The sequence below is a fragment of the Psychrobacter sp. 1U2 genome (assembly GCF_051847575.1).
Genome location: NZ_JBPYDC010000018.1, coordinates 1 through 57,671, shown reverse-complemented (window position 1 = coordinate 57,671; position 57,671 = coordinate 1). Strand labels below are relative to the sequence as shown.

42 protein-coding genes and 1 pseudogene (1 of these 43 running past the window's edge) are annotated in these 57,671 nt (G+C 43.9%); 30 read left to right on the top strand and 13 right to left on the bottom strand.

What is annotated here, in order from left to right; genetic code table 11:
- The 3 genes from ACS8FD_RS09600 to guaA form a co-directional block, all read right to left on the bottom strand.
- A protein-coding gene (locus tag ACS8FD_RS09600; protein WP_439275620.1) for a hypothetical protein crosses the window boundary here: on the bottom strand, positions 1–762 show its 5' portion. The gene continues 912 nt to the left of window position 1, outside the view; the window shows 762 of its 1,674 coding nt (coding positions 1–762); its start codon is at positions 760–762; its stop codon lies off the left edge, out of view.
- A gap of 90 nt (positions 763–852) precedes the next feature.
- Positions 853–990: a hypothetical protein gene (locus tag ACS8FD_RS09595; RefSeq protein WP_199506994.1), complete on the bottom strand. Its 138-nt coding sequence runs from the start codon at positions 988–990 to the stop codon at positions 853–855.
- A gap of 204 nt (positions 991–1,194) precedes the next feature.
- The gene (guaA, locus tag ACS8FD_RS09590) at positions 1,195–2,826 is read right to left on the bottom strand and encodes a glutamine-hydrolyzing GMP synthase (protein ID WP_439275635.1); all 1,632 of its coding nucleotides are present in this window, start codon (positions 2,824–2,826) and stop codon (positions 1,195–1,197) included.
- Positions 2,827–3,126: 300 nt separating this feature from the next.
- Between guaA and ACS8FD_RS09585 the strand changes: the two genes are divergently transcribed.
- From ACS8FD_RS09585 to ACS8FD_RS09565, 5 genes are all read left to right on the top strand, one after another.
- The gene (locus ACS8FD_RS09585) at positions 3,127–4,899 is read left to right on the top strand and encodes an FAD-binding oxidoreductase (RefSeq protein WP_439275618.1); all 1,773 of its coding nucleotides are present in this window, start codon (positions 3,127–3,129) and stop codon (positions 4,897–4,899) included.
- A gap of 12 nt (positions 4,900–4,911) precedes the next feature.
- On the top strand, positions 4,912–6,570 hold the full coding sequence (locus ACS8FD_RS09580; RefSeq protein ID WP_439275617.1) for a glycerol-3-phosphate dehydrogenase/oxidase: 1,659 nt from the start codon (positions 4,912–4,914) through the stop codon (positions 6,568–6,570).
- A gap of 31 nt (positions 6,571–6,601) precedes the next feature.
- Positions 6,602–8,179: an FGGY-family carbohydrate kinase gene (locus ACS8FD_RS09575; protein ID WP_439275615.1), complete on the top strand. Its 1,578-nt coding sequence runs from the start codon at positions 6,602–6,604 to the stop codon at positions 8,177–8,179.
- A gap of 438 nt (positions 8,180–8,617) precedes the next feature.
- Entirely contained in the window at positions 8,618–10,276 is a 1,659-nt protein-coding gene (locus ACS8FD_RS09570; RefSeq protein WP_439275614.1) for a YadA-like family protein, read from the top strand.
- 153 nt (positions 10,277–10,429) lie between these two features.
- Positions 10,430–11,245 (top strand): hypothetical protein, encoded by an 816-nt coding sequence (locus tag ACS8FD_RS09565; RefSeq protein WP_439275613.1) that lies wholly within the window; start codon positions 10,430–10,432, stop codon positions 11,243–11,245.
- A gap of 419 nt (positions 11,246–11,664) precedes the next feature.
- On the opposite strand, the gene ACS8FD_RS09560 is transcribed toward ACS8FD_RS09565, so the two are convergent.
- The 3 genes from ACS8FD_RS09560 to ACS8FD_RS09550 are packed head-to-tail and all read right to left on the bottom strand — an operon-like array spanning position 11,665 to position 17,286.
- Positions 11,665–15,204: a hypothetical protein gene (locus tag ACS8FD_RS09560; RefSeq protein ID WP_439275612.1), complete on the bottom strand. Its 3,540-nt coding sequence runs from the start codon at positions 15,202–15,204 to the stop codon at positions 11,665–11,667.
- 48 nt (positions 15,205–15,252) lie between these two features.
- On the bottom strand, positions 15,253–16,422 hold the full coding sequence (locus ACS8FD_RS09555; protein WP_439275611.1) for a MalY/PatB family protein: 1,170 nt from the start codon (positions 16,420–16,422) through the stop codon (positions 15,253–15,255).
- 57 nt (positions 16,423–16,479) lie between these two features.
- The gene (locus tag ACS8FD_RS09550; protein ID WP_439275609.1) at positions 16,480–17,286 is read right to left on the bottom strand and encodes a crotonase/enoyl-CoA hydratase family protein; all 807 of its coding nucleotides are present in this window, start codon (positions 17,284–17,286) and stop codon (positions 16,480–16,482) included.
- A 221-nt stretch (positions 17,287–17,507) separates the two neighbouring features.
- On the opposite strand from ACS8FD_RS09550, the gene ACS8FD_RS09545 reads away from it, so the two are divergent.
- The gene (locus ACS8FD_RS09545; RefSeq protein ID WP_439275608.1) at positions 17,508–18,173 is read left to right on the top strand and encodes a LysE family translocator; all 666 of its coding nucleotides are present in this window, start codon (positions 17,508–17,510) and stop codon (positions 18,171–18,173) included.
- 65 nt (positions 18,174–18,238) lie between these two features.
- Positions 18,239–19,273 (top strand): 23S rRNA (adenine(1618)-N(6))-methyltransferase RlmF, encoded by a 1,035-nt coding sequence (rlmF, locus tag ACS8FD_RS09540; RefSeq protein WP_439275607.1) that lies wholly within the window; start codon positions 18,239–18,241, stop codon positions 19,271–19,273.
- A gap of 157 nt (positions 19,274–19,430) precedes the next feature.
- On the opposite strand, the gene ACS8FD_RS09535 is transcribed toward rlmF, so the two are convergent.
- The 5 genes from ACS8FD_RS09535 to dnaA form a co-directional block, all read right to left on the bottom strand.
- A complete protein-coding gene (locus ACS8FD_RS09535) occupies positions 19,431–20,021 on the bottom strand; it encodes a manganese efflux pump MntP (RefSeq protein ID WP_439275606.1) in 591 nt (196 codons plus the stop codon).
- A 107-nt stretch (positions 20,022–20,128) separates the two neighbouring features.
- Positions 20,129–22,774: a DNA topoisomerase (ATP-hydrolyzing) subunit B gene (gyrB, locus tag ACS8FD_RS09530; RefSeq protein ID WP_439275605.1), complete on the bottom strand. Its 2,646-nt coding sequence runs from the start codon at positions 22,772–22,774 to the stop codon at positions 20,129–20,131.
- Positions 22,775–23,196: 422 nt separating this feature from the next.
- Positions 23,197–24,444: a DNA replication/repair protein RecF gene (gene recF, locus ACS8FD_RS09525; protein WP_439275604.1), complete on the bottom strand. Its 1,248-nt coding sequence runs from the start codon at positions 24,442–24,444 to the stop codon at positions 23,197–23,199.
- A gap of 25 nt (positions 24,445–24,469) precedes the next feature.
- On the bottom strand, positions 24,470–25,645 hold the full coding sequence (gene dnaN / locus ACS8FD_RS09520) for a DNA polymerase III subunit beta (protein ID WP_439275603.1): 1,176 nt from the start codon (positions 25,643–25,645) through the stop codon (positions 24,470–24,472).
- A 113-nt stretch (positions 25,646–25,758) separates the two neighbouring features.
- Entirely contained in the window at positions 25,759–27,255 is a 1,497-nt protein-coding gene (gene dnaA / locus ACS8FD_RS09515; protein WP_439275602.1) for a chromosomal replication initiator protein DnaA, read from the bottom strand.
- A gap of 553 nt (positions 27,256–27,808) precedes the next feature.
- Between dnaA and rpmH the strand changes: the two genes are divergently transcribed.
- From rpmH to ACS8FD_RS09475, 8 genes are all read left to right on the top strand, one after another.
- On the top strand, positions 27,809–27,943 hold the full coding sequence (rpmH, locus tag ACS8FD_RS09510) for a 50S ribosomal protein L34 (RefSeq protein ID WP_007394757.1): 135 nt from the start codon (positions 27,809–27,811) through the stop codon (positions 27,941–27,943).
- A 175-nt stretch (positions 27,944–28,118) separates the two neighbouring features.
- Complete coding sequence (gene rnpA / locus ACS8FD_RS09505) at positions 28,119–28,490, top strand: ribonuclease P protein component (protein WP_439275601.1); 372 nt, start codon at positions 28,119–28,121, stop codon at positions 28,488–28,490.
- Between the two features lies 1 nt (position 28,491).
- On the top strand, positions 28,492–28,902 hold the full coding sequence (yidD, locus tag ACS8FD_RS09500) for a membrane protein insertion efficiency factor YidD (RefSeq protein ID WP_439275600.1): 411 nt from the start codon (positions 28,492–28,494) through the stop codon (positions 28,900–28,902).
- 263 nt (positions 28,903–29,165) lie between these two features.
- Positions 29,166–30,848, top strand: a complete 1,683-nt coding sequence (gene yidC, locus ACS8FD_RS09495) for a membrane protein insertase YidC (RefSeq protein WP_439275599.1) — start codon at positions 29,166–29,168, stop codon at positions 30,846–30,848.
- A gap of 189 nt (positions 30,849–31,037) precedes the next feature.
- Positions 31,038–32,483 carry a tRNA uridine-5-carboxymethylaminomethyl(34) synthesis GTPase MnmE gene (gene mnmE / locus ACS8FD_RS09490; protein ID WP_439275633.1) on the top strand — a complete coding sequence of 482 codons (1,446 nt, stop codon included), beginning with the start codon at positions 31,038–31,040 and terminating at the stop codon, positions 32,481–32,483.
- A 115-nt stretch (positions 32,484–32,598) separates the two neighbouring features.
- On the top strand, positions 32,599–33,063 hold the full coding sequence (gene nrdR / locus ACS8FD_RS09485) for a transcriptional regulator NrdR (protein WP_439275598.1): 465 nt from the start codon (positions 32,599–32,601) through the stop codon (positions 33,061–33,063).
- Between the two features lie 131 nt (positions 33,064–33,194).
- Positions 33,195–34,250: a bifunctional diaminohydroxyphosphoribosylaminopyrimidine deaminase/5-amino-6-(5-phosphoribosylamino)uracil reductase RibD gene (ribD, locus tag ACS8FD_RS09480; RefSeq protein WP_439275597.1), complete on the top strand. Its 1,056-nt coding sequence runs from the start codon at positions 33,195–33,197 to the stop codon at positions 34,248–34,250.
- Between the two features lie 383 nt (positions 34,251–34,633).
- Positions 34,634–35,308: a riboflavin synthase gene (locus ACS8FD_RS09475; RefSeq protein WP_439275596.1), complete on the top strand. Its 675-nt coding sequence runs from the start codon at positions 34,634–34,636 to the stop codon at positions 35,306–35,308.
- On the opposite strand, the gene ACS8FD_RS09470 is transcribed toward ACS8FD_RS09475, so the two are convergent.
- Positions 35,298–38,156, bottom strand: coding sequence for a response regulator (locus ACS8FD_RS09470; RefSeq protein WP_439275595.1), 2,859 nt, complete (start codon positions 38,154–38,156; stop codon positions 35,298–35,300). The genes ACS8FD_RS09475 and ACS8FD_RS09470 overlap by 11 nt on opposite strands.
- 421 nt (positions 38,157–38,577) lie before the next feature.
- Between ACS8FD_RS09470 and fmt the strand changes: the two genes are divergently transcribed.
- From fmt to ACS8FD_RS09420, 10 genes are all read left to right on the top strand, one after another.
- Positions 38,578–39,651 (top strand): methionyl-tRNA formyltransferase, encoded by a 1,074-nt coding sequence (fmt, locus tag ACS8FD_RS09465; protein ID WP_439275594.1) that lies wholly within the window; start codon positions 38,578–38,580, stop codon positions 39,649–39,651.
- Positions 39,652–39,718: 67 nt separating this feature from the next.
- A complete protein-coding gene (locus ACS8FD_RS09460; RefSeq protein ID WP_439275592.1) occupies positions 39,719–41,296 on the top strand; it encodes a transcription antitermination factor NusB in 1,578 nt (525 codons plus the stop codon).
- Between the two features lie 44 nt (positions 41,297–41,340).
- Positions 41,341–42,759: a threonine synthase gene (gene thrC / locus ACS8FD_RS09455; RefSeq protein ID WP_439275591.1), complete on the top strand. Its 1,419-nt coding sequence runs from the start codon at positions 41,341–41,343 to the stop codon at positions 42,757–42,759.
- A gap of 214 nt (positions 42,760–42,973) precedes the next feature.
- Positions 42,974–44,068 carry a LysM peptidoglycan-binding domain-containing protein gene (locus ACS8FD_RS09450; RefSeq protein WP_439275590.1) on the top strand — a complete coding sequence of 365 codons (1,095 nt, stop codon included), beginning with the start codon at positions 42,974–42,976 and terminating at the stop codon, positions 44,066–44,068.
- A gap of 92 nt (positions 44,069–44,160) precedes the next feature.
- A complete protein-coding gene (dprA, locus tag ACS8FD_RS09445; protein WP_439275589.1) occupies positions 44,161–45,339 on the top strand; it encodes a DNA-processing protein DprA in 1,179 nt (392 codons plus the stop codon).
- A gap of 150 nt (positions 45,340–45,489) precedes the next feature.
- Positions 45,490–46,185, top strand: a complete 696-nt coding sequence (locus tag ACS8FD_RS09440; RefSeq protein ID WP_439275632.1) for an L-threonylcarbamoyladenylate synthase — start codon at positions 45,490–45,492, stop codon at positions 46,183–46,185.
- A gap of 228 nt (positions 46,186–46,413) precedes the next feature.
- Positions 46,414–46,932, top strand: coding sequence for a GbsR/MarR family transcriptional regulator (locus ACS8FD_RS09435; protein WP_439275588.1), 519 nt, complete (start codon positions 46,414–46,416; stop codon positions 46,930–46,932).
- A 49-nt stretch (positions 46,933–46,981) separates the two neighbouring features.
- Entirely contained in the window at positions 46,982–47,947 is a 966-nt protein-coding gene (locus tag ACS8FD_RS09430; protein WP_439275587.1) for a TIGR01777 family oxidoreductase, read from the top strand.
- Between the two features lie 239 nt (positions 47,948–48,186).
- A complete protein-coding gene (locus tag ACS8FD_RS09425) occupies positions 48,187–48,663 on the top strand; it encodes a thiol-disulfide oxidoreductase DCC family protein (protein WP_439275586.1) in 477 nt (158 codons plus the stop codon).
- A gap of 284 nt (positions 48,664–48,947) precedes the next feature.
- The gene (locus tag ACS8FD_RS09420; RefSeq protein ID WP_439275585.1) at positions 48,948–50,120 is read left to right on the top strand and encodes a metallophosphoesterase; all 1,173 of its coding nucleotides are present in this window, start codon (positions 48,948–48,950) and stop codon (positions 50,118–50,120) included.
- On the opposite strand, the gene ACS8FD_RS09415 is transcribed toward ACS8FD_RS09420, so the two are convergent.
- Complete coding sequence (locus tag ACS8FD_RS09415; RefSeq protein ID WP_439275584.1) at positions 50,092–51,507, bottom strand: alpha/beta hydrolase; 1,416 nt, start codon at positions 51,505–51,507, stop codon at positions 50,092–50,094. The genes ACS8FD_RS09420 and ACS8FD_RS09415 overlap by 29 nt on opposite strands.
- A 426-nt stretch (positions 51,508–51,933) precedes the next feature.
- Between ACS8FD_RS09415 and grpE the strand changes: the two genes are divergently transcribed.
- The 5 genes and pseudogenes from grpE (at position 51,934) to ACS8FD_RS09390 (ending at position 57,549) form a co-directional block, all read left to right on the top strand.
- Positions 51,934–52,539: a nucleotide exchange factor GrpE gene (gene grpE, locus ACS8FD_RS09410; RefSeq protein ID WP_439275583.1), complete on the top strand. Its 606-nt coding sequence runs from the start codon at positions 51,934–51,936 to the stop codon at positions 52,537–52,539.
- Positions 52,540–52,823: 284 nt separating this feature from the next.
- Positions 52,824–54,764, top strand: coding sequence for a molecular chaperone DnaK (gene dnaK / locus ACS8FD_RS09405; RefSeq protein ID WP_439275582.1), 1,941 nt, complete (start codon positions 52,824–52,826; stop codon positions 54,762–54,764).
- A 365-nt stretch (positions 54,765–55,129) separates the two neighbouring features.
- Complete coding sequence (locus tag ACS8FD_RS09400; RefSeq protein WP_439275581.1) at positions 55,130–55,675, top strand: porin family protein; 546 nt, start codon at positions 55,130–55,132, stop codon at positions 55,673–55,675.
- Between the two features lie 245 nt (positions 55,676–55,920).
- A pseudogene (locus tag ACS8FD_RS09395) lies at positions 55,921–56,376 on the top strand (NfeD family protein); the annotation flags it as partial.
- A gap of 291 nt (positions 56,377–56,667) precedes the next feature.
- A complete protein-coding gene (locus ACS8FD_RS09390; protein ID WP_439275580.1) occupies positions 56,668–57,549 on the top strand; it encodes an SPFH domain-containing protein in 882 nt (293 codons plus the stop codon).
- The last annotated feature ends 122 nt before the right edge of the window (positions 57,550–57,671 follow it).

The window sequence follows — 57,671 nt, the reverse complement described above, 5'->3', positions numbered from 1 at the left end:
AACTAAACTGTTTAAGCAGTAAGTTGCAAACCTAGCGATAAAAAGAAAAAACCTATACCTATCCTTTTTATCATCATCAATTTTATGAACTTTAAACGCTCTGTTAAAAACGTCTAAGATGTTAGAGAACGGTGGTAGTTTAACAGTACCAGATAGCCAATTTCTTACGTTAACTAAATCCTTATCAATTTGATCAATAGATTCATCAGTACTAAACTCAGAATTGTCATGAAAGACTTCTAGATTCTTTTTCTCACAATCGTATATCCAATTTATAACGCAAGCTAAAGGCGTTGTACTTTCACAATCCAAAAACCAAAATTCACTCTTGGGTGCAACTTTAGCATCTAAAAATACACTGTAATAGTGTTGATATTTAAATATTGAGATAGTAGCTCTTTGCAAAAAAATATGATGTATCAGGTATAGCAAAGACTCTTTTCTTTCTAGATAGGTATGGTCAGTTAATACCGTTTGAGTATAGACTTGAAATATCTCTATAAGTGGATCAGATAATGTATCGCTATACATAGTGTTAGAAAACAAACCATATATTGCTGACCTAAACTCATTAGCATGTTCTTCAAAATTTTTTAAGAAATCACCCTCTTCTCTAGCTAGTCTATTTAGACTCTTATATAAGCTTTTATTATCTATTTCAACATCTATAATGAACTTACTTTTAGACGGTATGATACCTGTCGCTTTATAGACAAATTTGAGTAAATCTCCTTGAGAAGGAAATTGTGCTAAATCAGTCATACTGAACCCTAGTTTATATGAGTTTAAGAAATATTAGCTATGCCTTCTACCTATAGAAAGCACAGCTTTAATTGTAAAAATTCTAATCATTTAACCTTTTTTCTGATTAGGATTTAGTTGCTTTCCTCTATTACCAGTATTTTTAGAGTTAGCTATATTAGTACCGTTGGTGCCTTTATTGCGGTTAACCATATCGGCGTTATTACTTGCTACAGTTTTCTTACTCATATCATATATCCTTTTTGAAAACGATAATGGCAAAATTGCCACTTACCGAGGGTGGTAAGTGTCTTTATATTGAAGCAAGCTTGAGAAAAACGCATATAATTTTGGCGACGTAAATTTACTATAGTTTTTTAACTAAAATCTTGGTCAAAAAAAACACCCAACCAAGTTGAGTGTTTTTTATGTCAGCTAAACACTGAGTAAAGATTATTCCCATTCAATCGTTGCAGGCGGTTTGCTCGACACATCATAAGTGACGCGTGAGACGTCAGCGATTTCATTCATAATGCGGTTCGATACCGTCTCAATCAAATCATACGGCAGATGGGCAAAGCGTGCGGTCATAAAGTCCACCGTCTCAACCGCACGTAGTGCAATCACCCACGCATAGCGACGACCATCACCAACCACACCGACTGACTTGATCGGTTGGAATACCGCAAAGGCCTGCGCCGTTTTGTCGTACCAACCTGAACGCTCCAGCTCTTGCATAAAGATCGCATCCGCTTGACGTAAGATATCGGCATATTCTTTTTTCACTTCACCAAGGATACGCACGCCCAAACCTGGACCTGGGAACGGATGACGGTAGATCATTTTCTCTGGTAGACCTAAAGTGATACCTAGTTTACGCACTTCATCTTTGAACAAATCACGTAATGGCTCAATCAGTTTAAAGGCCAGATCATCGGGTAGACCGCCGACGTTATGGTGGCTCTTAATCACGTGCGCTTTGCCTTGGTGCGACTTGGCGGATTCGATGACGTCGGGATAAATCGTGCCTTGTGCTAAGAACTCAATCTCTTTGCCATCGCTCTCTTCGCTGACTTTACGGGCGCTATCAGCAAATACATCGATAAAGGTTTTACCGATAATTTTGCGTTTGGCTTCGGGATCTGACTCGCCTGCTAGTGCGTTTAAGAATAAATCTTCGGCATCGACACGGATGACTTTGACGCCCATGTTTTCGGCGAATACTTGCATCACCTGATCGCCTTCATGCAGACGCAGCAGTCCATTATCGACAAACACACAAGTCAGCTGATCGCCAATGGCTTTATGCAATAGCGCGGCGACCACCGAACTATCGACGCCGCCTGATAGACCAAGCAATACTTGCTTATCACCGATTTGCTCTTTGAGCTGCGCTACCCGCATATCAACGATATTATCCGGCGTCCACTCGCCTGCACAGTCGCAGATTTGATGCACGAAGCGACCTAGCAAAGCTTGACCTTGTAGAGTATGCGTCACTTCAGGATGGAACTGTAGACCATAGTACTGCTTGTCATCATCGGCCATAATCGCAATCGGACAGCTTGGCGTACTAGCGATAACTTCAAAGCCTTGCGGCGCTTCAATGACCTTATCGCCATGACTCATCCACACATTCAGCTGGGTAGACGCAGCTTCCGTGCTTTTATTTTCACTAATTGTATCTTCAATACCTTCGGTGAGGGTTGAATGACCATTAACGTTGATCGTTGCTGCGCCAAATTCATGGATATCGCTGGCGTGAACCTGCCCGCCAAAACGATCCGCCATCGCCTGCATCCCGTAGCAAATGCCCAAAACCGGCACGCCCAAGTCAAACACCGCATCATTAATACGCGGGCTATCTTCTGCGTGTACGCTTTCAGGACCACCCGAAAGAATGACACCTTTAGCACCGAAGTCTTTGATGCGATCGGCGTCGATATCATAAGGGAACATCTCACAAAATACGCCCGAATCACGCACACGGCGGGCGATCAGCTGGCTATACTGTGAGCCAAAATCGAGGATTAAGATGCGATCTTCTTTGATAGTCGGTATAACAGAAGTAGTATTAGACGTGATAGCAGTGGTCATAAAGAGATGTCCGTCAATAGGTAAAATTATCAGCCTATTTTAACAAGTTTCTGAATGATAATGGAGATAGTGTTGGCAAGCTTTTGCTATTTATAAGCGTTTGAGATCTTACTGCGAGTAAATAGCGTAAATTTTGTACTATTGTTTATAGATTTATAAAAAAAAGTGACTTATAGTGTGATAATCTAAAACAATAAGTATGCTAGTTTTATGATTGAACGTTTAATATAAGCTAGAATCCAAACTTTAATCCAAATAAACTGATAAAAAATCGACAGGTATGTCTCTATGAGCAAGCTCAAATCTCTTATTCGCAAAGCCCCCAAAGCTGATTTATCTGCCCCTCTCGCGGCAACCTCTGATAACAATAATATTGACAACGCCAGTTTAGATACGACTTCCAAGACTAGTAGTGCTCTTAATACGCCCATCGAGCAGACGCGCTGGAATGGCTGGGGTAATGTCAATATCAATAAAGAGGTCTCACCGCACGGCGCAAAGCTCATCAAGTCGCATATCGGCAAAACCAAAAAACTCAAATCGGTCAATTTGCAACAAGTGCTAAAAACTGTGCCGCAATCGCGTTTGCCTGCTGAGCTTACCGATCTTGATATCGTGTCGATTGATAGTGAAGTCAGACTCAGACATGCCCGCGGTCAGAGCTTTCCTGATTGGATCGCTATGCATGGCGGCGACTTTGAAGTCTTCCCTGATGGCGTGGCGCATCCGCAATCGACCAAAGATGTCGAGCAATTATTAATGCTAGCCCAAGAGCATGATCTTATCGTTATTCCTTTCGGTGGTGGCACCTCAGTGGTCGGTCATATCAACCCGCAACAAGGCGCGCGGCCTGTATTGACGATAGCGATGAGTCAAATGGACCGACTTATTGACTTAGATGATGAGAGCCAAATTGCTACTTTTGGTGCAGGTACACAAGGCCCTGCGGTTGAGGCGCAACTGGACGAGCACGGTTATCGCTTGGGCCATTATCCACAGTCTTGGGAGCTATCGACGCTTGGTGGCTGGATTGCCGCGCGCTCTAGCGGTCAGCAGTCATTAGGTTATGGGCGTATCGAGCAAATGTTTGCTGGCGGTACGCTAGTCACACCGCAAGGCGTACTCAATATCGCTGACATTCCTGCATCATCGGCAGGCCCTGATCTACGTGAGATGATGATGGGTACTGAAGGCCGCGCGGGCATCTTTACCGAAGTGAAGATGCGCGTACAGCCGCAACCCGAAGAAGAGCTATTTAAAGTGGCTTTTCTACCGAATTGGGAAGCGGGTAAAGCGGTGCTAAAACAAGCCGTGCAAAACAATATTCGCTTGTCTATGCTACGTCTAAGCAATGCCGTCGAGACCGACGCGCATTTGCATCTAGGCACTACGCCGAGTCAGTTCTTAGCCATTAGCACTTATCTCAAAGCGCGCGGACTTAGCTCAGATAAAGTCATGCTGACTTATGGTTTCTCAGGGGATAAAGCCCAGAATAAACTGGCAGTGACTCAGTTCAATAAGCTGTTAAAGCAACATGGTAGTGTGACGGGGAAAATCACCAATATTATGGGCAGTGTTTGGGCGCATGGTCGCTTCAAATTCCCTTACTTGCGTGGCACGTTATGGGATAAAGGCATCATGGTCGATACCTTTGAGACCGCGACTAACTGGAATCGTATTGACGAGCAAATGGCGCTGATGCAAGAGGCGGTCAGAACCTCACTTGCTGATGAAGGTGAGGAAGTGATGGCCTTTACCCATATCTCGCACGTCTATAAGCAAGGTGCAAGTCTTTATACCACTTACTTCTTTCGCGCCGCCAAAGATCACGCGACAACTTTGCAGCGCTGGAAAAAAATCAAGCATGCCGCAAGTACCAGCCTCGCGAATGGCAAAGCCACCATCTCGCATCAGCATGGCGTCGGTCGCGATCATGCGCCTTATCTAGTGGCCGAAAAAGGTAAGCTCGGCCTGCAAGTGACTCATGATATGCTCAAAAGCTTAGATCCTGAGCAGCGGATGAATCCGGGTGTATTGCTTGAAGATGAAAAGACAAATTAAAAAGAGTAATTTATGACTCAAAGCAAACAACGCCAGCAAGCACTCGCGCCCTTAGCACGGTCAGAACCATGGGATATGCTTATCATCGGTGGTGGTATTACCGGTGCAGGCATTGCCCGTGAAGCAGCAAGGCGCGGGCTAGCTGTATTATTAATTGAGCAAAAAGACTTTGCTTGGGGCACCTCCAGCCGCTCAAGCAAAATGGTACATGGCGGACTGCGTTATATCGCCTCGGGCGATTATAAAACTACTCTGCTTAGCGTGCGCGAGCGCGAGCGTATGCTTACTGAAGCAGACGGCCTAGTCAATGAGATGCACTATGTCATGCCGCATTATAAAGGCAAGTTCCCACCACCTTGGGTCTTTAATACCTTGCTAAGAGTCTACGACAGGATAGCGGGCAAACGCTATTTTAAATACTTTAAAAAGGACGCTTTTTTGCGTCTCAATCCTAACATCAAGCAAGACAATTTTTTGGGTGCTAGTCAATTTAGCGATGCCGTCACCGATGACTCGCGGCTGGTTATGCGCGTGCTCGATGAAGCCATACATGACGGCGCGCAAGCGATTAATTATCTCAAAGCCGAGTCGCTGATCACTAATGAGCAAGGCTTAGTCGTCGGCGCAACTCTAAAAGACACGGCTTCTAAAGATAGCGATCAGACTTTTGAAGTCCGCGCCAAAGTCGTGGTCAGTGCCACAGGCGCTTGGGCCGATACCTTACGCATGCAAGCGAGTAATCAAAGCGAGCAAAGTTTTCACAAGCAAATCCGGCCTTCACGCGGTAGTCATTTAGTGGTCAGTCAAGAGCGCTTGCCTACCTCGCAAGCCTACACCTTCTTGCATCCTACTGATAAAAGGGCGGTGTTTGTTTTTCCGTGGGAGAATCGCACGGTACTTGGTACCACTGACTTGGATCATCCGCCACTTAATGACGAAGAAGTCGGTATTACTAGCGCAGAGGTCGACTACCTATTAGCGGCGACTAATTCGCTATTTGATGATACTAATTTGAATCGAGAAGATGTTATCAGCTCATGGGCGGGCGTGCGACCGCTGATATCCGATGGCGGTGATGGTAAGCGTGTTAGCCCCAGTAAAGAAAAACGCGATCATAGCGTTTGGCTTGATAATAATTTGGTAACGGTTAGCGGCGGTAAGCTCACTACCTTTCGCCTAATTGCCCTTGATGTGCTTGCGAGGTGCCAAGAAGTGCTTGATCTTGATACCTCTGCCACTCAAGACCATGTGAAAAGCAATGCCACAAACGGCGACCAAGTGTTTAGCAATCCTACGCCGACTCATCCCAAATTTGCCACTTTACCAAAACTCTTACAGCAGCGCTTGCAAGGATTTTATGGTCTGCAGCTCGATAACTTGTTAGCGCTAGCACATGACGATGATTTGGCTTACGTCACCGATAGCAACACCATTTGGGCGGAGCTGCGCTTTGCCGCGCACTACGAGCAGGTCATACATTTAGATGACTTGTTATTAAGGCGCACGCGTCTAGGATTAATTCTCCCTCATGGCGCGATGACGCCCTTGATTAGCGCGAGAATAAAGCAGATTTGTCAGCAGGAGCTGGGCTGGGACGAGCAAAAATGGCAGCAAGAAGTCGCTCGCTATACTGAGTTGTGGCAGCGTTATTATCATTTGCCTGCGGCTTGAGTTTTTTATATCTACATAGTTAAGGACGACTATGACTACAAAAGTTAAAAATACTGACGACCCCATTTATTTCTTAGCCATCGATAACGGCACGCAAAGCGTCCGAGCGCTAATCTTTGATCAACTCGGTACTGAGATCGCCAAGGCCCGCGTGCCTATCGAGCCTTATTTCTCTGAGCAGCCTAATTATGCCGAGCAAAATGCCGACTACTATTGGCAAAAACTAACGGAAGCCTGTCAGCAGTTGTGGCAAAGCTGCGAGATTAAACCTGAGCAAATCGCGGGCGTCAGTCTCGCTACCCAGCGCTATACCATGATCTGCCTCGATAAAGACATGCAGCCGCTACGTCCTGCTATCGTTTGGATGGATCTGCGCCGCGCTGAGACCAACGATATCGGTTTTTTAAACCCGCTAACCAAAATCATCGGCATGGGCGAGCTGGTAAAAGACGCCCAGCAAAAAGCGCGCTGTAATTGGCTCGCGCAAAATGAACGTGAGATTTGGGCAAAGACCGCGCATTACGTCAATCTCTCCGCCTACCTTACTTATCAGCTTACTGGCGAACTCGCCGATTCGACAGGCCATTCGGTTGGCTATTTGCCCTATGACTACAAGGCACAAACGTGGCTAAAACCCAAAGATCTCAAATGGCGACTGTTCAGCTGTACGCCTAAGCAAATGGCCAAAATCGTCCCACCAAGCCAAAAGTTCGGTGAGATAAGCGCCAAAGCCGCCAAAGCCACAGGTATTCTAGAGGGTACGCCTATGATTGCCGCCGCTAGCGATAAAGCCTGCGAAGCCCTAGGCGCAGCGGGTCTCGCCGCCGACACTGCCTGCCTCAGCTTTGGCACTACCGCTACCATTAATACTATCTCTACCGATTACGTCGAAGTCATCAAACACATGCCTGCCTACACCGCCGCCGCCCCGCACTACTACAATCATGAATACATGATATATCGCGGCTTTTGGATGGTCAGCTGGTTTAAAGAGCAATTCGCCCACTACGAACAACAGCTTGCCAAAACCCAAGGCATCGACACCGAAAAGCTCCTCGATCAAGCGGTAAAAGATATTCCAGCGGGTTGTATGGGACTTATGATGCAGCCGTACTGGTCACCGGGCGTGCGTCATCCGGGGCTTGAAGGCAAAGGCGCGCTCATCGGCTTTGGCGATGTGCACACCCGCGCCCACGTATATCGCGCTATCTTAGAAGGGCTGGCTTATGAGCTTAAACTCGGCTTTGATACCATCGAGAAACGCACGGGCAAACCTATCAAACACCTGCGTGTCTCAGGCGGCGGCTCCCAAAGCGACTCCGCCATGCAGCTCACCGCCGACATCTTTGCCATGCCCGCCTACCGTCCACACACTTATGAGGCCACTGGCCTTGGCGCGGCTATTAACTGCGCGGTGGGTCTTGGCATCTATCCCGACCACGCGACGGCTTGCGACGCCATGACCCATTTAGGCGATGAATTCTTACCGATTGAAGCCAACGTGCAACTCTATAAACGCCTCTACAACGAGGTCTATCTCAAAATGTACGAGCGCCTAAAACCTTTATACCAAAGTATACAAGACATCACAGGATATCCAGCACCATAACCTCAAAACTCCGACCTAACCGCCTAGACTAGTTTTGAGTTTAGACGGTTTTTGTTGGTTGCAGACTATAAGAGAGTCGCTACGTGACTTACTTTTTATTGCGCTTTAATCAACACTGCTTATTAATACTTCATACTTGCAAATCAGCTTTATCCCCTCTCCTTTTATACCTAATTCTCGATCGAAACTACCTTCAGCCTACTTATCAAAAGATAACGATTTAGAGGTGTTTTGAATGTGACTGGTTATTCATCGGCTTAAACGACCTTTGATAGCATAAGCTCATCATGAGTTGAATGGTCTGTAAAAATTAGTGCTACATTAATATTACGAATTCTGCATTTAGCTAAACGGTTACTGTCAGAGTGCGTTGATATTTATGAGCTTGCAGTTACCTCAACCATCGAGCCAATATGGCTTCTAAAAGGATATAGCATTATGAAAACGGATTTTCTACCATGCTCAGCACTCAAAGTCAGTGCTCTCACCCTAGCTATCGCCGCAGCTTCCTTAAGTACATCCACTGTTATAGCTGCTGAATGTCAACTGGATAGCGGAGGTACAGGAGGCGCAACTAGCTTAGGAACAGATGCCTTGGCTTGTGGTCCCAATACTAGCGCCTTTGCCGACAATGCCACCGCAGTGGGGCAAAACGCATTTGCCTCAGCTGAAAACTCGCTAGCTGTCGGTAACACCGCCTTCGCCTCGTTTGAAAACTCCACCGCGATTGGCGCCAACTCACAAGCTGATGGTGTTGACGCTGTAGCGCTTGGTGGCGGTATCTCAGAAGATGGCTCACGTGCAGGCGCGCAAGCTTTGGGCAATTCGACTACTGCAATCGGCGGCGAGAGCTTAGCGAATACCCCTGGCGCAACTGCTCTAGGCTGGCAGGCAGAAGCTTCTGGCGCTATGGGTACGGCAGTTGGTCATCAGACTACAGCGTCAGGTGATCAAAGTTTTGCTGGCGCTGAAGACGCTGTGGCTTCAGGCACTAATGCGGTTGCTATAGGCAACACTGCTATTGCTTCAGGCGATGACGGCGTGGCGATCGGCGGTGACCGCTCAGGCGAACGCGCAACTACGGCTTCTGGCACGTCCTCTACTGCGATTGGTGGACAAGCTCAGGCCACTCAAGCAGGGTCTACCGCGATAGGTTGGCAATCAACCGCAAGTGCTGAACGCGCGCAAGCTTTCGGTCATTTAGCCAATGCGAGTGGTGTCCGCTCAACCGCCGTTGGTGAAGCAGCCACTGCTAGTTCAGACAACGCGGTTGCCATTGGTAATACTTCAGTCGCCTCAGGTCTTGATGGTGTGGCAATTGGTGGCGATAGAAGTGGCGTTCGTCAAACCACAGCTTCGGGTACTTCTTCAACCGCCGTCGGTGCGCAAGCTCAAGCCACCCAAGCAGGTTCTACCGCGATAGGTTGGCAATCAACCGCCAGCGCCGAACGCGCACAAGCTTTCGGTCATTTAGCCTCAGCAACAGGCGTGCGCTCTACCGCAGTCGGTGAAGCGGCGACAGCTCAAGGCGACTCTTCTGTAGCGGTGGGTAATAAATCTAGTGCTAGCGGCGCCAATGCTATCGCTATCGGTAATGGCGCAACAGCGGTAAGCGACGACCAAATCGTCTTAGGTAACGCCGGTCAACTGCAAGCCAGCACAGCATCACAGTCAGGAACGACCAATATCGTCACTTCTGATGCCAACGGCACTTTGGGCGCGAGCGTCTCTGTAAACTCACTTGCGACTGCCAATCAACTGGCCAACACTAACACTCAAGTCGCTAATTTAAATACAGCATCTGCTAGCAACACGAGACAGATCAATGATCTACGCAGCGAGTACAATCGTCAAGAAGATCGCTTAGATGAAGCCGAAGACGGCATTGCGATGGCGCTCGCCTTAGAGACGCCAGTCATTCCATCAGGTAAGCGCTACGCCATGACGATTGGCACTGGTTATTACAATGGCGGCTCAGCTTTGAGCACCTCGTTTGCTAGTCGACTTAGCGATAGCATGTCTATCTCAGCGGGCGCAGGATTTGGACTTGATACTGGCAAAGTCGGTGCGCGTGGCGGAGTCACCTTCGCTTGGTAAACAGCGCAGCAGTATCTACTCAACCAGTAGCTATTTAACTCAATAAAACCTCGCGACTGTGGGGTTTCTTGCGTTATATCTATTTTATTTATGGTCCGCGCTACTCTTTAATCAAACCAACCAGCCCCTTGGGCTTTTAAAAAGGATTCACCAATGAAAATGGAATTTTTGTCACAGTCAGCACTAAACATTAGTGCGCTTACTTTAGCCATTGCCGCCACTTCAGCATGTACAGCTATGACCACAACGCCTGAGACTCAAGCTGTTACTACTAACCCTACTGCTATCATTCTAGGCAACAGCGCTATGTCTAGTGGCACTAACGATACCGTCGCTATCGGTAATATGGCCAACGCAGGACTCAATTCAGCAACCGCTGTCGGTGGTCAAGCCAATGCTGCAGGTCTCGGTTCAACGTCTATCGGTTGGCAATCAAAAGCCACTGCCGAACGCGCACAAGCCTTCGGTCATCTAGCCAATGCAGCAGGGGTACGCTCTACTGCTGTTGGTGAAGCGGCTATGGCTGGTGGCAGCAATGACACCGTCGCAGTCGGTAATAAAGCCAGTGCCGGTATGAACTCTGCCACTGCCGTCGGTGGTGAAGCCAACGCGGCAGGTCTCGGCTCTACCTCTATCGGTTGGCAGTCCAAAGCAACTGCTGAGCGCGCACAAGCTTTTGGTCATATCGCTAATGCTAGTGGAGTGCGTTCTACCGCTGTGGGTGAAGCCGCTACTGCCCAAGGCACCAATTCGGTAGCAGTCGGCAATAAATCAATGGCTGGCGGCATGAACAGCATCGCTATCGGTAACGGGGCAATGGCAGCCAAAAGCAATCAAGTGGTGTTAGGCAGCGCCGGACAAGTGCAATCTAGTACCGCGTCACAGTCAGGTACGGTCAGAATTGTCACTATCGATGACAACGGTACGTTAGGCACTATGCTGGTCGACTACTACAAATCCGCTCGCTAAGCGGTTGATTACTGATATTAGCAAATCTATGAGCCAGTAATCCTAAACAAAATAACAAGACCTCGCCATGGCGAGGTTTTTGTTGTTTAAATTAAAAGCATTAGAAGGGTCGTAGGGGGGTGGTTAGCGCAGCGTAACCCATCGAGTATATTGGTAATTATTTAAAAAATTAAGGTAGTCGTAATTAAAATAAAGGATCGGAGCTAATCGCGCCTTTTGCTTGTATCTGTACCCCTAAGTGTGGCGGGCACTAACGGCTAATGGCATTCCTGTATTCTCGATACTACCCTCAGCCGAGTGCCCGCAACCCGCTTAGTCGCACAGGATACCGCGTCAGTCACGGCTAAAACGCACCTTCGTAGCGAGGTTAAACTAAGAGTTTTAAATATGACAACTATATCAGTATCACGATTGTCTTCTTAGTTATCCTTATAATCAGAAATAACATCTTCCGCCTCCCTTCTATAACCATTAGCAAGCTCTCGAAGTGTCACTGCAAAACGGTGATAACCTGCGTTTTCAATAGCCTCTGCTTTATTATCATATTCGATTGCTAAATTTTTCTCTGGTTGACCAGTTGGATCTACTAAATGGGCACCTCTCGAGTTGTATAAGCCCATGCTGTAACCATGACGAAGTTCTTTAGCATCTTTATCGTTCAAAGTTGCGGCAACTGTCCTGTCAATCCATAACCTATCGCTATCTTCTGGTGTATTGTTGAGAACGCTACCTATCTGCTGCATAGCAACTCTGTAATGCCCAGAACCTATACATATTTTTTTAACTTCTTCGAACCATTCTTGAAATAAATCTAAGTCAAAGTGACCTTCCATATCTGTTCCAGGCATAGTATTCCAGTTATGGAGTAATTGCCAAGCATTAGTAGCTAATTGTCTGTTGTTTTCATCTATAGTATCTGTTTTAAAATCGTCATTAGTAGATCTATAAATTGACTGAATTATCTGACAGAAGAAATTCGCATCTGTCCCAAGCTTCCATTCTAAAAATTTAGGTCTAGCGTCAAGTCGATAATCAAGCCATGGTAAATAAGCCCATTCTATTTTAGCTAACGCTTCTTGATTTATTTCTTCTTCAGACTGTAAGTATTTTATTAACTTAACAACTTCGTATGGTACGAGTGCGTTAATAGATTCTTTAGAGTTTACGCTAGCTAGTAGTACCTCTATACATTGTTCACTATCCAAGCTCTTACCTTGAAACATCCCACTAGATATACATCTTAAAGCTGCTCGTGGTCTCTCATAGTGTAAAAGCTTATTCACAGCAAATTTTATATCTTTCTCAATATATAAGGCATTAGTAAATGTTCGAGTCCAATACTTTGTTTCATCTTCTGACAACCAAGACTCGACTCTTTCCCATGTGTTTTCAGAAAATGGCAAATAAGATAAAAACTGACCTAAATCCTCTTCTGACCAGTTCAATCTATTAATATTATCAACCCAATTCCAACTTTTCTCTCTTAATGATTTGGATATGTATGAACTCAGAAACTCTTTTAACTTATTATCTGAAGTTGTTAACAAACTTGGTAATAAATATTCATCTATCTTATTATTCGGGATACTAGCTAAAGCATACCCAACAGCTTGAGGTGAGGATACTACTTTTACGAATTCTATAACCTGTTCAATACCGCCGTAGGTTAACAACTCTTCTATTGCCACCATCCTTTTTTCATCAAGTTTACTTTGCTCTTGATTAAAGTCATTATTACTTTCATAAAGCTCAAAGTCTCTTTCTGAAAATAAATATTGATAAAGCAAAAAAGGATTCTTTGGTGCAAATTTTTCAGAAACATTCTCTATTTTATCGATCATATGACTTGGTAATACCCACTCTGCATCTGTAAATTTACGATGCTTAACAGATAGTACTGTTAATTCATTCCAAATACGCTTTTTATTTTCTTCTGACAGAGCGTCAAAGGTTTCAGAGCTTAGTTTGTCAATAAAAGCTTCAAAACTTTTTTCAGGAAGATTATCTAAGTTTTTGATTAACTCTACATTACGTTCAATATCTTTCTCTGTCATACCTACAATCAAATCACCGAAGAAATCATTCTGTTCCCAATATTCTTGATTTGAAATATTAGCTTCCCACTCACTAGAGATAGCATTTTGCCATTTAGGCTTATAGTTTTCGAAAGCAGTTAAGTGCTTATTAGGTAACAACTCAAGTAATAGATTCCAACCTATATCTGGCTCTTCCCTTACTATAGTAGTTATAGCTGTTTTTCTCTTTTCTAAATCGGCTGTAGTTTGTGGTCTCCAAGGTAGTAAAATTGTTGTGAGAGAGTTGATTGGTCTATTTGCCCAATTGCCACCTGTATCATGTCTTGCAAGTTCACCTAATATACAAACAACACGAACTAAATGTTGTGGATTCCAAGCTAAAGCTTCAAGTCCCCATAAAAGACCTGTAATGTAGTTTGTCTGACCAAATCCACTACCCTCCTGTGCGAATATTTCATCGAAGGGACAAGGGTCTAAGCTCAATGTATTTTCTATTTGTTTAAGAAACTCATTAGGGTTGGCTTCAGCTAAATTAGGTAGTAAGTTGTTTAGCGTTGCCCATTGTTGCCAAGTAGCTTCACTTAACAATTCTCTCAATAAAATACAAATTATATTTTCTGCTTTCGATGGAGTACATTGAGTAAATAGTTTCGCATGATTTCCAGTCAGTGCCATGCTTTCTGCAAGATTTTGACGCAGTATGCCTGAATATGTAGTAACTTTTCCTTGTATAGTAGCTAAATACCTTTCATCTTTAGACAACTCGAATGCAGGATCTTCTTCATTCAAGACTAGTTCTACAATAGTTTTGAAATTATCTAAATCATTATCAAAAATTAGTGAGCCTAACGTCTTAAGTAATTCTATTTTGTCACTAATCAACCAAGCGCCGTTTTTGAAAACTAGAGGACTATTAGATTGTTTAGAAATATCTTTAATAATAGGCAAGCAATCTTCGTATTCTTCATTCAGTAGTTGGCTTACTATTTTTCTATCGTTCTCATTTTGATCACTCCATCCACCAATAAGCAGTAGAAGTGCTAACTCCGAGCTATATTGATAATTAATCAACTGGTTATGCGTTTGTCCCCTACTATTTTTTAAATGGCTGGGTATTTCTATGATAGACCTATGCTTAGCGAAATCTTTCAACAAGTCTTCAGGTAGACTATCTCTAGTTATGGTTGTACCACTTTGATTGTATGATTGAACAACATCGACAATTCTACTCCATACCCTACTAATATCTTTATTCTGAAATTGGGAAATATGAGAGTGAATTAGAGATAGAACCACACCTTTTTCGTCTCCTAAGTCATAACCTAAGACCTGAAAACAGCCTAAAAAATTATATAATTCTTCATCAGTTAAATCTGTACCATTATTGGCATTTTTTAAGTGTAGTTTAAACACATCAAGTTTATTATTAGCTTGGGAAGGGCTAAATTTAGCCATCTTAACGTTCGTAAAAAACTCCAAAGAGTCCTTAGCATATTTAGCTTGGCGCAAAATAAACTGAACATTTTTATGGTCAGTTGCACTTATATGACTAGTAATCAACGCAATAATATCTTTACGTTTATCGAAAATAGAGCTATTGTTAAAGTCAGTCCACGCTGCTTGTATAACCTCACCAAATGTAGAGTCACCTTTAGTAATAGTAATAGAATGTTTTACTTGACCCAGTAGTCTGCGAGACTCATTAGTTTCCGAGTCTTCAATCAATAGAACCAAGTCATCAGTCTCATAACCTAACCTCTTACCTTGAAGAGCTATTTCTTTAATAGGCCAACATGGCATATTAGGAACATGACCTCTAGATAGCATCAAAGCTACAAAACATGCTTGAATATGCGCCTCAAAATGTGCGCCTCCGCCCCCTGTAGAAAACGGATTGCTGATTTCCTTACTTTTATTAGCCAATTATTTTCTCCAAAATATTTTATAATATTATAGAAGTTATTTTATAAACTAAACACTACCTCCAAAAGCCGCATAAACCCGATTTAACCCCTCACGCAGCAGCGGCTCAGGACACGCCACATTAATACGCATTTTCAAATGACCCTCAGCACCATATTGAATCCCTGCACTAAGCTCAACTTTAGCGTCTCGAAGCCTATCATAGAGCGCTTGATCATCATCGCCATACGCGGAACAATCGAGCCATATCAAATACGACGCTTCTGGGCGCATAACCTTGATATCAGGCAGATGCCCTGCTAAAAATTCTATCGTAATCTCGATATTTTTTTCGATATAAGCCAGCGCTTGCTCAAGCCATTCCCCGCCCTCTTCATAAGCACTTTGCATCACGGTATAGGCAAATAAGTTTAGCTCATACTCATCATTTAAGTGCTGCTGCTGGCTGATTTTTTTCAGTAGTGCATCGTCTTTAGCAAAGATCATCGAGCCTTTGATACCCGCTATATTAAAGGTTTTGGTCATGGAGGTTAGGCTGACCACCTTATGCACGTACCCTGCTGCTTCTGCGAGTTTTAAAAACGGCGTAAAGGTATGACCACTTAAGGTTAAATCTTGATGGATCTCATCGCTAACGATGGCGACATTGTGTTTTTTACATAGCGCAAGGAGTGCCTCAAGCTCATCAATAGTCCAGACACGCCCGCCCGGATTATGCGGATTACAGAATAAAAACAGCTTTACATTATGCTGAATAATCTTGGCTTCGATATCTTTTAGATCCAGCTGATATTTGCCATCAACTTCCTTTAATGCAGACATCACTAGCGTGCGATCATTTTGCTGCACCTTAGTCATAAAAGGCGTATAAATAGGGTCATTGATTAGTACCGCGTCCCCCGCCTTGGTAAAGACCTGCATCATCAGTGCGAGGCTTGGCACCACTCCCGGCGAAAATAAGATATTATCCTGCGTCAAATCCAAACAATAACGGCTGCTATGCCAGTGAATAATCGACTCATACAATTCCGCAGTCGGTTTGGTATAACCCAAGATACCGTGCTGCACGATTTGCTCGAGGGTATTTAGAATAGGCTGAGCGGCCCTAAAATCCATATCCGCTACCCAGAGCGCAATGGTGTCATCGTCATAAGGCCATTTGAGTGATCCGGTATTACGTCTATCGATGATTTCATCAAAGTTATATTGCACTGGCATTATCCTTTATAGAACCCAAAGCTTTACTGTTTATTATGAAAGGTTTAATAAAGGCGTTTAACGCCCTTTAAAATTTGCCACACGGCGCTCAACCATCGCCATCGCGCCTTCTTTTGCGTCCTCTGAATGAAACAGATGCGGTAGATAACCATGAATGTTGGCTAAGGCTGCTTTTGCGCCATTACGGCTAGCATCTTGCGCTGAGGACAGCAGCCCTTTTACTCCAAGTGGGGCAGCCGTGCAAATCTCTTGCGCTATCGTCAGTGCTCGCTTGTACTCTTCACCATTTGGCACGATTTCGCTAACTAAATTCAGTCTGTCCGCGGTTTGCGCGTCGAAGTTCTTACCCGTAAGTAAGTACGGCATCGCTTTTTGCCAACCTGCTGCCGCGACAAAGCGTACCGTCGCCCCACCAAATGGCATGATACCGCGCTGTACTTCCATCTGTGCAAAGTTGCAATTGTCACTTGCGATAACGACATCACTGTTGAGCATCAGCTCAATGCCAGCGGTAAAGCAGGTGCCTTGTATCGCGACGACGACAGGTTTGCTGCGCAATTTGCCGCCGATACCCCACGGATCTATTTCATCATCATTAAATTCAAACGCGCCTTTGTCCCATTTGTCTTGTAGCTCCATCAGATCAAGACCAGCGGTGAAGTGCTCACCATGCGCAAATATCAGCGCACAGCGTAGATTATCATCGTTGTCATATTTAGTAAGTGCTTCGGAGAGCTGTTTGATCATATGGCTGTCAAAGGCATTGCGCTTGTCCGCGCGATTGAGTCCGATGAGGCAGATAGTGTCGTTGGTCTCGTAAGTAATGCGAGTGTTCATATTATGGATATCGTTTTGGGTAGTCATAACCTGATCCTTTGAGTTAATGAGTATTGTGAGTGATTGCAGAGGATAATATGATAAGCAAGGTGATAAAAAGTTACTTTCAATATAGACATACCTGCGCTATTACACAAGCTACAATCTTAAGCGCTGTGCGCAGCGATACAGCAAAACTTAATAGTAGTTGACCTGATTTATGATAGCTGCCACTATTATGCAACTTGTAACCCTTATTAGAGCGCGTTATGGAATTTTGGCACGGTTTTCTGCTTATCACTAGCGTACATTTGCTAGCGGCCGCCTCGCCTGGCCCTGATTTTGTTTTAGTTTCACGTGAAACATTAACAAAAGGCCGACGTACCGGACTGATTTGTAGTTTAGGGATTACCTTAGGTCTATCGATTCATATTATCTACTCGGTATTAGGACTGGCGACCGTTATTGCGCACTCGCAGCCACTACTCACTGCTATTAAATGGCTAGGCGGCGCGTATCTGATTTATCTTGGTTGGCAAGGGATTTGGTCTAAACCAAAACATCCAACCGCGGTAATAGATAACCATTCAGCAGAGCAATCTACTGCATCACGAGTGCAGAATACAACTGTAGCCAACTCTACCTTTTCGACACTACGCCGTGGTTTTTTCTGCAATGTTTTTAACCCTAAAGCGCCCGTCTATTTTGTAGCGATCTTTACTTTGGTATTATCACCCGGTATCCCGCTTTGGCAACTGGCTATTTATGGCTTGTGGATGATGGTATTGCAGATGGCCTGGTTTAGCACTGTGGTCATACTGCTCTCTATTCCGGCTATTCTTAGGCGTTTTCAGCGCTTTGAGCATTGGATTGACCGCATCTTAGGTAGCGCGATGATCGTATTGGGATTAAACCTAATTTTGCGCAGCCGATAAACCATTCGGCGTTGATGAAATCTGCTAAACTAGTCGGTTATCTTCAGACTTTATAGCCCAATACTATGACCAATTTCTCTTCTAAAAATAACAGTCCAAAACATAGAAATAGATCCCCAGCAACCGCGAAAAAACTCGGTCAACTGCATCCGCGTAATCCGCATCAAGGTCGCTATGACTTTGCGCTATTGACCCGCGCCTTACCTGAGCTTGCTAAGCATACCATCACTAACCCTAAGGGCGAACCGACGATTAATTTCTCTGACGCTGAGGCAGTACGCGTGCTTAATCAGGCGTTGCTCGCACATTATTATGGCGTAAAATTTTGGGATATCCCTGAGGGTTATCTATGTCCACCTATTCCGGGGCGCGCCGATTATATTCATTATATTGCTGACTTACTCGCGCAGACCACCCATGTCAACAGTGATAATACCCCGCCCACGGGCAAAGATATCCATGCGCTAGATATCGGTACGGGTGCCAGCGCGATCTACCCTATTATCGGTAGTCAAAGCTACGGCTGGCGTTTTACTGCCAGCGATATCGATCCGGTATCAGTCAATACGGCTACGGTGATTAGCCAAGCCAATCCCAAGCTAAAAAGTGCGATCAAGGTCAAGCTACAACCTGAACCAAGGTACATCTTTAAAAATATTATTGGTAGGCAGGATTATTTCGATGTAGTGGTATGCAACCCGCCGTTTCATGCGTCATTAGAAGAAGCTATGGCCGCCAATAGCCGTAAGCAGCATAATTTACAGCGGCATCGTGGCAAAAACGAAAGCGCGCAAATCAGTCGCCATTCCACAAAATCAGGTAATGCTGCGCAAAACCTCAACTTCGGTGGTCAACATAAAGAGCTATGGTCTGAGGGTGGCGAGATTGCTTTTTTGACTAAAATGATCAAAGAGAGTAAGGATTTTGCTGAGCATGTCGGCTGGTTCACAAGCTTAGTGTCCAAGTCTGAAAATGTAAAACCTTTGCAGCTACTATTAAAGCAATTAGATGTGGCACAGATGCGTATTATTGAGATGAGCCAAGGCCAGAAGAGTACACGGGTATTGGCTTGGCGGTTTACTAAGAATGAAGCGGAATAATCTCAGCTTGAGATAGTCCTTGGTTTATAGCTTAGCTATGTTCCACATGGAACCTAACTAGCATTTTGCTTAAGAAGATATTTCACGTGAAACAATAAAAACCCTACTTTACTATTAAAGTAGGGTTTTTATAAGACTATTAAGACAAGTTGATTAGCTAAAAAAACATCACCTTTAAACCAATAGCGATAAGCACCGCACCGCCTAACCCTTCCGCTTTATCCTCCAGCCAAGTTCCTGATTTCTGACCTAAATATACCCCAAAAAAGCTAAAAACAGCAGTTACTATGCCAATAATTAAACAAGCCAATCCAGCGTTTAAAAGCAACAAGTTAAGCGTAAATCCCGCTGCCATCGCATCGATACTCGTCGCAACTGCCAACGTCAACATAGTGTTATGATTGATACTTTTCGACTGATTATAAGCTTGATCTAGGGTTTCATTATTAGTAACCACACCTTCGTCATGGCACAAGAATATCTCATAGATCATCTTTGCGCCGAGTAGGATAAGAATAGTTCCGCCAATCCAAGGCGCGGCAGCAGTGAGCCATCCTAACAGTGCCGCCCCTAACCAGTAACCGATAAGCGGCATGATGCCCTGTGCAATACCAAAATATAACGCGGCATAGATAGCTAAGCGCAATAGATAATAGGGATTTCGCTGTTGATTTTTTGCGCCCAGACCTATGGCGACAGCAAATGCATCCATTGCTAAAGCCGTAGCTAGTAAGATAACTTCGATCATTTCACTCGTCGCTTATTCATAAATGGATCTTGTATAGGTTTCACATGAAACAAAAAAGCCACCTTGCGAGCAAGATGACTTTTATTATAAATAAATATTAAACCCAGTTAGATATCTAAGTTAGAAACTGTCAACGCATTCTCTTCAATGAAGACACGACGTGGCTCGACATGATCGCCCATTAGGCAAGTAAACATATGATCGGCAGCGATAGCGTCCTCGATAGTCACACGTAGCATCCGGCGATTCTCTGGGTCCATCGTAGTATCCCAAAGCTGATCGGCGTTCATCTCGCCGAGACCCTTATAACGCTGAATAGCCAGACCACGGCGCGCATCTAACATCATCTGCTGCCACAGATAATCAAAGTCACGTACTGGAATATCTTTAGTCGTACCACTACCCGCTTCTCGGCGAATAAAGGCGCTATCTTCCAATAAGGTATTCCACTCTGCTGATAAGCGTAGCAACTTGCTATACTCACCTGAGTTGATGAAGCTGGCATCAAGCAGATAATGATGAGCGAGCTGATGGACATAAATAGTGACTCGAGGTAGCCACTGTGCTTTGTTCGATATCATCTCACTGTTAGGAGCGGCTTGAGTCTCACCTTCTATCTCTAGCTGCGACTCTGCTTGTGCATTCATACCTAATAGATCAGCGGTGACCGCATCCGTAGCAGCTGTTACTGGCGCATGAATATTGACCAGTTCAATCTCAGGGCTCAACTCATCACCGAATTGATTCAGCTGAGTTTGTAGCTGTGCCTGCCATTCTTCCATGACTGATTTATCGTAAGTCATGTCTGTGCTCAGCTTTGGCGTGTGCGTTAGCGCATCTAACAGCGTCGCTGGAAAACGAATTTGCAAACGAGCTTTTATCAGCTGCGTTTGGTTATAGTCATTGAGCAGCGTTTCTAGTGCTTGTCCAGTGATCGCTGGCGCATCTTCACTGACATGCAGCTTAGTATTATCAATCGTCGAGGACAACAGATAAGCTTTTAGCGCTTCATCATCTTTAAGGTAAAGCTCTTGACGACCTTTTTTGACTTTATACAGCGGCGGCTGCGCGATATAGATATAACCACGTTCAATCAGCTCCGGCGTTTGACGGAAAAAGAAGGTCAATAGCAAGGTACGAATGTGTGAGCCATCGACGTCAGCATCGGTCATGATGATGATTTTATGATAGCGAACTTTGTCCGGATTATACTCATCAGGGCCGATACCACAGCCAAGCGCGGTAATTAAGTTACCTACTTCTGCAGAAGACAGCATTTTATCAAAACGCGCGCGCTCAACGTTTAAGATTTTACCTTTAAGCGGCAGAATCGCTTGCGTCTTACGGCTACGACCTTGCTTAGCACTACCGCCAGCAGAGTCACCCTCCACTATGTATAGCTCTGACAATGCCGGATCTTTTTCTTGGCAGTCAGCAAGTTTGCCGGGCAGACCGGCGATGTCGAGTGTCGTCTTACGACGGGTCATCTCACGGGCTTTACGCGCCGCATCACGGGCACGCGCCGCATCAATAATCTTACCGGCGATCGCTTTACCCGCGCTTGGGTTTTCTAGTAAGAAATCATTGAATTTGTCGTGCATCGCTGATTCAACCGCAGATTTTACTTCGCTTGAAACCAGCTTATCTTTAGTCTGACTAGAAAATTTTGGATCAGGAACTTTAACAGAGACAATAGCCGTCAAACCTTCACGCGCGTCATCACCTGTAGCGGTAACTTTCTCTTTTTTGAATAAGTTTTCGCGATCCATATAGCTGTTGAGCACACGGGTCAAAGCTGAGCGGAAACCTGATAAATGCGTGCCACCATCGCGCTGCGGAATGTTATTTGTGAAGCACAGCACCTTTTCGTTATAAGTATCGGTCCATTGCAATGCCACTTCGACCGCGATACCGTCGTCTTGCTCGCTCGTGAAATGAAAGACGTCATTAATACCGTCTTTACCGGCATTGATGTAGCTGACAAATTCAGACAGACCGCCTTTGTGCTCAAACTCATGACGCTTATCAATGCGCTCATCAGTTAGGACGATACGTACTCCCGAGTTCAGAAAGGACAGCTCACGCAAACGCTTGGCTAAAATATCGTATTCAAAGACAGTACCGGTAAAGACATCACTACTCGGATAAAAGCGGATTTGAGTCCCTGTCTGATCCGTAGCTTCCATTTGCTGGATTTCGCTATCAGGTACACCGTCGGTATAAGTTTGCTGATAATGGTAGCCTTCACGCCAGATATTCATCTCAAGCTTTTTGGATAGCGCGTTAACTACGGACACCCCTACCCCATGCAGACCGCCCGAGACTTTATAGCTATTATCATCGAACTTACCACCCGCATGTAGCACCGTCATAATAACCTGCGCCGCTGATACGCCTTCCTCAGGGTGAATATCGACAGGAACACCGCGACCATTATCGCTGACACTGACCGACTCATCTTCATGAATGACAATATCGATCTGATCACAGTGACCGGCGAGCGCCTCATCGATAGAGTTATCAACGACCTCAAACACCATATGATGCAGGCCAGTACCATCGTCGGTATCACCAATATACATCCCTGGACGTACGCGCACCGCTTCCAGTCCGCGCAAAACACGGATGTCCTTGGAGCTATAATCAGAAGGTATACCTTCAGGCGCTACAGTATCGAGTGTATTGGTCTCAAGCGTACTCTCTAAACTGACGGTATCTAACTGCTCGTTATCGATAGGTAATGAGTCACTCATGTGCATTCCTTAATCAAGCCGTGATCAGCTAATAATTGTACGCTAGCTTTATACAAATCAATATAAAGATAGCGTCTTACTAAGGTGTCTTAAACTTCACTTTTTACTGTGGAACTTCACTCCCACAGTAATTATTACCAATAATCTAGCACCTTATTGATAATAAAAAGTATGAAATAAAAGTTATAGAATAGTCGCTGAAAACAGGGCAAACATAAAGCCCTATTCTAACATTTTTTTGGCTGTAAGTCACTGTTTACTGGCGATTTCCAGCTTAAAACGCAATAGCGCTGAGTATAATTGGACGGTCGAGCTAAAAACAACTGCAGGCTATAAAATAGAGTCTCATTTGAGCCTAAATAATGGCTATTAGAGACACGCTAGTTCTATGGGCTACTTGAAAGTAGATTTCTAATAAGATCTTAAGTAAAGATGCTCAGCTGCCCTTGTTTCATGTGAAACACACTAGGAGATGACCAATACTGATTGACTATAGGTAACACATCTGCCGTCAAGCTGGTCATAAACACCTGGCAAGGTAGCTTGGCTAAAGTGGACAACAAGATATCTATCGCTCTATCGTCTAGCTCAGCGGTGATATCATCTAATAGTACTACTGGTGTCGTTGTTCTATGGTTATCCGCTTGCGTATTTTGGCTAACCGATTCGCCAATAAGGTCTTTCTTTAGCAATAGTGGTAACTGCGATAGACGTAACGCGGTAATGAGTAGCTTTTTTTCGCCTCGAGACAAGACGTTAGCAGCTTGCTCTTTTAATGTAGGCACTTTTTGCTCTTTTAACTCGGCCGGCTTAGTCGTGTCGGTATGATACTCGGTTGCTGATTTTGGCTTTTCATCTTTTGCATCAATCTCGCTCTCAGAGCGCCAATGCACATGAATATCAGCCCGATGGCTACCGATACGAGTATAGCCTAGCTGCAGATCTTGAGCTAGGCGCTCATCTAACTGCACGTCTAATGGTATCGCGGCATCGTAGCCTGCATGGTAGCTCAAACTGATTTGCTGAGCATAAGACGGTAAGAGCTGCGCTATACTTTTTTCAAAATAAGGCTGCCAAGCTAGAAACACTTGTTCACGATAATGATGAATAAGCGCAGCATGGTTAGCCAGTCCTTTATTCCAAGACTTCAGCTCTGCTAATTGTACTGGTGTTAGGCTTTTGCTTTGCTTAAGTAGGCTATTACGCTGTTTTAGGAGGCGCTGATAGGCTACCCATTGTGGATGAAAGCCCTGTTTCATGTGAAACACTAACCAATCGAGGAGCTGGCGACGACTAGCACTACCCTGCTCTAACATATCCATCGATGAAGGATCTATCAGTAACGTTGGTAGCTGTTCGGTGAGCATACTTTGGTTATAAACAGTACTCTGATTGAGACGTAAAATGGTAGTAGCATCAGTCTGCTTTTGGATCGCCAGACTAGTACCATCGGTTAAAGTAGCATGCACGATGGCTGATGGTCTATGATGCTGAACATAGCGCTTAGGCTGACTGTGACGGAAGCTCTTACCACGTGACAGTAAGAATATGGCCTCTAACAGTGATGTTTTGCCACTACCATTTTCTCCAATGATGACATTACATGCTGCTGCTTGCAGTTTGACGTGCTGAAGGTTACGTAAGTCTGTCGCTTGTAAACGTTCAATCATAATGATTACGAAAGCCTTATCGAGCTTAGATACGCATCGGCATAATGACGTATTGATGAAACTCATCACCCAGCTGGTTGACTAACACCGAGGCGTTAGACTGACTCATATGCATCTGTACATCGCCTTGAACCACGCCTAATACATCTTGTAGATAAGCGGCATTAAAAGACAGCTCCATAGGCTCACCTTGATACTTCGCTTGTATCATCTCCACCGCTTCGTCTTGCTCGGCATTGTTAGCCCGTATCTCAACCATACCGTCGCTAGCGAAATTAAATACCACTCCGCGTGATTTCTCATTACTCAAAATCGCCACTCGGCGCAGCACGTCAGTCATTTTTTCTTGACTAAATAGAGCTAACTTATCGGTATTACTAGGCATAACTCGGCGATAGTCAGGAAATTTACCATCAATCAGACGTGCGGTAAAAGTGACCATCAAGTCAGTGCTCACTTGTCCGGCGCTATCAACCTCGCCAAACGGTAAACTGACTTGCAAAAACTCACGACCGAAACTCAAAGTTACGGCGTTATCTTTATCCCCTAGCATCTTACCAAGCTCAGTAGCCAAACGCTCTAGCTCAATTACTGCCTTGCGTGGCAGTATCGCTTGCATATTCAAATCGCTATCGATATCGATCACACTACGTGCTAGCGCTAATCGATGACCGTCAGTCGCTACTGTGGTTAGCTGCTGCTGCGACACATCAAAAAGCATACCCGTTAAATAGTAACGGACATCTTGAATCGCCATCGCAAACTGAGTTTTATGAATAAGATCTATCAGACGGCTACGGCTAATCGTCAAAGCGGTGATATTTTCAGGGTTACCTAAGCTTGGATAGTCTTCACTTGGCAGAGTTCCTAAAGTAAAGCGGCTTTTGCCACTTGTCAGTAAGCAGCGCTCGTTTTCTTGGGTAGTCAGATTAATCTGCGCTTGAGCGGGTAACGATTTACAGATATCTTTTAGCTTTATCGCTGGCAAAGTCGTTGTGCCCGCTTCAATACAAGCGCCAGCAGGTAACTTAAGCGCGGATGTTAGCTCAACCTCTAAATCCGAAGCCGTGAGTACCAGCTCAGATTCAGAGAGTTGTAGTTTTATATTACCCAAAATCACCATGTTATGACGCTTATCAGCGGCCTTGGCGATTAAGTTAATAGCTTTTAATAACGACTCACGATTAATCGATAATTGCATGCTAGGTACTCTTATTTTTAAAGAAATCTATTTTTAGAGATAGTTATATTTTTATAAGTCTCGATCATTATAAACTATATTAACTTGCTAAAATACTACTCTACTATTTTGTATTAACCGGCTTGTAGCATCATTGCTAACGCTTTGTAGTCTTTATCTACCGTAGGATCCTCAGCACGTAATTGCGCCACTTTTTCGCAGCCATGCATGACCGTTGTGTGATCGCGCCCACCAAAAGATTGACCAATATCTGGGTAACTATCGCCTGTCAGCTCACGAGATAGCGCCATCGCTATTTGCCGAGGCCTAGCAATACTACGGGTGCGTTTGCGGCCCATCAGATCCTTTACACTGATATCGTAGTACTCGGCCACAACTTTGCGAATATTATCCATATTAACCGCTTGTACCCGCATAGCCACGATATCTTTGAGTGCATACTGTACCATCTCAAGCGTCACTGGGGCACCGGTCAAATTAGAGTTGGCAAATACCTGATTTAGCGCGCCTTCCAATCTTCTTACGTTAGAGACTACATTTTGTGCGATAAATAAGGCGCATTCTTTAGGTAATGTCATACCAAAAGAAGCGGCCTTTCTTTGTAAGATCTGTACGCGAGTATCAATCTCAGGTGGCTCCACAGCGACTGTCAGCCCCCAAGAGAACCTCGAGCGAAAGCGTTCATCAAATTCAGTCATTTGTGAAGGGTGTCGATCCGAGGCTAAAATAAGCTGTTTATCACCACTAGTAAAATCAGCAAATAAGGTCAAAAACTCATTACTGCTTTTCGTCTTTCCAGCTAATACATGAATATCATCGACAATTAACAAATCTACTTTTTTTATTTTCTTCTTAAAATCTTCTATTTTATTATTTCTTAAAGAATATACTAATTGATTAATAAATTTCTCAGAAGTGAAATAATAAAAACTTCTATTGTTTTTTACATAACGCTGAGCAACAGAATGCATTAAATGCGTTTTTCCTAAACCTGAAGGTCCATATATAAACAAAGGATTATGTCTATTTTTTGATTGACGCTTACTCAGCTCATAACAAGCCTTGTAAGCGAGATTGTTCGACTTACCAGTGACAAAGGTTTCAAAGGTGAAATCAGGGTTTAAATAGCTAAGAGACTTTGCATCAGCAGAGTCACTTGACGCTGCATACTGTTGATTATTTCCAGCATCTACTTTGGACTCGAAATTGAGGTTACTGGTATTGTTTTTTTGCGATGCTAGGGTAGGGGAGGAGAGGTGATGGTCACTAGTAAACAAAGTATCTATGGTTTTAGTAGGATCGCCAACACTATCCACAGCACTTTGATTGCTGCTTTGATCCTCATTTTGGTTACTCTGATTGGCATTATCAACACGGACGACTACGTCTAAAATACTACCTTGACTGTGTTTAGCAACCAATTGACGGATGTCTTCTAAATGATTCTTTTTGATATAAGACACAAAATAATCGTTAGGCGCTCTAATGACTAGGGTTTGTGCTTCTTCGTGAGCGGATAAAGGTCTTAACCACATCGTAAAGACGTTATCTTTGACATGATAACGCAGGTCGTCCAAGCATTTATCCCAAAGTGTCGCCGTGTCTATCATAAAAAAACAACCTTATTATCTCATAGTAAATGCAATGAATTAACGCTTATAGCTATGCGTTTTTCTCTGCATTCAACCTTAAGTTTAGCCAAAAAACAGTAAGTAGTCACAATAATATTAGGAGGTTAATCTACCATAAACAGCCTGTGGATAACATCCCATTTTTTGGGGATAACTCTGGGGATAATTTTGTGGATAACTCAAAGACTCAAGTTGCCCACATTTCACCCACAGCTTATCCACAGGGTTACCCATAGGCTATCTTTTTGATAAATAACAGCAAAACAAAGTTATCCGCAGAAAAACTGGCTCCCAATAACAACAATACTTATATATATTAATAGTTAATTATTATAGAGAACAGCAAAATCTGTGGATAACTTTTAAAACTTAGCCAAAAGTAATAACGACGAAAGCAACTAAAGAACCAATAAGAGCTTGTTGTAATTAACACTATGAGCAAAACAGTTCATTAGTTCGTTGACCTATATTTGCGAGAATGGTATAATCCTGCATTATTTTGAATTCAGTCCATTATTTTGATAGGTGAGTTATGAAACGTACATTCCAACCCAGCGTGATCAAGCGTAAACGTACTCACGGTTTCCGTGCACGTATGGCAACGAAAAAAGGCCGTCAAGTATTGGCACGTCGCCGCGCGAAAGGACGTCATCGTCTTACTGTGTAATTGGCAACTAACCTCAGCTATGAATGATAACTGAGAGATAGCCATCTATTAAAAGCGCCGATATAGGCGCTTTTTTTGTCTCTATATTTTGTATTATTTGACGCCCTATTCCTGATCTTAACTTCTTTTTGTAGCCCCTTTGATGTGACTACTAGCTCTTATTTTAGGCCCTACTATGCCCAATACACCTTCAGCACCTACTGGCTATCATTTTACTAAAGAACAGCGTCTGCTGACTCCAGCGGCTTTTCGTGAAGTGTTTGATGCTCCTGAGCGTAAACTGCATCAAAGCCATCTTATGGCTTTCGTAAGTAGCAATGCTTTACAACAGCCACGCGTCGGTATGGCCATCACCAAGCGTAAAGTACCTACTGCGGTGAGCCGCAATTTAGTTAAACGTTTAATTCGAGAAAGTTTCCGCAATAAAGCATCTAATTTAGAAAATAAAGATATTGTTTTTATTGTTAAAAAGTCTATAGAAGAAATAGAAAATAAAGAGCTATTAAAAGAGATAAACAATATTCTAAAAAAAATAGAAATAAATTAAAATGAATTTATATAAAAAAATAATTAATAAAACTATATATTTATTTTTACTTAATGTTATTAATCTTTATCAAAAAATAATAAGTCCAATATTACCTGCACGCTGCCGTTATTACCCGACTTGTTCAAACTATGGCAAGCAGGCAATAGCTTGGCATGGTGTTTGGCCCGGAAGCTTGCTGTTAATAAAGCGTCTTGGCCGCTGTCAGCCTTGGGGTGGACATGGTATTGATTTCGTTCCCGTGCCCCTAGCTAGCTATGACTACAAACCCTTTCATCCATCTTTAACAGGATCATCCGTGGAAGATGAGTTAAATAGCGCTGCTAATAGTTATTTGACCAGTAGCATCTATCGTGACAAGAGTAGTTATGTCGCACGTTTAAACTACCTCATGAGCCAAAACAACTTTTGATGTGAATAACTGAAGGTAGTTATCCACAATCTATCCAAGTTATCCCCATATTTTCAGTGTTATCTTCAATAAATTTTCGCGCTATCTAAGTTATCCACAGCCTATCCACACTCTTGGTATCATTTAGGCTTGTTTTTTAGTAAAATAATGCACATTTTATGTTAATGATTGCTAATACTGCTATTGACAGCAAAACGATTCGTTAAGCAGTTGTGATGCATGCTCTAATTTTAGTTCCCTAATATTTAATCTAGGACAGGTTTATGCAAAAGATATTACGGGTAATGATCATCATTGCGATGCTAATTACCGCTTATCTGCTGATTTTGGCATGGCGAGATGATTATGCTGATGCGCCAGCTGTAGAAACGACGCCAAATGCGGCAGCTACAGTAGGGGGGGATATTCCCTCTACCACTGGTGCAGCGGGTGACATTCCGGCACAGACGATACCGGTTGACAATGGCCTGGCGAACACCGCTCCGGTTAAAGATACCAATCTTATTTCTGTTACTACCGATCGTTATGACATCAAGATCAACCCTGAAGGTGGCGACATTGTTTATGCTGCGTTAAAGCAATACGATGCAACTCTCGATAGCGACGAACCTTTTGTGTTACTAGAGAATAATAGTAATCGCGTCTATGTCGCTCAGTCAGGCTTGATCGGTCAAAACGGTATTGATACCGCAGATGGCCGTGCCAGTTATCGCTCTGCAGCTGATAGCTATATGATGCAAGAAGGGCAACAAACCTTATCCGTACCGTTAACCTATCAACAAGATGGTGTTAAGGTAACTAAGACTTATACCTTTACCCATGGTAAATACCCCATCGATGTCAGTTATCAGATACAAAACAGGTCAGCACAGCCGTGGCAAGGACAGATGTTTGCCCAGCTCAAACGTGATGATAGTAAAGATCCTGGGATGTCTGATAAAGGCGCGCTGAGTATGGCGACTTATCTAGGCGGCGCTTGGGGTACGCCTGATGATCCGTATAATAAGCTTAAGTTCGGAAAGTTTAGTAATGATGAGATCCAAGTAACCAGTGATGAAGGCTGGGTTGGCATCGTACAACATTACTTTGTCTCTGCTTGGACACCAGAGAACTTCACCGGTCAATTCTTCAGCCGCGAGACGGGCAACGATTATTTTATTGGCTTTAACAGTCAGCCTGTCAATATTGCCGCAAATAAGCAGCTCACTTTAGATGCTACTTTATATGCTGGTCCTAAAGTACAGTCTGAGCTCAAAGAGGTTGCTGTCGGGCTGAATCAGACCGTTGATTATGGTTTATTATGGCCAATATCGAAGATACTTTTTGCTATTCTTGATGGTATTCATAAAGTATTAGGTAACTGGGGTTGGTCTATTATTGTCCTGACTATCTTAGTTAAGATTGCTCTGATGTGGTTCTCTAACAAGAGCTACTATTCGATGGCGAAGATGCGCTCGTTAGCACCGCGACTAGCGGCACTAAAAGAAGAGCATGGCGATGATCGCATGAAGATGTCGCAAGAGATGATGGGCATCTATAAAGAAGAAAAGGTCAATCCGATGGCGGGTTGTCTGCCGATATTGATGCAGATGCCTATTTTCTTAGCTTTATATTGGGTACTGGTTGAGAGTGTTGAGCTTCGTCACGCGCCGTGGATTTTATGGATTCAAGATTTATCCGCAATGGATCCTTGGTTCATTCTACCGCTACTGATGGGTGTGTCGATGTTTATTCAGCAGCAACTGAACCCGCAGCCTGCTGATCCTATGCAAGCTAAAGTTATGAAGTTTTTGCCGATTATCTTTACCGCCTTTATGTTGTTCTTCCCAGCGGGTCTAGTACTGTACTGGACGGTGAATAACTTATTCAGTATGACGCAGCAATATATCGTCAATAAAAAGGTAGAAGAAGAGCAAAAGCGCCGTACCGTTAAGGTGTTAAACTAAATCAGTTTTGATTAGTTTAGTTACTTAAAACCATCGCTTAGGCGGTGGTTTTTTTATAGTTAAGCTGGCCAAAATTATTTTTGAGTTAAAGTAAAAATGCAGTAACAGGCTTTTTAAAGTTTACTTTGTTAGTATCAGTCAAGGCGTCTATAATAGAGGCTTTGGTTGTTGAGAGTGGTTGTGAATGCTATGCAAATGCCAGTAAAAGCTCAATCAGGGTTGACTACGATTGCCGCTATTGCCACGCCATTAGGGCGCGGCGGTGTCGGTATTATTCGTCTATCTGGAGCAAAAGCTTATGACATCGCTTGTCAATTGACCGGTAAGACTGGCTTTACGCCGCGTTTAGCCAGTTTTTGCCGTTTTTATCAGGCTGACGGCACCATCATCGATGAAGGCTTAGTGTTGTATTTTAAAGCTCCGCATTCGTTTACAGGCGAAGACGTCATCGAGCTCCAAGGTCATGGCGGAGTGATACTACAGAACCTGCTATTAGCGCGAGTATTCGAGCTAGGCGCTAAGCAAGCGACAGCTGGAGAGTTCTCTTACCGTGCTTTTGATAACGATAAGCTAGATCTGGTGCAAGCAGAAGCTATCGCTGATGCTATTGATGCCACTAGTGCTGCTGCCGCAAATAGCGCTATCCGCTCGTTAAGCGGTGAGTTTTCACAAAAGATTAATCAACTGCTAGAGCGGCTTATCCACCTGCGCCTGCACGTCGAGGCGGCGATAGATTTTCCCGATGAAGAGGATGTTGACTTCTTATCTGACGGTGTTATTCAATCTAACCTTGAACAAACGCAAGCTCAGATACAGCAAGTATTAGCAACCGCCAAGCAAGGACAGCTCTTGCGTGACGGTATCCATGTGGTCTTAGCCGGTAGACCTAACGCTGGCAAATCAAGTTTGCTGAATCGCCTTGCCGGACAAGAGCGCGCTATCGTCACTGAAGTCGCAGGAACCACGCGCGATACGCTAAGTGAGACTGTTGTGCTCAATGGTTTAACCCTGCATCTGACTGATACTGCTGGTCTACGTGACACTGAAGATGCGGTCGAACGTATCGGTATTGAGCGGGCCCGTACTGCTATCATGCAAGCCGATATTTTACTATTGGTTTATGACGTTACTCGTGATGTTGAAGGCGAGAGCACACCGTTACAGCTGGCGGAGCAGCTGTTCGGCGAGTTACCAGAAGCTAAGCGTCTATTGATTATTGCTAATAAAAGCGACTTATTAGCAAACGCTGACAGTGATAAACAAAGCGCTTTAGCTGGAAACGATAGTTTATTAACTGCGGCTCAAATTGAGATGCAAAACAAAGGCTATGAGCAAATTAATGTTTCATGTGAAACAGGTGCCGGTATCGAAGACTTAGTAGACGCGTTATGTGCTAAAGTGGGTTTTCATCCGCCAGAAAATAGCCTTATCGCCCGCACTCGGCATTTAGACGCTTTGAGACGTACTGCTGGTTATTTATCAGAAGCCCATGAGCAGCTGGTAGTATTTAAGGCAGGAGAGTTAGTCGCTGAGAGCCTACGACAAGCACAAGGCAGCTTAGGGGAAATCACTGGTGAATTTAGCGCCGATGATCTCTTAGGTAAGATATTCGGCAGTTTTTGTATCGGTAAATAAGTCAGTATTGATAGATAAGCCAATATGAAAATTATACCAGTAGTGCTTTTAAACAGTAATTTAATAAAAGTAGCCTTCAAGTAAATATAGTCGTTAGGATAAGAAAGGAAAAATTATGCATTGCCCTTATTGTAACGCTTCAGAGACCAAAGTTATGGACTCGCGCTTAGCTGCAGAAGGCTCGCAAGTACGTCGTCGTAGGCTCTGTAGCAGCTGTCAAGAACGTTTTACCACCTTTGAGATGGTAGAGGTGGTGATGCCGCGTATTATCAAATCTAGTGGTAAAATCGAGCCTTATGATAACGAAAAACTACGACGCTCCATTCTATTACCGCTACAAAAGCGTCCGATTACTACTGATGAGCAAGAGGCAATGATTAGCCGTATCGAAAAGCGGGTCAGACAGATGGGCGAGCGTGAAATCAGTAGTAAAGTCTTAGGTGAGATTATTATGAGTGAGCTAAAAGTCCTAGATGACGTCGCTTATGTGCGTTTTGCCAGTGTCTATCGTGATTTTCAAGACATTGACGCCTTTCAGCAAGAGCTAGCTAATATCCGCCCTAGTGATAAAAATGATTAGCAAGCCAGTATTTTATGACTGGATTTATGTGTTTTATTCATGTGAAACCTTTCAATAAAGCCGACAGCGCTATTACTTTTAAGCAAACTTGTCAACACTCTGACCCACTCTAACCTAACTAAGCTTTTATTATGTCTGTATCAGAGCATGCGCAACACGCCCAAGATAACTACTTTATGATGTTGGCTATCGAGCAGGCTAAACAGGGGCTGTATACGACTAGGCCTAACCCTGCGGTAGGCTGCGTCATAGTGCAGTCAGGCAAGATTATTGGCCAAGGCTTTCATCCAAAAGCCGGCGAGCGTCATGCCGAAGTATTTGCGCTAAGAGAAGCAGAGTCGCGAGCGAAAGGAGCAACCGCTTACGTCACTTTAGAGCCTTGTAGCCATACTGGGCGTACGCCGCCTTGCGCACTTGCTTTGATAGAAGCTGGCCTCAAGCGTGTCGTTATCGCGGGCCTCGATCCCAATCCACAAGTGGCAGGCCGTGGCGTAGCACTATTAGAGCAAGCTGGCATAGAAGTTACTGTAGGCGTGTTAGAGGAGTCAGCCGCCAGTTTAAATAAAGGTTTCTTAAAAGCGATGCGCACGCAATTGCCTTATGTGCGGCTAAAAATAGCGACGAGTTTAGATGGCCGTACTGCGATGGCAGACGGAGAGTCGAAATGGATAACTGGCGCTGATGCCCGCGAAGATGTGCAAAAGCTCAGAGCACGAAGTGGCGCTATCATCACAGGTAGTCAGACCATCATCGCGGATAATCCGAAGCTGAATGTGCGTTCATCGCAGTTAGGCGTCGATATTGAGCAAGTGCCTCAGCCTTTGATCGTCGTGCTCGACAGGCGTCAGCGCTTAGCATACGGTGCTGAATCTACTTATCAGTTGTGTCAACAGCAACAAACGCTCTACTGGCGTGATGATGATCTACTGAGTCTGCTTAAGCGTTTAGTCAGCGAGCATCACTGCTATGAGGTGCTAGTAGAGGCGGGTGCTAGTGTAGCAGGCAGCTTTCTTAATCAGCAGTTAGTTGATGAGTTAATTGTTTATCAAGCCCCTTGTATTTTAGGCTCGCACGCGCAAGCTATGGTTGATATCAATCCATTGTCTTTAGCTCAGCAGTTGCGATTTCAATATATTGAGTATAAAGCAGTTGGTAGCGACTTAAAGATCACTTTGAAACCTTTATAGCAGTACCTTCATAAAATGGGGATAAGTGCCATAGGTTATGTTGTTTCACATGAAACTAAGGTAAGTTGTGGATAACTATAGTTTGGTTTGTTTCACATGAAACGTTATTTGTCTATAATTAAGGCTATTTTAGAAAAAATTATAATAAAATCATTAGTTTAAGTGCACTGTAGGATATTGGCAAAGATTCTAAAGAATTAAGGCGCTATTGTGGATAACTTGCTAAAAACAGCTAGTTTCACGTGAAAATAGCCTTACTCTCATTGAGTTATCCACAGCTTGTCCTTTTTATCCACATTATTGAAAATAATACAATTTACTCAATCAACAATAGCTAAATCAATTCTAGTTAGTGTCATCAATTCATAGAAAAAGAGGGTCATATGTTTACAGGAATTATCGAAAGTGTTGGTCATGTCAAATCTATGCAACCTGTAGATGGTGATATCCGCTTGACTATAGAATCTGATAAATTGGACTTTAGCGACGTAAAGTTGGGAGATTCTATAGCTTCGAACGGTATTTGTCTGACAGTAGTCGCGATGGGTAGTAATTATTACGCCGTAGATGTTTCACGTGAAACCATTGCTCGTACGGCATTAGAGTCACTAAAACCCGGTCATATTGTGAATCTAGAAAAAGCTATGTTACCAACGACGCGGTTCGGTGGTCATATTGTCGCAGGACACGTGGATGGTGTCGGTATCATTAGTAAGCTAAAAAAGGACGCGCGCTCTATTTATATTGAGATTGAGATTCCAAAGGAGCTAGCACATTATACGGCAACTAAAGGCTCGATTACGGTAGATGGTATTAGTCTGACGACTAATCTAGTCCGAGACAATATTGTCAGCTTGAACATTATACCGCATACCGCACAAGTGACTAATATTGCTAAGCATTGGCTGCTAGGGGATAAAGTAAATATTGAGGTCGATATCGTGTCGCGCTATCTAGAGCGTCTAATAAACAAAGATAAGCGCTCAGCGGATACACAATCTAATCCGCAAAGGGATATCACTGAGGCTTTTTTAGCAGATAATGGTTTTATGAAATAAATCGTTGTAGGACGTTTTGTAATTTATCTTTTTGCACCGGTTTGGTCAAAAACTCATCCATGCCTACTTGTTGGCAACTGATCCGATCCTCAGTGCTATCATTGGCGGTTAGGGCGATAATAGTAATATCATCGCCTGTGCTTCTGATAGTCTGAGTGGCCTCTAAACCATCCATCACCGGCATACGGCAATCCATCAAAATAAGCGCAATCTCTTGACGATGCTTTTTTAATACAGCGAGCGCTTGCTCACCGTTTTCTGCAACGATACTGCGATAGTTTAGCTTAGCTAAAAGCTTACAAGTGATTTTTTGATTGATGGGATTGTCTTCTACAACTAGTATCATCGGGGCTGTAGCATTAGCTTTAGCGAGTGTCTGCTCAACTGCCTTCGAGTGAGTGCGATCGTCCTTAGTCGCTAGCTTTTCGGCGGCCTGATGTGTTTTATCTGTCTCTAAGTTTGCAAGTGAGAGGCCTAATCTTTGCGCTGTTTCTGCTGGTTGGAGTTGAGACAAACGTATTAGCTCAGAGACCATCAGCGTAATATTGATAGGTTTGTTCAAGAAGCCATCAAACTTCTCAAGAAAGGTTGAGGGGATACCGCGCTCAGGTTTTCTACTGAGTAGTATCTTTGACAATTGAGGGTTATTGATAAGGGCTGTTAAAGTACTATTGGCCTCGATAAAAGTGTCAGAGGGTTTGTTCTTTAATGGTGGGCTCTCTTCGTCTCCAGACGGTACCTCTGCAATATTTAACGCCGAGATACTCTCATTATTATAAGTGTCATAACGCTCATAATCTAACAGTAGGATAGGAGTCAAGCCTGGTTTACTATCGGTAAGCTGCTTTTCTAATTGCGCTATCGTTGCCGGGTTTAATTCGCTATAAACACTGATAGTCATAGACAAATAACTCCCTATACGCTGTAGGTAAGTCTCGCGTAGCGCTTGATCGACAACTGCGATTAGGTGGATGCGTAACAGACTATGATGAAAATGATAGACAGGCTGATAAATAGGCGCGTGGCAGGGGATATAAAGATCAAAAATACTACCGCAAGCCGCTGCACTCTTGACATGAATAAAACCGCCAAGTAGCTGCGCAAAGCTTTTTGAGATAGCCAAACCTAGCCCGGTACCGCCAAACTTTTGCGTGATTTGAGGATTGGCTTGGTTAAAATACGAGAATAACTGCTGCTGTTCAGTAGCTGTAATACCGATGCCAGTATCTTTAACCCTAAAACGAACCCAACTACACTCAGGGCTATCTTGAGTACTAGCATAAGTATCGGCAAGGGAGCTAGACGTAGACGCCTCGGGAGTGAAGTCTTGCGCGCTCATAATAGATGCTGCGGTGCTAGGCGTACTAAACAGGTTTTGATCAAACGTAGAGAGCTCTTGCGGCGTCACCTCTTCTACAATGAGCGCCACATAGCCGCTATCAGTAAACTTAACCGCATTGTCCATAAGGTTTAATAGTATCTGACACAGGCGCTGACCATCGGTAGTGATGTAGCGAGGACAACAAGGCGCGAAGTAGTACAACAGATCGATATCTCGACGACGGGTACTGCCTATCATCATATCGCTAACATGCTGTCCAAGCTTAAAAATATCAGCGGACTCGTTAATAATATCCACTCTTCCGGCCTCTATTTTTGCCATATCGAGCATATCGTTCAACATAGTCAGCATAGCATGACTCGACTGAGTGAGGATTGTTAGAGTCTCGTGTTGCGCTGTGGTCAAGTTGTCTTTATCTACCATATCTAGCGTACTGATAATGGCATTTAGCGGTGTGCGTAGCTCATGACTGATGACCGATCGTAGCTCTGTAAATGATTTGGCTTGGCTCTCAAGGTGGTGGTTTTTTAGACGTAAATCTTCGCACTGCTTCATGAACGAATTAACATTGTTCAATAAAGCGGTAAATCCGCGAACTTGACCATGCGCGCCAAACCAAGGAGAGAGATGCAGCTGATAAAGCTGATTGTTCTCTAGGCCACAAACCAGTAGTGTGCGTGTGACGCGCTGAGCGCTTATATCTAATAATAGCTGCTGAGTAGCTTTGTCACTACCTGTCAAAAAGTCGCTTAAACTATAAGTCACTTCACTCTGAAAAGCGGTAGCAAAAACTTGCTCGAAACGTGGGTTAAAAAAACTGATTTGACCTTGCCGGGTGATCATCAGCATAGGTAGAGGCGCGCCATCGACTAAACGCTCCAAGCGATGTTTTAAGGTTTTAATACGTCGATAGTCATGATGCAGCTGATACTTAATACGACTAAGCGCATGCCCTAACCGCAAAAATTCAGAGGTGGTCTTCTCTAGAGGAAAAGGTATTGAGGTATACGCCTCTTTGGCATCCTCGCTTAAAGTATCTGTATAGAGTAGCAGCTGCTGCCAGTTAGCTTGGCGGCGAAGTGTATAAAGTAGCGCGATCATAAAAAGTATAATAGCTGCCATCAATGGTAGCCAGTAGCGATATGACGTCCAAGTGATATCAGCGATTTGATGACGCAGAACCAGATAGAGCTGATACCCTCCTTCAAGGCTGATATCTGCTCTGAGAGTTTGATTATCTAGTTGATATGAGCTTTTGGCGTTCAAGGTAGTCGCTCGAAAGCTAACCGCGGTCAGCGCAGTTTCATTTGCACGAGTGTGGTTATAAATATAAGTCTGACCTGAAGGCAGCATAAAAATCAGCTGATAACTGATGTCTTGGATATAAGGTTTTTTTAGTATGTTTTCGATATCGTCATTGGTTACCGCCCCATATTCAGTAACGTCATACTGCAAGTTATTAAAAATGTCCAGACTACGTCTCTCACTATGGTGCTTAAGCTCCATATAAAGCGCTGCGTAATACGAAAACAATAGAATTACTAGTGTCAAAGTATAAAAAAGCAGTAGGCGTTTTAAAGACTGAAAATTTTGCATGAGATTATAATCCTATGCTCGCAAACGAAGGCAAGCGGATACGATGATCACTAGGAGCTGATAGTTAGAGCGGGCTCCGAATGTTGAAGCAGATTTTTTAACACTGAAACGTTAGGACTATTGTTTGCTACGTTGAGATAGCTATTATAATAACAACAAAGTTATAAATATCGTTATCTTAATAATCTGCATGACGCTTATGTGTTCAGTCGCCTGCTAACAGACATGGCACAAGCCCTTAAACTCACTTATAATGTGACAAACTATAATATCATGTTTACCAGTACCCGCTAGTTGGGGCTTAGTACTGGTAAGAGTTATAAGGAAAAAAATGACTGCTGCTGACAATACATTGATAAATGATGCTAACACTGATTTACCACTCTCTACTGCTAAAAGACGTGTAGTGTTCGCTGGTACGCCTGAATTTGCGGCGACTAGTCTACAAGCACTCATAGCACAGCAAGAGGCGCTCAATATAGAGGTGGTAGCGGTTTATACTCAGCCGGATCGCAAGACCGGGCGCGGTCAAAAGCTCAGTGCTTCGGCAGTCAAGCAAGTGGCAGTCGCTAATAATATCCCAGTCGAGCAGCCGGCTACTTTCAAAAAATCCAGTGTCGAGGGCTTGGCTGCTAGAGAGACTTTGCGCAGCTATCAGCCTGAGGTGATGATCGTCGCCGCCTATGGACTTATTTTACCGATTGGCGTTTTGAAAACCCCAACTATGGGCTGTCTTAATATCCATGCTTCATTATTACCGCGCTGGCGCGGAGCCGCGCCTATCCATCGAGCGCTACTCGCTGGGGATAAAGAGACAGGTATTACCATTATGCAGATGGATCGCGGGCTTGATACCGGTGATATGCTTTATAAAACAAGCACTGATATTGCTAATGATGATAGCGCCGCAAGCTTGCATGATAGGCTCGCAGAGTTAGGCGCTCAGTCTATTATCACCGTCATGCAAGATTTAGAGAGCTATCAAGCCAAAGCCATCGAACAAGACGATACTCAGGCCAATTATGCCGAAAAATTAGTCAAGTCGGAAGGCGAAATCGATTGGACACAATCGGCGGCTACTATCGAACGGCAAATTAGAGGCTTAAACCCTTGGCCGGGTACTTATACCTTTCTACAAGATCAGCGGGTAAAGATTTTAGCCAGTTTGCCGGTTAATGAGACACAGCCAACGACTAAAGCCTCAGGCACTATCATTAGTGTCGGACGCAAAGCTATCTTAGTCGCTTGTGGTAAAGCGGATAATGAATCAGCAGCACAAGCGCCAGCTAGTACCTTACGAGTGACGCAGCTACAATTTGCTGGTAGTAAGCCTGTTAGCGCCGAGCAAGTCTGTCACGGTAATCAGCTTGACGATGGTGACCGATTCACCTCCAATCCCGATTAGATCTAAAATAAGCCAAACTCTATTCAAATAAGACGCTACTAACCATACGTCAAGGAAATATAACTTAATGAGACAACCGTCAACAGCGTCTAACCATAATAGTAAAAAGCCTAAACCTTCAAGTAATCTAAAAATGGTCGGCAGCGTGCGCGTACGAGTCATCCGTGCTTTGCTAGCCATTCAAAACGGTCAGTCCCTATCAAGCGTACTCGATCCTTTACTGAACAGCTTGCACGAAGGCGATAAAAGCTTTGCTCATGCGCTATTGCTGACCACTTTGCGTCAATGGTTTGCCCTTGAACGCCTACTCGATAGCCTAGCGGATAATCCTATCGATGAGATTGAAGTCCGTACTACTATTCTGGTGGGGCTCACGCAGCTACTGTACTTAGAGGTCGCTGATCATGCCGCTATCCATGAAACGGTTGAATCGGTAAAAGAGATCGAGTTTGCGCATGCTAGCGGCCTCACTAATGCTATTTTGCGTAAGGTCGCCAAGAACCCAAGTAAGTTCCGCAAGAAGTGCGATAAAAAGCACAGTTTACCAAACTGGCTTGCTTATCAACTTAAGCAAGACTGGAGCGAGCAGTATGATGAATTAATGCAAGGTCTGCGTCAGCCGGCGCCGATGTTTTTACGCGTGAATACGACGCAAACCTCTGTCAGCGATTATCAGCAGACGTTACAGCAAGCCGATATCAGCGCTGAATTGATTGAGTTGAAAACGGGTTTAGCATTAGTGCAAGCGACAGATACTAGCGATAGGGCGTCTACGCTTATTCAAAATCAAGCGCTGCGCTTAGAGCAGAGCATGGCGGTCAGTGGGTTACCTACTTTCGCCGAAGGCGGCCTGAGTATTCAAGATCTATACGCACAGCTAGCCGCACCTATTATTCAACAAGCGCTTATTCATAAAGTTGCTACTGATAAAGCTAATACAGACGAGGACAGTGAGGTTTCTAAGCTTACGCTATTAGATGCTTGCGCCGCTCCTGGTGGTAAACTGGCACATTGGCTTGAGCTGTTAAATAGTGAGGATCAATCAGCGTTGTTTCATGTGAAACAGTCTAAAGACGATAACGACACTGCTAACATTAAGCTGACGGCTATCGATAATGAAGCGCCGCGTATTGAGCGTATTCACGATAATTTGCAGCGTTTAAATCTTGAGCAAACCAATAAAAATATCGATCTAAACATCGTCTGCGGGGATGCCACTCGTTGGCAATTGACCAAACCAACACAGAAAAGTTCTGCGGAGTCGTTAGCGGTATTTGATGCTATTCTTTTAGACGCGCCTTGTACCGCGACCGGGGTTATCCGTCGTCATCCTGATATCAGTATTTTGCGTACGGAAGAAGATATCGAGCAAACCGCTATCTTACAAGCGGATATTTTGCATAATCTCTGGCCACAGCTCAAGGTTGGTGGTTATCTGCTCTATGTGACTTGCTCTATTCTTAAGCAAGAAAATGCCCTTCAAATGCAGGATTTTTTAAGCAAGAATAACGATGCCACTGCGATTGAGTTTACCGATGAGTGTAATTGGGGTATTGCTCAAGAGGTTGGCCGTCAGTGCTTACCGATTGATAGTGAGAGTGGCGATGGCTTTTATTATGCTTTATTGTATAAAACTGCCAAATAACTCGTTTTAAATGTTGCATAACACCATTGTAGATAGGACAAAACATGAAATATATCAGTACCCGTGGTCAGACTGAGCCGATGGATTTTAGTGATGTGCTACTCATGGGGCTTGCTCCTGATGGCGGCCTTATGTTGCCGGAGCACTATCCAACGGTTGATAATGAGGTGTTAGAAGAATGGCGTGCGCTGAGCTACCCAGAGCTAGCGTTAGCCATAATGCAGCGTTTTGCCACCGATATACCTCATGCCGATCTAAAAGATATTATTGATCGTACGTATACTAGCGAGGTGTTCGGTAGTAGTGAGATCGTACCCGTACGTAAGCTTGAGGGTGGCTTGTATATTCTAGGCTTGTCCAATGGTCCGACGCTCGCCTTTAAAGATGTAGCGATGCAGTTTTTGGGTAATGCGTTTGAGTATGTGTTAAAGCGTCAAGATGCGCGAATTACTATCATCGGCGCTACGAGTGGCGATACAGGTAGTGCGGCTGAATATGCACTACGCGGCAAAGAAAATATCGAAGTGTTTATGCTATCACCGCACGGCAAGATGAGCGAATTCCAGCGCGCGCAAATGTATAGCTTAACTAATGATAATATCCATAATATTGCCATCAAAGGAATGTTTGATGACTGTCAAGATATTGTCAAAGCGCTGCAGCAAGATGCCGAATTTAAAGCCAAATACAATTTGGGAACGGTAAACTCGATTAATTGGGGCCGCATCTTAGCGCAAATTGTTTATTACTTTAAAGCTTATTTTGCGGTAACTGATAGCAATGATAAACAAGTTAGCTTTAGTGTGCCATCAGGGAATTTTGGTAATATTTGCGCCGGCCATATTGCGCGTGAGATGGGGTTGCCTATTGGACGTTTAATAGTGGCGACCAATGAGAATGATGTACTCAACGACTTCTTTAATCAAGGCGCTTATCAGCCACGCGCCACTGACAAGACTTATGTGACCTCAAGTCCGTCAATGGATATCTCTAAAGCTTCGAACTTTGAGCGCTTTGTTTATCTATTATTAGATAAAGATAGCGCCCGCGTACATGAGCTGTTTGAAGGGGTGAAGTCGGGGCAGGGCTTTGATTTGTCAGACGTCATGGAGAAGGTAAATAGCCGTTATGGCTTTGCGGCGGGCAAGTCGACGCATGCTGATCGCTTGCAAACGATCAAGACTCTATACGAGCAGTATAACGAGCTGGTGGATCCGCATACCGCTGATGGTATCAAAGTCGCTAAACAGTTGCAGCAAGACGGTGAAATCATTATCTGCGCTGAAACGGCCTTGCCTGTTAAGTTTGCCGAAACGATTGTTGAAGCTATTGGACCGATAGAGATTAAACGTCCAGCTCATACCGAAGGGTTAGAGGACTTAGAGCAGCATGTTGTGGTTTTGGATAACCAAGCTGAGCTAGTGGCAGCGCAAATTCGTCAACAAGTCACGGCAAATAGCTAATCCGTTAGTTTCACGTGAAACTATTTGGGCAAGTGAGTAGCTGTAAAAGTTATATATTTGTAAGTTTGTGTCGCATATTGTGCTATGGTGCTTATCATTGTAAACTGAATAACGCCAAAAATCGGCAAGTAGTCTCTAAGATATTTTTAGGAAGGCTTGTCTACAATTGAATGAAATTATGCCTGTGATCTAATTACACCTTGTGGATATCGACATGAATACCAGTCTAAAGACGATAACAAAGACGCTCGTTGCTACTATGTTTGGTAGCGCCTTATTAATGTCCACGGCTCACGCCAACAACCCTGCGCCGGTCATCAAGGCAGATGCTCCCAACCGTTATATCGTCAAAAAAGGTGATACGTTATGGGACATCTCCGGACGCTACTTAGAGAGTCCGTGGCGCTGGAAAGAGATTTGGGCGACCAATAAGCAAATTAAAAACCCTAATCTTATCTACCCCGATGACATTCTTATCTTATGTATCATTCAAGGTAAAACCTTAGTCGGTATTGACACCGGTGAAGGCTGTGCTGGTATCGAGAAGCAGTTAATAGGTACGGTAGAGCGTGAAGTTACCGTTACCTCAGTCGCTAATAGTATCCCCGCGATTCCTTTGAGCTCTATTCAGCACTGGTTAGACCGCTATACCATCGTGCGGCCAGAGGATTTCAATAGTACTCCTTATATTTTAGCTTCCAAAAATCGAAACTTAATTACCGCGAGCGGCGACAAGGTTTATGCCAAAGGCGTACCACTTATCGTGGGTCAGCGCTATGGTATCTACCGTGAAGGCGAGCGCTATGTCGAACCTAAAACTCAAAAAGTCATTGGTTTAGAGGCCATGCAAGTGGCAAGCGGCATCGTCACTAGCGTCGCTGAAAACGGGGTCAGCAGTCTGCAGCTGTCCGAATCTTATGGTAAAGAAGTGCGCGAAGGCGATAGAGTGTTCGTCGAGCTGAGTAACTCTATTCCGCCCGTGTTTTATCCGGCGCCAGCACAGGTGAGCCGCGGCGGTATGATCGTACGAGTGATGGACTCTATTAGCTCAGCGGCGCGCGGTAGTGTTGTCGCTATTAATTTAGGTACGACCCAAGGCGCCAAGCCTGGCGATGTATTGACGGTTTATCAAAAAGGCCCGCTAGTACGAGATACCATAGATAATGATAATGCGGTACGCTTGCCTAGTGAAGAGAGCGGGATGGTGATGGTCTTCAATAGCTTCGATGATATCAGCTATGCTTATGTACTGAGCTCAGAGCTACCACTGAATGTCGGTGATCAATTACTACCACCACCTTATTTATAAAGCGCGATCCAACTGGCTTATAAGACAAAATTTTATAGTTAAACTCAGTTACTTATTTGGACAAGCCTCTTTTTTGTATGAGCTAGACGACTATGACGCCACAATCTTCACCTCATTTAGATCCCAATCAGCGTGCAATATTGGCGCTATGGTATGAGGTGAACGGCTCCTTATCCGCTTATCATAAACTACTTAGCGCTTTTGGCGATGCGTCTCAAGCTTGGTCGGCTAGCTTTAGTGCTTGGCAAACATTGGGCATCCATGCTGCGCACCTAAAGCGTCATGAGCAGCAACAGCAGACACTAGCTAGCGTTGATAAGATTGAGCAAGCACTAGCAGCCGGACAATATCAGCTACTTTTCGCCGATCAGCCTGAGTTTCCAGCACAGTTATTACAGATTTATGATCCGCCGCCTTTATTATTTTGCCGGGGCAATATCGCGCGCTTACAGCAAGCACAAATCGCTATGGTAGGCAGCCGAAAGCCTACCGCTCATGCTCAAAAATCTACTTTCGATATTGCTCAGTATTTAGCACAGACCGGCTATGTCATTACTAGTGGTTTGGCTATGGGGGTAGATAAATGCGCGCACTTAGGGGCCTTAGCTCAAGTAGATAGTGAGTACCAGGGTCGCACGGTAGGTGTGATGGGTACAGGAATTGAGGTCTTCTATCCTAATCATCATGATAAGCTATTTAGCCAAATCATCGAGCAAGGCGGCTGTATCATTAGCGAGCTATTGCCGCATACTCAGCCGCATAAGCACACTTTTCCACGTCGCAATCGGCTCGTTGCTGGCCTAAGTTTAGCGACAATAGTGACCGAAGCCACTATCAAAAGTGGCTCGTTAATCACCGCTAGACTCACCTCCGAGCAAGGCAAACAAGTCTTCGCGCTGCCAAGTCATATCGATAATAAAAACGCTGAGGGCTGTCATCATCTGATTCGTGAAGGCGCGACGCTGATTTATCATCCCGATCAGGTATTAAGCGACGTAAACGTCCAACTAAACTTCTCAGCAAGCCAGTCATCAAACACCCAACCGACTAAAACATCGACAGCTCATAGCATACCAACTCAAACCGCTTCACTAATAAAAGTACCTGAGCATCTGTCTTTTGTTTATGAGCTGCTCGACTGGCATGGACAAGACTTAGATGCGCTGTTGATATCTTCGAAGCTGTCAGCGCCGCAGCTGATCGGTCAGCTAATGGAGCTAGAGCTACTCGGCGCTATCGATGTACAAGGCGGCCGCTATTTACGTTTATGATAGAGTAAACTTACTTTAGAGCTGCACACTAATATTAGCGTACTGATGTTATTTCGAACGGGCTATCGTTATTTTCAGCGGTCGGTAGTGTCTTTTTGTGACTGTCCAACTCGCCCTAATACCCTCACTCACTTTCAGAGCTTTCAGTTTATGTCTTCCTCTGCGCCCTTCATTACCGACTCAGTGGTACAAGCCGCTCACTGGCTAAACCAAGGGCAGCTATTGGCCTATCCGACCGAAAGTGTATGGGGGATTGGCTGCGATCCATTCGATGAAAGCGCTGTGCAGCAGCTGCTGACTATTAAGCAGCGGCCACAAGACAAAGGCATGATCGTCGTTACCGATAGCGTCGAACGTATTACGCCGCTACTTGCGCCGCTGAGCGGTGAGCAGCGACACACGGTGCTTACCAGTTGGCAGCCTAGTACTGATGTCCTGGTACAACAAGCACATACTTGGTTACTGCCACTGCCAAAGTCACTCACCCCTCCCATACCGACTTGGATAACCGGCGCACATCAAAGTGTTGCCGTACGCGTCATCGCGCATCCATTAGTACAACAGCTCTGTGCGCAACTGATATCAGCAAAAAACCCTTATGGCTTTCTTGTCTCCACGAGCTGTAACCCTTCAGGCCAACCACCAGCATTGACAATTTCAGAAGCTAAAAGTTATTTTTTAGATAAAAACACTCGTGTTCAGTCCGAAAAAGACAGTAGTAGACTTAATAATCAAAGTAAGCATCATCAAGCACGCAGGCAGGTTGGTTATTTGTGCGGGGAGACTTTAGGTTATCAATTACCAAGTCAAATCGGTGATGCGCTTAGCGGACACATTATCCGTTAGAGTTTTCTATCCATGAGTATGCAACGACCTTAATTGATAATGATAGCCTACAAAAAGAACATTTTATCCACTAATTTCAGTATTGACAGAAATAAAAGAATAGCGCAGTATGGTTTATAATTTATTTATTCTCTTAATAAAATTATGAGTTGTTGGTATTTGAAACAGTGCAGGTATTAATAAAAAATAGATATCCCTAAAAAGCAACGTAAATAAGTGTGAACCAATATGAAACTCAATCCCATCACCGAAAAATTCGTCTTACACTGGGGAGAGATGGGCCCTAAGTGGGGCGTCAATCGTACAATGTCGCAGATACATGCGCTGCTATATATCATCGGTAAACCACTAAATGCTGAAGAGATTACCGAGACGCTAGGCGTGGCGCGCTCTAACGTCTCCAATAGCATCAAAGAGCTGCAGCACTGGGGACTGGTACAAAAGGTATCGATATTAGGCGATCGCCGGGATCACTTCACTACCCATACGGATGTTTGGGAGCTGGCACGTATCATCGTAGCCGAGCGCCAAAAACGCGAGCTTGAACCCACCGTACAGTTTTTACAAGATCTGATGAATAGTCCTGAGTTTGAATATGAAAAAAGCGAAGTTAAAACTCGGATAAGTGACACCCAAGACTTCGTAAATACTTTAACCACTTGGTCGTCCGAGATGCTCAAGCTCCCTACTAGTATGCTAAAAAAGGTGCTAAAACTAGGGGCGAGTATTAAGAAGTTTTTGAGTTAATGATGACTCAGAACGGTGCGAGCAATAAGAACATAACAAGGATAAGCAGATGAATATTTTAATCAGCGGTGGTTCAGGGTTTTTGGGTAGTGCGTTTAGCAAAGAGATCATACGGCGCTATGAGAATAAAAACGAGCAAATAAAGATCACGTGGCTGACGCGCGATAAATCTCAGCAGCACCCTGATGACGTCAACATGATGACTTATGATGAGCTTGCCAATACTAATGACCCCTTTGATGTGATTATGAATCTAGCAGGGGCGGGTATCGCCGATTCGCGCTGGAGTGATGAGCGTAAAGAGCAACTGATGGCAAGCCGAGTAAAGCCTACAGAGTCGCTGCTTGAGTTCATTGCCCGGAGTCGTGTGAAACCTAAGCTAATGCTGAGTGGTTCGGCTATCGGTTGGTATGGTACTCAAGGGGATAAACCTTTAACCGAAAGTAGTGCTTACCAGACAGATTTTTCGCATCAGCTATGTGACGATTGGGAGCAGTTAGCGCTCAAAGCGACTGATTATGGCGTGCCTGTCGCTATCGTTCGTACTGGGGTAGTGATGCATCCTGAAGGCGGAATGATTGCTAAGTTGTTATTACCGTTCAAGATGGGGGTAGGTGGTCAGCTAGGCGATGGTAAGCAAATCATGAGTTGGATTAGCCGTGAGGACTGGGTAGGGGCGGCGATTTTTGTTATTGAAAAGCATCTTGCTGAGGGAAGCGGCAGTCAAGTCACGCCCAATAACAAGCTGAAGACTCATAATGACACGCCAGCGCTCGTCTATAACTTAACGGCGCCAAACCCGATAACTAACCACAAATTTACTAAAGCTATGGGTGCTTGGCTACATCGTCCTACTATTTTTACTTTGCCAGAGTTCTTACTCAAATTGATGTTCGATGAGATGTCGACTTTACTTATCGATGGACAAAAGGTACTACCACAAGCCTTGTTGGACTCAGGTTATGAGTTTAAGCACACTGATATTCAGCAAGCGCTAGAAGAGCAGAGTAAATGATTCTACAACTGATGTTTCATGTGAAACAAAATATGTTATAGAAGCAGTAAGTAGCGTTTGTTCAAAAAATAACTAATAAATGAGTTCTATTCGAGTGTGAGAGATGATTGATCAAGGGTAGTAAATTGGCTTCTATTTTAAATATCCATTTCAATTTTGACAGAAGTTAAATCAACACAATGCATAGATGATGTGTTAATGCTCATTTGCTAACCTACAACTGCACTAGGAGTCATAAAATGACGAAATCCCGTCATACTAATCAAGATAAAAGTCAGCAAGACCAAAGTCAAAACCGCGCTGCTATTACTATGTATTACGATGACGCTTGCGTGCTTTGTAGTACTGAGGCCTATAACTTGCAGTCGCGTAACCCAGAAGCTATCACTTTGATTCCGGTAAATGAAGGCTTAGAGACTTTGGAAGCAGCAGGGTTTAGCCGTAGCGATGCTATGACTTATTTGTGCGTACAAGACTGGTATGGCGGTTGGCATACCCATATGGACGCAGTGCGATTACTGTATAGAACCAGTGGTCTTAGAGGCTCCGCGCTGCTCTATCTGCCAATTGTCAGACAGCTTGGTGATTTTGCTTATCCTTATGTGGCGCGTAACCGTTACCGAATCCCAAACTGGGTGACCAAATTGATTTATGGAAAAGCGGTAACGCAAGCCTGCGCAAATGGGGTTTGTAAAATGCCGTCTGATAAGCGTTAATTAAATCTAAACCCATACTATTTCAAAAACAACTGGCAACACTTCTCGTTGTTTCAGCTGTGTTCTTTACTATAGTCGATCCTAAATGAAACTTAAACATTTTTGTCATGTGTTGTTGGGATGAATTTTACGCAGCCTCTGGAGTGACAAAGTCGCACAGCAAGCAAGAAAATTTATACCAACGGCACTGCACCATTTTTAAAGTGCCTTAACTATATATGACTTAACCTTCAAATCATCCGCTTACCTTTACCTTAATACTAAAACCCGCTTTAGGATCATAGATGCGTTACGCCTTTTTTATTATCATTATTGCCTTATTAGAGCTGTTTAGCTTTGGAGCTGCGCTCTCTTTACAGTGGTGGCTACAGCCTTTGCTCACATCGAGTACCACCATAGCGGTTTGGGTTTTGATATTTTTTATTACTAATGCTCTGTTAGGGGTGACTTTTAGCAAGCGCTTTGACAATAGTTATCGCTGGATGAGTGGCTGGCTACTTGTTATGCATTTTATGCTGCTGACCACGTTAATAATGAGTCTGCTATATGGAAGCTACGAATTTATTCGCACATTTACGGATGTCGCTATCTTCAACGCTACTTTAGCAAATGCATTGCTGCGAATACTGGCGTTAGTTGTTTTTGTTGGACTTTTTATTCACAGTTTATATAGCGCTTATATCCCTGTCGTGCGCCAGCTCTCTATTACTATCGATAAACCTTTAGCAAGCTCATTGCGTATTGCTATGGCTAGTGATTTGCATTTAGGTCAGCTGTTTGGCAATAAAGCAATAGATAAGCTACATCAGCTCATTCATAACAATAAAGCGGATATACTGCTGATGCCAGGCGATATTATGGATGACAATATAAAAGCGTATACCGCTCATAATATGGCCGCTAAATTGACTGAGCTTTGTAGCAGCTTACCCTACGGCGTCTATGCCACTTTAGGCAATCATGACTTATATGGCCACGAGCAGCCGATCAGCAAGGCTTTGCAAGAGGCTGGCGTGCAACTATTAAATGATGAGGTGCTCAAGCTAGAGTATGCAGGCGAGTCGGTCTGGCTGATAGGTCGGTTTGATAATCATAAACGCGAGCGCGTCGCGACCACCGATTTATTGCAGCAAGTTGACGCCAGTAAACCAGTCATATTACTTGATCACAGACCAAGTGATATTGAGGAGCACAGCAAATTACCAATAGACTTACAAGTTTCTGGTCATACCCACGACGGGCAGATATTCCCGGCTAATTTTATTGTCAGAGCGATTAATCGTTTGGGTTACGGCTACAAAGCCATAGGCAGAGGACACTTTGTCGTCTCCTCCGGCTATGGTTTTTGGGGTATTCCTTTTCGTTTAGGTTCGCGCTCTGAGATTTGGCTTATTGAGATGACCGGCCAACCAGTAGAGCAAGCTTCCACTAAGCGACCAATAACGATTCAGAGCTGATGATCTCGTCGACGAAACGGGCAAAGTCATTGATAATATACTGGGTTTGTTGCTCCAAGCCGCTATGGACGCTCATCAGATGCACAAAGCCGTGAGGCGCACCAAGTACTGCATAAGTCTCAACCGCTATCTCAGCCGCCTTTAACTGCTCTGCGTAAGCAAAGGCTTCATCACGTAGCACGTCAAACTCAGAGGCGACGATATAAGTCGGACACACTTTACTATTATCACCGATCATAGGCGAGATAAGCACATGCTCGCGTGGCAGCGGGCTATTCTGCATAAACGCGGCATCAAACACGGCCACATCAGCATGATCTAATAGCAAACCTTCGCCATATAGCTCCCAGCTTGGATAGTCAGTTTCGATATCAGTGACCGGATACAACGGCATCTGCGCAAGCGGACGAGGTAGTGTTTTAAGTAGTTTATACATATGCTGACCGGCAATCCCTAGATCTGACCAAGCCTCTTCGGTTGGGTGAGTCAGCTGCTGCGCGAGCAATGTTGATAGACCGCCACCAGCGCTATCTCCAGCTAAGACAATACGCGACGGCGAAGCACCAAGATCTTGACTGTTTTTGGCCAGCCAAGCGTAAGCTTTGATCGCATCTTGTAAGGCTGCTGGCGCTGCATGCTCAGGCGCTAAGCGATAGTCCACACTGACTACCGCCCAACCTGTCTGCGCGCAGACGCGATGACAGAACTCGTGATGAGTATCGACATCACCAATACAAAAACCGCCGCCATGAAAGAACAGCATCACTGTCTCATCAAGATTGTGATTGGTTTTTGAGTGTACGCCTGCCTGATAGCAGCGAATAGTCATATCGCCATCATCAGCATTGGCTATGGTTTTATCATGCCAATTAACAGCCGCATCACTACTTTTATTAATGAGCTTTAGGTTACTTAGTTTATTACTACTTGCTTGTTGCCAGACTTTAGGGTCTTGCATAGCGACCGCATCGGCTGCAAATCGCTGACGCAGCTCTTGCATTTTAGAGAGTTGTAAAGGGGTCTTCAAACGGATGTTTACTGCGATGATCAAGCGCAAGTGCGCATTAGCATTTAGGTATTGTTTGGACGTTGGTCCACCTAGATAGCTTACTAACGCTTCTAGCATAGAATCAGGTAAGTAGCCTAGCCCTTTTAGGACGTAATGTAGGGCATGTTGCTGATAGTCGGTCGCGGGTAGGAAGCTCGCAAGCTTCTCACCGAGCAATCTGTATCTATTATCACCTTCGCTAAGCCGTTCAGTCTCAGCTTGGTTTTCATGCGCCTGATAGCACTCTACGCTTTCTAAAGGAGCCAGTTTCGGCTTGGAATTTAAGCTTGCCGCTTTATTTATTAAAGCATTAAGCGATGTTATAGGAGAGCTTGACATGGCATTCCTCATAAATTCAGTATCGATCTTTATGACTTTTTATAGCCTTTTATATTTTTGATTTATAGCTTCGATACTTTTTATCATTCAGTTTATAGTTCAATAATTTTTATAAATAATAGTTGGTAAGTAGTGAGTGAGGTCATCATAAAACAATCAAAAGTGAAATTAAGTATCGTTTAGTAATCGTTTACGAGCTAAAGGTAAACTATAAAGAATGATTCAGCTTTAAGTACCGTTTTGGCTGCTATGGTCTGGTTTATAGAGGCTAAATCTCAAAATTAAAAAAATCCTCGGCTTTAGGCTTGAAATATGCCCTCACTACCTTTATCAATCAGCTATTGAATATGGTTTACAGCAAAAATATTAATGAAGTGCTAAATTCTAGGTATATTACAAAATTATCATAAATAATAAGGAGTTATCATGAGCGAACAAAATCCAAATCAACAAGTGGATGAAAATAGCGCAAAAGCAGCACATAGTAATCTTGAGCGTAATGAAAGCGTCCTGCAAGAAACGATGGATGAGTTTGATCCGCAAAACAATTCAGCCGATGAAGCCACTATCGATAACGAGATCGATATCAGTGTTTATGAAGCGCGCATCAAAGAGCTTGAAGGGGAAGTCAAACAAGCCCGCGAGACGACTGCCCGGGCTAATGCTGAGACCTATAACGCGCAAAAGCGTATGGAACAAGAAGCCGATAAAAGTAAGCGGTTCGCCCTGCAGAAGTTTGCCAAAGAGTTATTAGAAATTGTTGATAACTTAGAGCGCGCTATCGAAAGTGCTAACTCAGACGACCCTGTCACCGAAGGGGTGCGCTTGACGCACAAAGCTTTATTAGATGTCTTGAATAAAAATGGCGTAGAAGTTGTCGAACCAAAAGGCGAGAAATTCAACGCAGATTTGCACGAAGCGGTTGGTATCGACGCCGATGCTGAGCCTGATACGGTCGGTACGGTACTACAAAAAGGCTACAGCCTAAATGGTCGTCTGCTGCGTCCTGCTATGGTTCGCGTCGGCCAATAAGTTAAGCGAGTAAGCTTGGCTAATAAGTGAAATTAGCAAAAAAATAAGCTAATAATCCTTATTAAAAGTAAGGGTATTCACAAAAATTCACACAAAAGCAAATTATTGCGCTGTTATTGACTTGAAAAAATGCCAGCGCAAACCGATATAAAGCAACAAGTGACCATATATGGTCTGATAGTTTGATTTTAGCTTGAGTTTTTGACATTTTTTTTGATAGTTTAAATGCACAAAAACTGCAAGCAACCCCAATAGAAATTTAACAACATTTGGAGCAATTAATTATGGGTAAAGTAATAGGTATTGACTTAGGAACCACTAACTCATGTGTAGCGGTAATGGAAGGCGATAGCGTCAAAATTATCGAAAACGCTGAAGGTACTCGTACCACTCCTTCAATCGTCGCTTATAAAGATGATGAGATTTTGGTCGGTCAATCTGCCAAACGTCAAGCAGTCACCAACCCGAATAAAACCCTGTTCGCTATCAAGCGTCTGATTGGTCGTCGTTTCGATGATAAAGTCGTGCAAAAAGATATCGGAATGGTACCGTACAAAATCGCTAAAGCCGACAACGGTGATGCTTGGGTTGAGATCAATGGTAAAAAACTTGCGCCACCACAAGTTTCTGCTGAAATCTTAAAGAAGATGAAAAAGACAGCCGAAGACTATCTTGGTGAGAGCGTTTCTGAAGCGGTTATTACCGTTCCTGCTTACTTTAATGACTCACAGCGTCAAGCCACTAAAGACGCGGGTAAAATTGCCGGTCTTGATGTGAAGCGTATCATCAACGAGCCAACCGCAGCGGCACTCGCTTATGGTATGGACAAAAAACAAGGCGATAGCACCGTAGCCGTCTATGACTTAGGTGGTGGTACTTTTGACGTATCAATTATTGAGATCGCTGATGTCGATGGTGAGCAGCAGTTTGAAGTACTAGCGACCAACGGTGATACTTTCCTTGGTGGTGAAGACTTTGACTCAGCGCTTATCGACTACCTCGTTGATGAGTTCAAAAAAGAGCAAGACTTTAACCTAAAAGGTGACTCTCTTGCGATGCAGCGTCTAAAAGAAGCCGCAGAAAAAGCGAAGATTGAGCTATCAAGCGCACAAAGCACTGAAGTGAACTTGCCTTATATCACGGCTGATAGCAGTGGTCCTAAGCATTTAGTCATTACCATTAGCCGCTCAAAACTTGAGAGCCTAACTGAAGATCTCGTCAAGCGTACGATGGGTCCTTGTAAGATTGCTCTTGAAGATGCTGGCCTAAAAGTTGGCGATATCGATGATGTCATCTTAGTTGGTGGTCAGACGCGTATGCCATTAGTACAAAAGCAAGTAGAAGACTTCTTCGGTCAAGAGCCGCGTAAAGATGTGAACCCTGATGAAGCAGTAGCTGCTGGTGCGGCGATTCAAGGCGCAGTATTATCTGGCGACAAAACAGACGTACTATTGCTTGACGTGACGCCACTAACGCTAGGTATCGAAACCATGGGCGGAGTGATGACGCCAGTTATCGAGAAAAACACGATGATTCCTACCAAGAAATCACAAGTGTTCTCAACCGCAGAAGACAACCAGCCTGCGGTTACCATTCAGGTGTATCAAGGCGAGCGTAAAATTGCCAATCAAAATAAACTCTTGGGCCGTTTTGACTTGACCGATATTCCACCAGCGCCGCGCGGTCTGCCGCAAATCGAAGTGACTTTCGATATCAACGCTGACGGTATCATGAACATCTCAGCGACTGATAAAGGTACAGGTAAAGCACAAAGTATCCAGATCAAAGCGGATTCTGGCTTGTCAGATGAAGAAGTCGAACAAATGGTACAAGACGCAGAAGCTAACGCTGCTGAAGATGAAAAGTTTGCCAACCTTGCGCAAGTGCGTAACGAAGCCGATGGTCGTATCCATGCAGTACAAAAGGCCTTGAAAGAGTCAGAAGATAAAGTCACTGAAGAAGAAAAGTCATCAGTAGAGACGGCTATCTCTGAGCTTGAAACAGCTACCAAAGAAGACGATCACGACGACATCAAAGCCAAGCTTGAAGCGCTAGATAATGCGTTCTTACCGATCAGCCAAAAGATCTATGCCGATAATGGTGCAGGCGCGGAAGGTATGGATCCAGGTCAGTTCCAGCAAAGCACAGAGTCAGCAGATGCGGCGCAAGATGATGATGTCGTAGATGCAGAGTTCACTGAAGTGGATGAAGATAAAAAGTCGTAATTAACACTACTGGCAGTAGCTTAAAGCTAGTTTTATAATAAGTATAAGAAAGACGCATCTCTCGAGGTGCGTTTTTTTATGAGCTAATCGGTATCGCTAATTAAGTAGTTATTATCGTTAATGGACATAAATTTCATGAGAAATCTAGCTATGTAACAAAAGATTTCATATCTTAGCCTTTGTAACTTAGCTACTGATATTTGCTTGCAAATCTTAACCCGTATGCCCTCAAACGTAGACACAGCGTATGACATGTTTTGTTACTATATATTCATCGTTAGCAAACAGGGCGATAAAGCTGAAAAAGCTGCAATAACTAACTTGTTTGTCAAAATTTATTAATACTTAAAAGGTAGGAGATAAAGATGAAAACTTTACAAAAAACTCTATTAGCACTAGCCGCTGGTTCTTTAGTAAGTGTAGGCGCACAAGCTGCCGTAGCTTATGGTAGTGGTTATACCGGTCAACCATATGTTGGTGTTAAAGTCGGTCAATTTGATTTAGACGTTGATAACGCTGATGATCCAACTGCGTATGGTATCTATGGTGGTTACAACTTTGACCCTAATTTCGGCCTAGAAGCCGAGTACGTAGGATCAGATGATGCTGACTATAGAAACGGTGATTTAGATGCCAAGACTTATGGTGCTTACGGTACTTACCGCTATTCTTTCCCAAATACAGGCTTATATGCTAAAGGTAAGCTTGGGGTAGCAAAAACTGAAGTAGAAGGCGACTATACCGTTGGTCCAGTCAAGGTCTCAAACTCTAGTAGTGATACTGGTATCGCTGGTGGTGTTGGCCTAGGTTATTCGGTCAATCCTGACTTTGGTGTAGAAGCTGAATATTCTATGATGGATAGCGATGTCGATGCCAAGCTTATCACTGTTGGTGCTCATCTAAAATTCTAATCTAAGTTTATGAGCTAATATTTATTTTTTAGCTAAGCTAGTACGACAAGAACGATCACTCCGGTGGTCGTTTTTTTTGGTCTAATTTTTAGTATAAAATATAATCATAGTTTTCATATAATCATAACTTTTATATGGTTAACGTTCTTAAAGCATAAATAACAGTATGATATTGATTTTTAAGATAATATTAACAACCAAGATGTGCTACATTAAAAGCTAGAACAACAAAGGGAGTCGCCGCAATGATTGAGACTATTTGGATGCTTGAACCTTGGCATTGGCTAGTACTAGGTTTCTTATTAATGATTGCCGAGATTTTCATTCCCACTTTTGCTAGCCTTTGGTTCGGTGCTGCTGCTGTGATTGTTGCAGCGTTGTCTTGGCTATTACCTGTTCCTGTTGTGGCACAGGTACTCATATGGCTTGTACTATCCGTGTTATTTATGTTCGCTTGGATCAAGTATATTAAGCCCCTATCGGTAAACCGTACCAAAGCAGGATTAGGTGGCAGCGTGATCGTTGGTGAAACCGGCATGATAGTGCTTAAGCCGCAAGCCGATAAATCTGGGATGATACGCTTCAATGTCCCAATAGTTGGTGCGGATGAATGGCCTTGTCGTACCGAAGGCGAGGCAGTAGAAGTCGGCGATAGGGTGGTTGTGACAGGTATCATAGGTAATGAGCTTATCGTTGCTCCGACTCAGCGTATCACAGCGGCTACTACCGATGTGCAGCCTAATATTGCACCTAAAGTAGAGGCTCAAGCCTTGAAAGAAAAGACCAAAAGTGGTCGCTTGAATCTAAATAAGCCTAACCTAGATAGAGTACGTCTAAAAAACAAATTTACGGATAAGTAGTCAGCATATACTAATAATCTTTTTAAATCAGACTATAAAGTAGCGAAATCAAAGAAACAAAGGAAATTAGGAAGCTGAAATAAATATAACCTCTTGTCGTGCTATTTAAGGCAAAGGTTCAAGGAGAGCGTTATGAATAGTATTATAGGTATCTTAGGTGGTGGCGGCATCGTCATGGTGGTATTGATTGCCCTGATTATATTTACTGTGTTTAAAGGGGTGCGTATCGTACCGCAAGGCTACAAGTGGGTGGTGCAGCGCTTAGGAAAGTATCAGCAAACACTTGAACCTGGTTTATCTTTAATCATTCCATTTGTAGATAGAGTTGCTTATAAAGTCACGACCAAAGACATCGTTTTAGACATTCCATCGCAAGAAGTCATCACTCGCGATAACGTCGTCATTATCGCTAACGCTGTTGCCTATATCAATATCGTGCGCCCGGACAAAGCTGTCTATGGTATTGAAGACTATGAATATGGTATTCGCAATTTGGTTCAGACTTCCTTGCGCTCAATCATAGGTGAGATGGATCTGGATAATGCGTTATCGAGCCGAGATGAAATCAAGGCGCTACTCAAAAATGCTATCTCAGAAGATATCGCTGATTGGGGCATTACACTCAAAACGGTTGAAATCCAAGATATTAATCCTTCGCAGACTATGCAAGCGTCGATGGAAGAGCAGGCCGCGGCTGAGCGTCTACGCCGGGCAACGGTTACGCGCGCCGATGGTCAAAAGCAAGCCGCTATCTTGGAAGCGGATGGCCGCCTAGAAGCGTCACGCCGTGATGCCGAAGCACAAGTGGTACTGGCTAAAGGTTCAGAGGAGTCTATCCGCCTTATTACCGCTGCGATGGGTGACGAAGAGATGCCGATTGTTTACTTACTCGGTGAGCAGTATATTAAGTCAATTCGTCAATTGGCTGAGTCTGATAACTCGAAAATGGTGGTATTACCGGCTGATATCTTAAGTACAGTTAAAGGTATGGTTGGTGATAAGCTCAAAGTATAAATAGCGATTAGCTTGATCTTTTAACCAAAAAAAGACCTCTATAAGTGAACTGACCCCCAAATGTTGGACGGTTTATTTTATAACAAGGACTGAGTTCTGTATTGCACAGGACTCAGTCCTTT

Bases quoted from the DNA above. Each gene is read 5' to 3' on its own strand.
- ACS8FD_RS09435 (WP_439275588.1), top strand. From the start codon at position 46,414: ATGAAACTCAATCCCATCACCGAAAAATTCGTCTTACACTGGGGAGAG.
- rpmH (WP_007394757.1), top strand. From the start codon at position 27,809: ATGAAACGTACATTCCAACCCAGCGTGATCAAGCGTAAACGTACTCAC.
- thrC (WP_439275591.1), top strand. From the start codon at position 41,341: ATGAAATATATCAGTACCCGTGGTCAGACTGAGCCGATGGATTTTAGT.
- ACS8FD_RS09570 (WP_439275614.1), top strand. From the start codon at position 8,618: ATGAAAACGGATTTTCTACCATGCTCAGCACTCAAAGTCAGTGCTCTC.
- ribD (WP_439275597.1), top strand. From the start codon at position 33,195: ATGTCTGTATCAGAGCATGCGCAACACGCCCAAGATAACTACTTTATG.
- ACS8FD_RS09420 (WP_439275585.1), top strand. From the start codon at position 48,948: ATGCGTTACGCCTTTTTTATTATCATTATTGCCTTATTAGAGCTGTTT.
- ACS8FD_RS09555 (WP_439275611.1), bottom strand. From the start codon at position 16,422: ATGCCAGTGCAATATAACTTTGATGAAATCATCGATAGACGTAATACC.
- gyrB (WP_439275605.1), bottom strand. From the start codon at position 22,774: ATGAGTGACTCATTACCTATCGATAACGAGCAGTTAGATACCGTCAGT.
- ACS8FD_RS09545 (WP_439275608.1), top strand. From the start codon at position 17,508: ATGGAATTTTGGCACGGTTTTCTGCTTATCACTAGCGTACATTTGCTA.
- ACS8FD_RS09440 (WP_439275632.1), top strand. From the start codon at position 45,490: ATGTCTTCCTCTGCGCCCTTCATTACCGACTCAGTGGTACAAGCCGCT.
- ACS8FD_RS09565 (WP_439275613.1), top strand. From the start codon at position 10,430: ATGAAAATGGAATTTTTGTCACAGTCAGCACTAAACATTAGTGCGCTT.
- ACS8FD_RS09450 (WP_439275590.1), top strand. From the start codon at position 42,974: ATGAATACCAGTCTAAAGACGATAACAAAGACGCTCGTTGCTACTATG.
- ACS8FD_RS09550 (WP_439275609.1), bottom strand. From the start codon at position 17,286: ATGACTACCCAAAACGATATCCATAATATGAACACTCGCATTACTTAC.
- rnpA (WP_439275601.1), top strand. From the start codon at position 28,119: ATGCCCAATACACCTTCAGCACCTACTGGCTATCATTTTACTAAAGAA.
- grpE (WP_439275583.1), top strand. From the start codon at position 51,934: ATGAGCGAACAAAATCCAAATCAACAAGTGGATGAAAATAGCGCAAAA.
- dnaK (WP_439275582.1), top strand. From the start codon at position 52,824: ATGGGTAAAGTAATAGGTATTGACTTAGGAACCACTAACTCATGTGTA.
- ACS8FD_RS09415 (WP_439275584.1), bottom strand. From the start codon at position 51,507: ATGTCAAGCTCTCCTATAACATCGCTTAATGCTTTAATAAATAAAGCG.
- ACS8FD_RS09430 (WP_439275587.1), top strand. From the start codon at position 46,982: ATGAATATTTTAATCAGCGGTGGTTCAGGGTTTTTGGGTAGTGCGTTT.
- ACS8FD_RS09535 (WP_439275606.1), bottom strand. From the start codon at position 20,021: ATGATCGAAGTTATCTTACTAGCTACGGCTTTAGCAATGGATGCATTT.
- rlmF (WP_439275607.1), top strand. From the start codon at position 18,239: ATGACCAATTTCTCTTCTAAAAATAACAGTCCAAAACATAGAAATAGA.
- dprA (WP_439275589.1), top strand. From the start codon at position 44,161: ATGACGCCACAATCTTCACCTCATTTAGATCCCAATCAGCGTGCAATA.
- ACS8FD_RS09585 (WP_439275618.1), top strand. From the start codon at position 3,127: ATGAGCAAGCTCAAATCTCTTATTCGCAAAGCCCCCAAAGCTGATTTA.
- ACS8FD_RS09390 (WP_439275580.1), top strand. From the start codon at position 56,668: ATGAATAGTATTATAGGTATCTTAGGTGGTGGCGGCATCGTCATGGTG.
- ACS8FD_RS09425 (WP_439275586.1), top strand. From the start codon at position 48,187: ATGACGAAATCCCGTCATACTAATCAAGATAAAAGTCAGCAAGACCAA.
- ACS8FD_RS09575 (WP_439275615.1), top strand. From the start codon at position 6,602: ATGACTACAAAAGTTAAAAATACTGACGACCCCATTTATTTCTTAGCC.
- yidD (WP_439275600.1), top strand. From the start codon at position 28,492: ATGAATTTATATAAAAAAATAATTAATAAAACTATATATTTATTTTTA.
- ACS8FD_RS09475 (WP_439275596.1), top strand. From the start codon at position 34,634: ATGTTTACAGGAATTATCGAAAGTGTTGGTCATGTCAAATCTATGCAA.
- mnmE (WP_439275633.1), top strand. From the start codon at position 31,038: ATGCAAATGCCAGTAAAAGCTCAATCAGGGTTGACTACGATTGCCGCT.
- ACS8FD_RS09400 (WP_439275581.1), top strand. From the start codon at position 55,130: ATGAAAACTTTACAAAAAACTCTATTAGCACTAGCCGCTGGTTCTTTA.
- dnaN (WP_439275603.1), bottom strand. From the start codon at position 25,645: ATGCAATTATCGATTAATCGTGAGTCGTTATTAAAAGCTATTAACTTA.
- ACS8FD_RS09580 (WP_439275617.1), top strand. From the start codon at position 4,912: ATGACTCAAAGCAAACAACGCCAGCAAGCACTCGCGCCCTTAGCACGG.
- recF (WP_439275604.1), bottom strand. From the start codon at position 24,444: ATGATTGAACGTTTACAAGCGACAGACTTACGTAACCTTCAGCACGTC.
- ACS8FD_RS09460 (WP_439275592.1), top strand. From the start codon at position 39,719: ATGAGACAACCGTCAACAGCGTCTAACCATAATAGTAAAAAGCCTAAA.
- dnaA (WP_439275602.1), bottom strand. From the start codon at position 27,255: ATGATAGACACGGCGACACTTTGGGATAAATGCTTGGACGACCTGCGT.
- ACS8FD_RS09595 (WP_199506994.1), bottom strand. From the start codon at position 990: ATGAGTAAGAAAACTGTAGCAAGTAATAACGCCGATATGGTTAACCGC.
- ACS8FD_RS09470 (WP_439275595.1), bottom strand. From the start codon at position 38,156: ATGGAGCTTAAGCACCATAGTGAGAGACGTAGTCTGGACATTTTTAAT.
- nrdR (WP_439275598.1), top strand. From the start codon at position 32,599: ATGCATTGCCCTTATTGTAACGCTTCAGAGACCAAAGTTATGGACTCG.
- fmt (WP_439275594.1), top strand. From the start codon at position 38,578: ATGACTGCTGCTGACAATACATTGATAAATGATGCTAACACTGATTTA.
- yidC (WP_439275599.1), top strand. From the start codon at position 29,166: ATGCAAAAGATATTACGGGTAATGATCATCATTGCGATGCTAATTACC.